Source organism: Kitasatospora indigofera (assembly GCF_014655955.1).
GTDB classification, from domain to species: domain Bacteria; phylum Actinomycetota; class Actinomycetes; order Streptomycetales; family Streptomycetaceae; genus Kitasatospora; species Kitasatospora indigofera.
Genome location: NZ_BNBO01000003.1, coordinates 1 through 57671, shown reverse-complemented (window position 1 = coordinate 57671; position 57671 = coordinate 1). Strand labels below are relative to the sequence as shown.

Sequence of the window (57671 nt, the reverse complement as noted above, 5' to 3'; positions counted from 1 at the left end):
CCCGGCCTGGACGTCCCGGCGGCCGTCGTGGTCGGCGCGGCGGACACCGTGACCCCGCTCGCCGAGGCCCGGCTGATGGCCGACGCGCTCCCGGACGCCGAACTGACCGTCATCCCCGACGCGGGCCACCTCAGCGCGATCGAGGCGCCCGAGGCCTTCAACGCGGCGGTCCGCGCCCTGCTCGCCCGGGTGGCCCGATGACCGGCGCCGGCCGGGGCGGGCAGCCGGCCGGCGGCGAGGGCGCGGGCGGCCGGGGCGGCAGCGGGCCGGGGAACGGCGGTCAGGGGAACGGCGGACCGGGGACGGGCGGCCGGGGGAGCAGCGGGCAGGGGAGGAGCGGCGGCATGCGGGACGGCGACAGCGGCGGTACGGACGGCAGACCGGACGGCAGAGCGGACGGCCGGGCGGGATCCCACGGGCCGGACCGGCCAGGAGCCCCCGGGGACGAGGCCGCCGCCTGGGACTTCTCCGCACTGGAGGTGTCCGGGCGGATGCCCGTCACCAACTGCGGCGACAAACTCACCGAGCTGACCCTCGAACCGCTCGGCGAGGACTACTGGCTGAAGCCCGGTGAGACCTTCATCGTCACCTCGTACGGCGACCACGGGCTCGGCCACCCGTTCGAGGTGCAGTACTGGCCCGACTCCATCTCGGTCTGGTGCACCTCGTGGTTCGGGACGGTCTCGGACGACGACGGCAACCAGCTCAGCTGCGGCCACCAGCGCCCGGACGGCGCCTACCCGATCTGAGCGGCCGGGCCGCGCGCCCGGCCCGGCCCGCCGGGAATCGCGCCGGGAGAACACCGCGGGCCCGCACCCCGGAGGGTGCGGGCCCGCGGACGGTCACGTCAGCCGGTGCGTCAGCGCGACTGCTGGGCGGGCACGCCCAGGGTGTCGTCGGCCGGCAGCGTGGCGGCGGCCACGGCCGCGCCGGTCAGCGTGGCGAGCATCTCGCGCACGTTGGTCAGCTGCGCGTTGATGCTGTCGCGGCGGTTGGTGAGCGCCGCCAGCTCGCGCTCGGACTCGCTGCGGATCCGGTCGGCCTTGGCGTTGGCGTCGGCCACGATGTCCTCGGACTGGCGCTGGGCCGTCTCCACCGTCTGGCGGGCGCGGCGCTCGGCGTCGGTGCGGAGCTTCTCGGCCTCCAGGCGCAGCTGCTCCGCCCGGTGCTCGATCTCGGCGAGGCGCTTCTCGGCCTTGGCCTGGCGGGCCGCCAGGTCACGCTCGGACTGCTCGCGGCGCTTGGCCAGGTTGGTCTCGAACTCCAGCGCGGCCTGGGCGGCCTTGGTGCGGGTGTCCTCGAAGAGGGCGTCCGCCTCCTCGCGCTTGGTCGCCGCGTCCTTGTTGGCCTCGTTGCGCAGCTGGGCGCTGTCGCTCTTGGCCTTGTCGACGATCCGCAGACCCTCGTCCTCGGCCTTGGCCTTGCGGTCCTTGGCGTAGTTCTCCGCCTCGGTGCGCACCTGCTGCGAGGCCGCCTCGGCCAGCTCGCGGTGCTGCTCGGCCGCGCGGTGCGCCTCGTTGCGCAGGTCGGCGGCCTCCTCCTCGGCGAGACGGAGGATCTTCTCGACCCGGGCGCCGAGACCGGCGTACGAGGGCTCGGACTCGGTGACCGCGGCCTGGGCGCTCTGGGTCTCCAGGTGGAGCTCCTCGATGCGCTTCTCCAGGGCCCCGATGCGGGTCAGGGCGCTGTCACGGTCGGCCACCAGCTTGGTGATCCGCTCGTCGACCTGGGCACGCTCGTACCCACGGCGCACCAGGTCGAAGCCGTGAGGGGAGTGACTGTCGCTCATGGGATTTTGGGCTTCCTGTCGTCAAACCGCTGAGGTGGTTGAGGGAATCCTGACACGTTACCGGAGTGTCATCGGCGAAATGCCGATGCTTCGCGGACAATGACCGCTCAATCGGGTGGCGCGCCACCGGAGCGATTGCCACCCGAACGGGGAGCGCCCACCCCGGCGCCGGCCTTGGGCGCCGCCTCGCGGCCTCCGGAGCCGCTGTTCTTGCTGTTCGATCCCCCGTTGGCCGATCCCCCGCCGGCAGATCCGCCGCCGGCCGCCTGCGCGACCGGTGACGGTGCCTCAAAGGCCTCCAGGGCGGACAGCACGTCCTGGACCCTGGAGATCTCGGTGTTGATGTCCTTGCGCCGCCGGACCAGCTCGTCCAGCTCGCGCCGGCCCTCGTCGGTGACCCGGTCGGCCTCGGCCCGGGCCTCGGACCGCAGCCGCTCGGCCTCCTCGGCGGCCAGCGCGATCTGCTCGTCCGCGGTCTCGTCCGCCGCCCGGAGCCGCTTCTCGGCCTCGGCGGAGGCCGCCTCGATCCGCTCCTCGGCCTCGTCCTGGGCTTCCTTCAGCCTGGTCTGGGCCTTCGCGATCAGGGCCTCGGCCCGGTCGGTGGAGTCGGCGAGCTTCTGCTCGGCGCCCTTCAGCAGGCCCTCCGCCTTGCGGACGGCGGAGATCCGGACCTTGCTCGCCTCCGCCGAGGCCTCGGACGCCAGCTCGGCCGCCCGCTCCTCGGCGGCGGCGACCAGGGCCGCCGCGCGCTCCTCGGCCTCGGCGACGGCCGCGACGGCCAGCTCCTCGGCCTCGGTCAGCTGCTCCTGGGCCGCCGTCACCAGCGCGTCCACCCGTTCGCCGGCCGACTTCATCGCCTGGGCGTTCTCCTTGCGGGCACGCTCGTGCAGCGCCTCCACCTCGGAGTCGGTCCGCTCGCGCAGCTCCTCGGCCCGCTCGCGGATCGCGGTGGCGTCCCGGCGGGCCTCGGAGAGCAGGGCGTCCGCGTCGGCGCGGGCCCGCTCGACCTCGGCCTGGCCGGCCGCCTCGCCGACCGCCACCAGGCGGTCGGACTCCTTGCGGGCCGCCGCCACCATGGCGTCGGCCTGCTCCTCGGCGGCGGCGGTGGTGGCCAGCGCGGTCGTCCGGGCGTCCTCGCCGAGCGACTCGGCGTCCGCGAAGGCCTTCTCCAGCACGGACTTCGCCTGCTCGCGGGTGGACCGGTCGAACTGCTCGGCCTGGTCCCGGGTCTCGGTGTCGAACACCTCGGCGCGGGCCCGGGTCGAGCTGTCGTAGTCGTCCGCCAGCGAGCGGGTGGCCAGCGCGTACTCCTCGGCCTCGGCCCGCAGGCCGGCCGCGAGCTCCTCGGCCTCGGCGACGGTGGCGTCGGCCCGCTGCTCGGCCTCCGCGACCGTCCGGCGGGCGAGCTCCTCGGACTCGGCGCGCTGCCGCTCGGCGAGCTCCTGGGCGCCGCGCAGCTCGGCCTGCGCCTCGGCCCGCAGCCGCTCGTCGTAGGCCTGCGCCTCGGCCCGCAGCCGGCCGAGCTCCGCCTCGGCGGCCTCGCGGTCGGCCATGAGCTCGCGGGCGGTCCGCTCGCGCAGCTCCGCGGTCTCGGTGGCGGCCGCGGTCCGCAGCCCGGTGGTCTCACGCTCCGCGCGCTCGCGCAGCGCGGCCGTCTCCCGTTCGGCGGTCCCGCGCAGCCCGGCGCTGTCGCGCTCCGCGCTCTCCCGCAGCTCGGCGCTCTCCAGCGCGGCCAGTTCCCTGGTCTCGGCGGCCTCCCGCTCGGCGGTCGCCCGTACCTCGGCGACCTGCTGCGAGGCGGCCTCGTGCATCCCGGCGACCGACTGGCGGACCTCGGCGGCCTCGTCCTCGGCGGCGGCGACCAGCTCGGCGGCGGTGCGCGCGGCCGCGGCGGTGAGCTCCCCGGCCTCGGTCCGGGCCCGCTCCAGCTCGCCGCCGGCCTCGGCCCGCAGCGCCTCGGCGGCGGCCTCCGCCTCGGCGGCCAGCCCGGCGGCCCGCTCCCGGGCCTCGGCGAGCGCCTGCTCGGCCTCGGCGCGGGCGGTGTCCGCGGCGGCGGTCGCCGCGGTGGTCAGCGCCTCGGCCTGCTCCTTCGCCCGGACGAGCGCCTGCTCGGCCTGCTCGCGCAGCTTGCCGGAGGCGTCCTCGGCCTTGGTGAGCTGGGCGACGGCGGCGGCGCGGGCGGCCTCCAGAGCCTGTGCGGCCTCGGCCCGCAGCCGGGCGGCCTCGTTCTCGGCGGCCTCCCGGACGGCGGTGGCCTCGGCCTCCGTGCGTTCGGCCAGCTCGGCGGCGACCGTCTCGGCCCGCTCGTGCGCGGCCTGGGCGGCGGCCAGCTGCTCGGCGGTCAGCTCGCGCTCCCGCAGCAGCCCGGCGGCGGCGTCCTCGTACGCCTGGCGGCTCTCCTCGCGCAGGGCCTCGGCGGCGGCCTCGGCCTCGGCCCGCGCCCGGGCCAGCTCGGCGCCGGTCTCCGTCCGCAGCCGCTCGGCCTCGGCCTCGGCCTCGGCGGCGAGGGCCTGCGCGGCGGTCTCGGCCTCGGCCCGCAGGGCCTCGGCGTCGGCCTGCGCGCCGCTGCGCACCCGCTCGTCGAACTCCGTCGCCTCACGACGCAGTTCGGCGGTCTCCCGCTCGGCGGCGGCGCGGTTCTCGGCGGCGGCGGCCTTGGCCGCGGCGATCGCGTCCCGGTGCTGCTGCTCGGCGGCGGTGGCCAGCTTCTCGGCCTCGGCGCGGGCCCGGGTGAGCGTCTGCTCGGCCCGGCCCTGCATCTCGGTGGCCCGCTCCTTGGCCTGGCCGCGCAGCCGCTCGACCTCGTCGGCCGCGCCGGCCCGCAGGTCGTCGGCGTCGGTCTTGGCGCGGGTGAGCAGCTCCTCGGCGTTCTTCGCCGACTCCTCGATCTGCACCACGGCCTGCCGGCGGGCCTCGCCGCGCACCCGCTCCGCCTCGGCGGCGGCCTGCGAGCGCAGCTCCTCCGCCTCGGCGCGCAGCGCGGCTGCCTCGTCCTGCATCTGCTGCATCCGCTCGCGGATACCGGCCGCGTCGTCCAGCGCGGCGTTCTGCGCCTGCTCGACGGCGGCCTGGGCCTGCTCGCGCAGCCGCTCGGCCTCGGCGGCGGCCGCGGCCAGGATCCGCTCGGCCTCGGCGGCGGCCTCGCCGCGCGCCGTCTCGGCGTCCCGGTCGGCCCGGCCGAGCACCTCCTCGGCGGTCTTGGCGGCCTTGGCGAGGTGCACGGTGGCGTCCTTGGCGCCCGCCGCCCGGCCCTGCTCCTGGGCCTCGTTGCGCAGCTGCTCGGCGGAGGCCTCGGCCTGGGCGCGCAGGTCGGCGGCGTCCCGCTCGGCGTCGGCGCGCAGGTCGGCGATGGCGGCCTCGGCCTCGGCGCGCAGCTGGCCCGCGACGCTCTCGGCGGTGGCCCGCAGCCGCTCGCTCTCCTCGGCGGCGGCGGCCTTGGCGGCGTCGGCCTCGGCCTTGGCGTTGGCCGCCTCGGCCTTGATCCGCTCGGTCTCCTTGGTGGCGTTGGCGACCATCCGGGCGATCTCGGCCCGGGCGGTCTGCGAGCGCTGCTCGCTGGCGGCCTCGCCGCCGGCCACCAGCCGCTCGACGGCGGCCTCGGCGTCGGCCTGCAGCTGCTCGGCGGCCTCCTCGGCCCGGGCGCGCAGTTCGGCGGCCTCCTGGCGGGCCCGCTCGGCCTCGGCCAGGGCCTCGGCGCGCAGTCGCTCTATCTCGGCCTGGGCGCGGGCGAGGGTCTCCTCGGCGCGGGCCTGGTCGGCGACGGCCTGCTCCTTGAGCCGGCCGATCTCGGCCTGGGCGGCGGCGAGCTGGTGCTCGGCCGCGGCCTGGGCGCCGGCCAGCTGCTGCTGGGCCTGGTTGGCGGCGGTGCCGCGCATCTCCTCGGCCTGGGCGCTGGCCTGCTGGGCCTGCTCGGAGGCGGCCCGCAGCAGGCGCTCGGCGTCGGTCTGGGCGCGGTGCAGGGCGGCCTCGGCGGCGGCCTGGGCCTCGCCGCGGGCGGCGTCCACGTCGGCGGCGGTCTGCGCGCGGGCCTGGTCGGCGAGGGCGGCGGCCTCGGCGCGGGCGGCGGCGACCAGCCGGTCGGCCTCGGCGCGGGACTCCTGGAGCAGGCGCTGGGCCTCCTGCTCGGTGCCGGCCCGGGTCTGCTCGGCCCAGGAGACGTTCTCGTTGACGTGGCGCTCGGCGCTGCGGCGCAGCTCGGCCAGTTCGGCGTCGAGCTGGCGGCGGCGGTCGGCGAGCTCGGCCTCCAGCCGGGCGGTGCGGTCGGCGGCCTCGGCCATCAGCCGCTGGGTGGCCGCCTGGGACTCGCGCAGCTGCCGTTCGGCGTCCGCGCGCAGTTGCTGGGCCTGCATCTCGGCGTTGCGCAGGAGCTGCTCGGCCTGGCCGGAGACGGAGTCGAAAGCGCGCGGCTGAGCGAGCTGCCGACGGGATTCGTGCAGCTTGGCCCGAAGCACCTCCACCTGGTAGGCGAGGTCCTCGGCATGCTCGACGGCCTTGTCCCGCTCCTTGCGAGTCCGATCCATGTCGGCCTCGAACTGGGAGAGGTGATCGTCAGCCTCGTAGCGGTCGTAGCCCCGCACTCCGCGGTCCCATCCATCTCCTGGTCGCGTCCTCGACCCGGCCGTCCGACGTCCCCGTACTGTCCGGGAGCCGGTGCGGCTGGTCCTTGCATCCGCGGCCGGTGGACGCCCCCTGACCTGCTGGGGCCGCCCGCCACGGTCGGGGTCCTGGCCGGTGGTACGCGGTGTTTCCGCGCTCCCCCGTCCGGGTGGACTCCTGGGCGAACTCTTGCCTTGTGGAGAATGGTGACAGATCCGGACTGCGACTGTTGAGCCGTGCCCGCGTTGTGGACTCCCCTGGCGGCGCGAAAGACCGGCGTTCGACCGGCCTGACCCGCCTTCGGCCGTGCCCGTCCGACCTCTTCCTCCCCGAGGTCTTCGCGCACCTGGGCATTGTAGTGGTCGCGCACCTCGGGGGAATGGCCACGTAGGGGTTTTCGGGGTCCTTCCGGACGTTACCGGCCGGTCACCTCCGGTTCGGGCCGGCCGGCGGGTCCGGGGCGACCCGGACGGATCGTGCCGGGACGGCCCCCGGGGACGGGCCCCGGGAGGCCGGCGGGAGGCCGGCGGGCACCTGCCGGGGGCCGCGGCGGAGCCCCGGGGAGCCCCGCCCGACGCGTTTTGTTCCCACGGCCCGCCAGGTGCCCCGGTCAGTGCTCCGTCCCGGTCGAGCCGGTCAGTGCTCCGTGCCGGCCGAGGTGACCAGCTCGGTGAGCACCCCGCCGCAGTCCTTCGGGTGCAGGAACGTGATCCGCGAGCCCATCGAGCCGATCCGCGGCTCGTCGTAGAGCACCCGCACGCCCTTGCCGCGGATCTCGGCCGCGTCGCCGTCCACGTCGGCGGTGCCGAAGGCGATGTGGTGCACGCCCTCGCCGTTCTTGGCCAGCCACTTGGCGACCGTGGAGTCCTCCCGGGTGGGCTCCAGCAGCTGCAGGTAGGAGGCGCCGCCGTCACCGGTGTCGTTGATCTTCAGCATCGCCTCGCGCACCCCCTGCTCCTCGTTGACCTCGCTGTGGAACACCTCGAAGCCGTACGTGGAGCGGTAGAACTCGACCGTCTTGTCGAGATCGAAGCAGGCGATGCCGATGTGGTCGATGCGGGTCAGCACTTCGGGCCTCCAGGGCTGGGGCGGACGGGGCCGCCGGACAGGATGCCCTCAGTGCAGCGCATCCGACCGGCGCACGCCAGGGCGGCCGGTGCGAGCCTGCTCACAATCCGCGCCGGCCCCCGCCGCCGGCCCCGGCGGGGCGTCCGGGGCGGGCCGGCCGCGGCGATTCACCCGGACCTCCCTGACACGGTGTTGACTGGACAGTGCCAGTGCGCCTGATCACACCGCCGCTCCGGTGACGGACGGGTTACGTGTCAGTACATTGAGCGCATCCTCACACCTGGCCACGACGTGCGAAGGGGCCCGTCCCATGACCAACACCACCTCTGTGATCGTCGCAGGCGCACGCACCCCGATGGGCCGGCTGCTCGGCTCGCTCAAGGGCTTCTCGGGCGCCGACCTCGGCGGTTTCGCGATCAAGGCCGCCGTCGAGCGGGCCGGCATCACCGGTGAGCAGGTCCAGTACGTGATCATGGGCCAGGTGCTGCAGGCCGGCGCCGGCCAGATCCCCGCCCGCCAGGCCGCCGTCAAGGCCGGCATCCCGATGAACGTCCCGGCGCTGACCATCAACAAGGTCTGTCTCTCCGGCCTGGACGCCATCGCGCTCGCCGACCAGCTGATCCGCGCCGGCGAGTTCGACATCGTGGTGGCCGGCGGCCAGGAATCCATGACCAACGCCCCGCACGTGCTGCCGAAGTCCCGTGAGGGCTACAAGTACGGCGCGATCGAGATGCTCGACGCGATGGCGTACGACGGTCTGACCGACGCCTTCGAGAACATCCCGATGGGCGAGTCGACCGAGAAGCACAACACCCGCCTCGGCATCCCGCGCGACGTCCAGGACGAGATCGCCGCCCGGTCCCACCAGCGCGCCGCGGCCGCCCAGAAGAACGGCGTCTTCGACGCCGAGATCGTCCCGGTGGAGATCCCGCAGCGCAAGGGCGAGCCGGTCCTGTTCAGCCAGGACGAGGGCATCCGCGCCGAGACCACCGTCGAGAGCCTGGCCAAGCTGCGCCCGGCCTTCGTCAAGGACGGCACCATCACCGCCGGCACCTCCTCGCAGATCTCCGACGGCGCCGCCGCCGTGGTCGTGATGAGCAAGGCCAAGGCCGAGGAGCTGGGCCTGAGCTGGATCGCCGAGATCGGCGCCCACGGCAACGTGGCCGGCCCGGACAACTCGCTCCAGTCGCAGCCGTCCAACGCGATCCTGCACGCGGTCGCCAAGGAGGGCATCGAGGTCGCCGACCTCGACCTGATCGAGATCAACGAGGCCTTCGCCGCCGTCGCGCACCAGTCGATGAAGGACCTCGGCGTCACCGAGGAGAAGGTCAACGTCAACGGTGGCGCCATCGCGCTCGGCCACCCGATCGGCATGTCCGGCGCCCGGGTGGTGCTGCACCTCGCGCTGGAGCTCCAGCGGCGCGGCGGCGGCACCGGCGCGGCCGCGCTCTGCGGCGGCGGCGGCCAGGGCGACGCGCTGATCGTGCGGGTCCCCAGGGCCTGACGGGCCGGGATCACCTGACGTAGCCTCTGGGCTGCGAACCGCCTCCCCGCCACGGGCGCCCACCGGCGCCGGGCGGGAGCGGTTCGCAGCCCACCCGTTTTCGGCCGCGAGATCCGCAGCCCGATCGAGGAGTGCCCTGATGGTCGATGTGCCGACACTGGTCGAGCAGGCCCGGGCGGGCCGCCCGCGCGCGGTGGCCCGGCTGATCTCGCTGGTCGAGAACGGCGCCCCGGAGCTGCGCGAGGTGATGGCCGCCCTGGCGCCGTACACCGGGCAGGCCTTCACGGTCGGACTGACCGGCTCGCCGGGCGTCGGCAAGTCCACCTCGACCTCGGCCCTGGTCTCGGCCTACCGCCGGCTCGGCAAGCGGGTCGGGGTGCTGGCCGTCGACCCGTCCTCGCCGTTCTCCGGCGGCGCGCTGCTCGGGGACCGGGTCCGGATGCAGGACCACGCCACCGACCCGGAGGTCTTCATCCGCTCGATGGCCACCCGCGGCCACCTCGGCGGGCTCTCCTGGACGGCCCCGCAGGCCCTGCGGGTGCTGGACGCGGCCGGCTGCGAGGTGATCCTGGTCGAGACCGTCGGCGTCGGCCAGTCCGAGGTGGAGATCGCCGCCCAGGCGGACACCACCGTCGTGCTGCTGGCCCCGGGCATGGGCGACGGCATCCAGGCGGCCAAGGCCGGGATCCTGGAGATCGGCGACCTCTTCGTGGTCAACAAGGCCGACCGGGACGGCGCGGACGCCACCGCCCGCGAGCTCAACCACATGCTCGGCCTGGGCGAGGCCCGCGAGCCGGGCGCCTGGCGGCCGCCGATCCTCAAGACGGTGGCGGCCCGCGGCGAGGGCGTGGACGAGGTGGTCGAGGCGCTGGAGAAGCACCGCGCCTGGCTGGGGGAGCACGGCGAACTGGCCGCCCGCCGGCGCCGCCGGGCCTCGGACGAGATCGAGGCGATCGCCCTGACCGCCCTGCGGGCCCGGATCGGGGACCTGCACGGGGACCGCCACCTGGACGCGCTGGCGGAGCGGGTGGCGGCCGGCGAGCTGGACCCGTACGGCGCCGCCGACCAGCTGGTCGCGGGGCTCACCGGGGCCTGAGCGGCCGCCGGAGGCCCGTGCGGCCGGGGATCGGGAGGGCTTCCCGGCCGGTCCGCCGTGTCCGGGACCTGGGCCTTTCCGAGGATGCGACGGACCGGGCCGGTCGGGCGGTACCGGCTCGCGCAAATGCCCGGTACCGGCTCACGCACAAGGGGCAGCACCGCTCCGCAGGTGTCGTGGACCTGCTGGTCGCCGCCACCGCCGTGCACGACGACATGACGGCCCTGCACGTCGACCGGGATGTCGCCGCGCTCGCCCGGATGGTCACCGACCTTCGCGAGCGCGACATCCGCGACCCGCCGGCCTGACGTCACCCGGCTTGCGTGACGTGCCCGCACCCGCGCCCGCCGCGGCGCCCGGGTGACGCGCCCCGCGCGCGCCGGGCCGGTCTCAGGCCCGTCCGCGCAGGTCGCGCAGGTGCTCGGCGACCGGGCCCAGGGCCGCGTACATGGCGTCGAGCTGCTCGGGCGTGAAGCGGTCGATGAAGTGCTGGCGGACGCTGCGGACGTGGTCGGGGGCGACCCGCTGCATGGTCTCCCAGCCCAGCTCGGTGAGGTGGGCGTAGAGGCCGCGGCGGTCGCCGGGACACTCCTGGCGCAGCACCAGGCCGGCCGTCTCCATCCGGGTGATCTGGTGCGATAGGCGGCTCTTGGACTGCAGGGTGGCGGTGGCGAGGTCGGTCATCCGCATCCGCCGCTCGGGGGCCTCGGAGAGCACGACCAGGATCTCGTAGTCGTTGATCGCCAGGCCGTGCGGCTGGAGCTCGCGGCCGAGCTGGTAGTCGAGCAGCTTGCTGACCTCGAGGTGGGCACGCCAGAGCCGCTGCTCCCGGGCGGTGAGCCAGGGTGTCGTCTCCTCCTCGGTGTCGGTCGACGGGGAGGAGGAGACGACGGCGGTGTGAGGGGTGTGCGTGTCCATACGGACAGCATAGCCCGATTGGTTAAATGTTGTACAAAATTAAAGACCGAACCGTCGTCCGAGGTCACCCAGGTTACCGAGCCCCGGGATGTTCACGTTCGGCAGCTGCTGGCCGCCGGCGTGACCGCCCGGCTGCTGCGGCACCCCGCCCATCGGGACACCCGCCTCCGCGTGCACCTGGCCCACCGAGCGGTCGGCCATCAGCGTCTCGGAGGACTGCAGCAGCACCTGGCCGGCCCCGATGAACTCGAACTGGTGCTCCTCGCCGGACGCCCCGCCCAGGCCGGTCAGCCGGCGCAGGCCGCCGATCAGCCCGTGCATGTAGGCCTCGTCGTAGTGGTGGCACGGCGCGGGGCAGTCCGCCCAGCCCACCAGGGCCTGCGGGTCGACCCGGATCGGCGGCTCGACGAAGTGCACCGGACCGTTGGAGGCCGCCACGAACTTGCCGGTTCCGATCAGGGTCAGGAACCCCGGGATGATCGACTGCTTCAGCTGCAGCGTCGGCTCGAAGGCCAGCAGGTTGCCGGAGCGGACGGTGAGGTTGCCGTTCTCCAGGTCGTACGAGTTGAGGTCGAAGGCCCGGTCGGCCAGCAGCATCTTGCCGCGGCCCTCGGCGACCACCCAGTCGGAGGCGTGCAGCGGCGAGTTGAAGTGCCGCCCGAGCATCCGGTCGACCGCGCCCGCGCCGACGCCCTTGAAGCTGATGTCGCCGTAGTAGGCGATCATCTTGCCCTTCTGCAGGAAGTACGACCCGTTCAGGTCGACCGAGAAGGCGTACGGGTTGACGTTGTCGTTGGCCGGCAGGCTGTGCGCGTCGTGCACCACCGGGCCGGAGCCGTCCTGCGCCTTGGGCAGCGGCGCCTGCGCCCCGCCGAACTGCTCCTGCGCGTAGTTCTGCTGGGGCTGCTGCGGGTGCTGGGGCGGGTAGCCCTGCTGCGGGTAGCCCTGGGGCGGCGGCGGGGGGTACCCCTGCGGGGGCGGCGGCGGGTAGCCCTGCTGGGGGTAGCCCTGCGGTGGCGGCGCGTTGTACCCGGGCTGGGTCGGCTGTCCGTAGGGCGACTGCCCGTACGGGTCGGGCTGGCCGTACGGCGGCTGCTGGGGAGGGTAGGACATCAGAGCTTCTCCTCGCTCGCCTGCACGTACACCATGCCGTGGCCGGACAGCTCCAGCTGGAACGCCTCGCCCGAGCCGCGTCCGACCATGTCGCGCCAGCCCAGCGCGGTGGACAGCTTGTTGCGGACGTCGCCGCGGTGCGCGACGTACGCCTGCGGGTCGACGTGGACGGGCTGGTTGGGGGTGATCGGCAGCTCGATGACGCCGCCGTGCGCCATCACGGCGACCGCGCCGCGGCCGTCCAGCTTGGTGGTGAACAGCCCCTGGCCGGTGACCTGGCCGCGGACCATGCCCATCACGCCGCCCTGCTGGCCCATGAACATGGTGGACTGCTGGAGCGAGCCCTCGAAGGCCAGCAGGCGGTCCGCCTCCACGTAGAGGGTGTCGCCGGTCAGGTCGATCACGTGGATGTTGTGGCCGCCGTGGCCGAACATCACGGTGCCGTGGCCCTCGACCGTCATCAGCGGGGTGTCCTCGTTGGCCACCCGGCGCCCGATCATCGACATGACGCCGCCCTGGCCGCCGGTGAGGTTCGGGGTGAAGGTGACCTCGCCCCGGTAGGCGAGCATCGCGCCGCGCTGGCTGAAGACCCGCTGGCCGGGCACCATCTGTGCCTCGACCATCTTGTTGTTGATCTTCGTGAACGGCATCAGACGTCACCCCCGACGGTCAGCTTCTCGGACGGCTGGACGTAGACCAGGCCGTCGCCGGCGAACTCCACCTGCACGGCCTCGCCGCCGCCCTCGCCCATCAGCGTGGTCCAGCCCGCGCCGGACTTCAGGCTCCGGTTGAGATTGCCGGTGTGCGCGACGTACGCACCCGGGTCGACCCGCAGCGGCATGCCCTGGGAGACCCGCAGGATGATCGCCGGACCCTTGGAGGTGACGGCAGCCCAGCCGTGCCCCTCGACCTTGGTGGTGAACAGGCCGTTGCCGGACGAGATTCCGTTGAGGCCGGTGAAGCTGGTGCCGGTGTGCAGGGTCGCCTCGGTGCACAGCAGGTTGTCCGACTCGACGTAGAGCGTCTCGCCGTTCAACCGCACCAGGTTGATCTCGGTGGCCGCGTCGGCGAAGTAGCAGGTGCCCTGCCCCTTCGCCTCCATGACCACCATCTGCTCACCGGTCAGCCTGCGGGTGACCATGCCACGCAGGCCGTCACCGCCACCGGACAGTTTTTTGAAGGCGATCTGGCCGGTGTAAGCGACCATCGAGCCGTTCTTGGCCTTGACGGCGTCGCCCGTCATGTCGACGGCGAGCACCTTGGATCCTTGGAGTCGAAACTGTGCCACCGGCTGAATGTAGCGGGCGGGGGCGCCCCGGTGGGAGTGGGCGGGGCGTTCTGGTACCCAGCTGCGACAAAGTCCGCGCCCCGGTGGCCCGGGCTCAGACGGCGGCGGTCGCCCCGTCGGGTACCGTCCCGGCCGCCTGCTCGACCTCCAGCAGCGAGGCCGAGTGCCGCTCCGCCTCGAACGCCACCACGCCGCCGCGCAGCCCGAACAGCCGCTTGGAGAGCAGGATCCAGAGCACCGCCAGGACGTTCAGCAGCAGCGTGCAGACCTTCAGCGCGGAGACGTGCTCGGTGAGCTCGTACACCTCCAGCGGGAGGAAGGCGGCGGTGGCCACCACGGTGAGGTACTCCGCCCAGCGCCGGCCCAGCCAGAGCCCGACCGCCTCGACGATCTCCACCAGGGCGTAGACGACCAGTGCCAGCGCCACCACCAGCAGGGTCTTGTGCTCGTAGTCGAAGGTCTTGCGGATGGTGTCGACCACCGGGGAGTGTTCGAGGTCCCAGTGGAAGTGGTCGGTGACCGGCCGGAAGACGGTCAGGTTCTCGTCGAACAGCCGGCGCACCGAGTCCTGGCTGTTCGAGAACTTCCACACCGCCCAGGCGGCGAGGACGATCAGCAGTCCGCGCAGGAACCGCTCGACGGCGAGGAAGCGCAGGATGAAGAGGTCGCGCAGCGCCTTGCCGCGGGGGACGAGCGGGGCCTCGTCGGCCGGCCCGGAGCCGTGCGGCTCGCCGAGCGCGAAGTCGCCGCAGCGCAGGCAGCGCCAGGCGTCGCCGACGGCGGTGGCGGTGTGCAGGCGCCGGCGCAGCTCGGGTTCGGTCGGCGCGTAGGTGATGTGCCCGCGCCGCGAGCACGTCCGTCGGTCCCAGTCCGGCTTGAACATCTGGTGGTCCCCCGTATCCGTCGCGGCCCGCCCTGTTCACGGGCCGTGCGGCAGCAGGATAGAGCCGGCCGGGGCCGGCCCGGTCCGGGCGTCCGGTTCTGTGGCGCGGCTGTGACGTCGGGCACGACGGGGGGTCCGGGCCCGGGGCGGGCGTAAGGCTCGGTGATAATGGACGACGGGCTTGTGAGTCGATTCACAAGAGCCGGTCCGCAGTGGCCGGCTCACCGGGATCGGCCCGCCGGCCCCTACCCTCGCGCCCCCGTCGCCCCCGTCGCAATGAGGTACCGAACGTGAAGACCAGCAGCGCCGTCCACCGCCTGCGCCTTGTCTCCGGCCCCGAAGGCCTCTCCTTCATCCTGCTGATGGTCTGCTCGCTGCTGAAGCGCACCACCAGCTTCAACGGCGTGCCGGTGATGGGGATGATCCACGGGATCCTCTTCATCCTGTACGTGGTCTTCCTGATCCTGGCCTGGCAGCAGCAGAAGTGGGACCTCAAGCGGGGCGCCCTGCTGTTCGTCCTCTCCGTCCTGCCGACCGGTGGCTTCTTCGCCGAGCGGATGCTCGCCAAGGAGGAGCGCGGCGAGTACCCGCCCGCCCCCGCCGCGGAGCGCGAGCCCGCCGCCGCCTGAGCCCCGCCGCCTGAGCCCCGCCGTCTGAGCCCCGCCGTCTGGGACCCGCGGACGACATGACGGTGCCGGGCGCCTTCCGCAGGCGCCCGGCACCGTCCGTCCGGGGGAGCGTCAGCTGACGTTGACGCCGCTCCAGGCCGCCGCCACCGCGTTGTACTCGGTGGAGGAGGCGCCGTACAGGTCGGTCGCCGCCTTCAGGGTCGCCGTGCGGGCGGCCTTGTAGTTGGTGGTGGAGGTCATGTAGACGGTCAGCGCCCGGTACCAGATCGCCGCGGCCTTGGTGCGGCCGATGCCGGTCAGGGTCGAGCCGTTGGACGTCGGGCTGTTGTAGCTGACGCCGTTGATGGTCTTCGCGCCGCTGCCCTCGGACAGCAGGTAGAAGAAGTGGTTGGCGACACCGGACGAGTAGTGGACGTCCTTGTTGCCGACCGTGGAGGACCAGTAGTCCGCGGACCCGCCGTCCTTGGAGGGCTTGTCCATGTAGCGCAGCGGGGTGCCGTTCCCGTTGATGTTGATCTTCTCGCCGATGAGGTAGTCCGGCACGTCCGAGGGCAGGTTGGCGTACCACTCGACCATGGTGCCGAAGATGTCCGAGGTGGCCTCGTTGAGGCCGCCGGACTCGCCCGAGTAGTTCAGGCCGGCGGTGGCGGCGGTGACGCCGTGGCTCATCTCGTGCCCGGCCACGTCCAGCGCGGTCAGCGGGTGGGTGTTGCTGGCGCCGTCGCCGTAGGTCATGCAGAAGCAGGAGTCGTCCCAGAAGGCGTTCACGTAGTTGTTGCCGTAGTGGACCCGGCTGTACGCGCCGACGCCGTTGTTCTTGATGCCGTTGCGGCCGAAGGTGTTCTTGTAGTAGTCCCAGGTCGCGGCCACGCCGTACTGGGCGTCCACGGCGGCCGACTGGCCGTTGGAGACGGTGCCGTCGCCCCAGGCGTTGTCGGCGTCGGTGTAGAGGGTCCCGGTGCCGGACGTCTTGTGCTTGAGGTCGGTGGTGTACTGGCCGCCGCGGGTGGCGTCCTTCAGCTGGTACGTCGAGCCGCTCAGCGTGGTGGTCAACGGGACGGAGCCGACGAAGACGCCCTTGCCGGTGCCGCTCGCGGTCTGGATGTCCTCGTGGGTGGCGAGCACCTCGCCGCTGGCCGCGTCGGTGACCAGGGTCTGCCGGCTCGGGGTGCCGTCGGCCCGCAGGCCCTCGACCACGGTCTGGTAGGCGAGCCGCGGGCTGCCGGACGCGGCCCAGACGACCAGCTTCGCGGAGCCGGCCCGGCCGACCTCCTTCAGCGGCTGCTCGTCCTTGTCGGCGGCGACGCCGACGGTGGCTGCCACGGCTCCGGCGGCCTGCGCGGTGGCCTTGTCCGCGGACAGGGCGGGGGTGAGGCTCGGCAGCGACAGCTGCCCCTCGACGGCCTTGTCGACCGAGGTCACCGAGCCGTCGGCGCGCTGGTGCACGATCAGGTCGCCGCCGAGCACCGGCAGCCCGCCGAGGGTGCGCTCGTAGCGCAGGTGGCGGGCTCCGTCGGCGTCCACCACGGCGTCCTTGGCGACGAGCTGCTCCTGGCCGCCGAGCGTCAGGGCCTTGGCCAGCTGCACGGACTGGCCGTTCGCGAGGGCGATCAGGGTGGCGCGCTGCTGGGCGGCCTGGGCCTGCGGGGCGGGCACGGGGCCGGCCTGGGCCGTGGCGCTCACCTGGATGACGCCGGTGAGCAGGGCGGTGGCGGAGAGTACGGCGCCGGCTGCGAGCTTTCGCTTCACGTACGGATTCCTTCCGGGACAACCGCTTGTGCGCGGTCGCGCGCCGCGCTCCGGGGCACCGGGGTTAGTGCCTTGGGGCGGAACGGGCGCTGACGTGCTGCTCCGTGCGGTCACGCGGCAGCGGCCGCTGGGGTGGGCGGCGACTGCCGTACGGGGCTGGCCAGAAGCATGACAATCCATGAAGTGAAATGACAGGTCTTGCTCATCGATTGGCCACAGCTCGCCAAATCCGGCGCCGGCGTCCGACCGGTGGACGGGCCTCGACGCGTCCCCGGCCGGAGGTTTCGTCCCTGCTGACGGCCGGGTCGGCGGCGAACCGGTGAACGCCCCCGCTTCGCCGGACGGTTGACGCCGGTTCACACCCTTGTAATGTCCTGGTATGTACCTGCGTGAGTGCTTGGCGAGATCCCGCCAGCGCCCCGGGCTTGTCCACCATCAGGGACGCCTGGTACCCGCCCCCGTGCCCGCCGGTACGGTAAGGACGTGGCCAAGCCCCTCGCACTCGACTTCGACCCGATCGCCCGCGCCGACGAACTCTGGACCCGCCGCTGGGGCGGCGTCCCCTCGATGGCGGCGATCACCTCGGTCATGCGCGCCCACCAGATCCTGCTCGCCAGGGTCGACGCCGTGCTCAAGCCGTACGGGCTGACCTTCGCCCGCTACGAGGCCCTGGTGCTGCTCACCTTCAGCCGGACCGGCGAACTCTCGCTCTCCAAGATCGGCGAGCGGCTGATGGTGCACCCCACCAGCGTCACCAACACCGTCGACCGGCTGGAGCGGGCCGGCCTGGTGGCCCGCCGGCCCAACCCGCTGGACGGCCGCGGCGTGCTCGCCTCGATCACCGACCGCGGCCGCCAGGTCGTCGAGGAGGCGACCAGGGAGCTGGTCGCGATGGAGTTCGGCATGGAGGACTACGACGCCGACCAGTGCCGGCAGGTGTTCGACCTGCTCAGGCCGCTGCGGGTGTCGGCGGGCGACTTCGTCCCGGCCGAGGAGCAGGCCGACCGCTGACCGGCCCCGCCCGCCCCGCGCTCCGGGGGCCCGGCCGGGGGCCCGGCCGGGGGTCCGGCCGCCGGCCGCGCCACGGCGGGGGCGGGCGCGGGGCGGTACCGGGCGGCGGCTACCCTCGGGGGAGCGGTGCGCAGATCCGGACGTACCAACCGATCTTGCCGAGCGAGGCGATGTAGGAATGAAGGCGACCCCCCTGCTGGGCTGGTACCGGGCCCTGGCCGTGGCGACCGGCTGTGCGCTGCTGGTCTTCTGCGGCTTCATGGTGGCGAAGTACGGCTTCGGCGCGGCCGAAGAGATCACCACCTACGTGGCGATGCTCCACGGCTACCTCTACATCGGGTACTTCGTGGTCACGTTCCTGCTCGGCCAGAAGCTCAAGTGGCCGCTGGGCCGCCTGGTCTTCACGCTGGCCGCGGGCTGCATCCCGTTCGCCTCCTTCGTGGCCGAGCGCCGCGTGGTGCGCGAGGCCGCCGAGCAGGCCCCGGCCGGGGCCGTGCAGCAGACCGCCGGCGTCTGACCGGACCGCCGGGCCGTACGCGTCGAGGGCGCCCCTCCCCCCAGCCCGGGGGAGGGGCGCTTTCGCGTGCCCGCCGCATGCCCGCGCGGGGCCGGTGCGGGCGCCGGCCGGGGTGCCGCCGGGCGCTGCCGGCGCTGCCTGGCGTGGTGCCATCGACAATTACTAGGACATCCTAGTAAATTGGCAGGACGTCCTACCAGCTTTGCCGCCCCGACGCAGTGGCGGCCGTACGGAGCGGAGTTCGGCTCAATGGACGCCGAAGAGATCGAGCGCGGCAGACAGCGCTGGCAGCAGCGCTACGACAACGCGCGCAAGCGCGACGCGGACTTCAGCACGCTCTCCGGCGACGAGGTCGCGCCGATGTACGGCCCGCCGCCCGGCCAGCCCGTCGAGGGCTTCGAGCGGATCGGCTGGCCCGGCGAGTACCCCTACACCCGGGGCCTGCACGCCACCGGCTACCGCGGCCGGACCTGGACCATCCGCCAGTTCGCCGGCTTCGGCAACGCCGAGCAGACCAACGAGCGCTACCGGATGATCCTGGAGGCGGGCGGCGGCGGCCTCTCGGTCGCCTTCGACATGCCGACCCTGATGGGCTACGACTCCGACGACGCCAAGTCGCTCGGCGAGGTGGGCCACTGCGGCGTCGCCATCGACTCGGCCGCCGACATGGAGGTGCTCTTCAAGGGCATCCCGCTCGGCGAGGTCACCACCTCGATGACGATCAGCGGCCCGGCCGTGCCGATCTTCTGCATGTACCTGGTCGCGGCCGAACGCCAGGGCGTCGACCCCGCGGTGCTCAACGGCACCCTGCAGACCGACATCTTCAAGGAGTACATCGCGCAGAAGGAGTGGCTCTTCGCCCCCGAGCCGCACCTGCGCCTGATCGGCGACCTGATGGCGTACTGCGCCGAGGGCATCCCCGCGTACAAGCCGCTGTCCGTCTCCGGGTACCACATCCGCGAGGCCGGGGCGACGGCCGCGCAGGAGCTCGCCTACACGCTGGCGGACGGCTTCGCCTACGTCGAGCTGGGCCTGTCGCGCGGGCTGGACGTGGACGTCTTCGCGCCCGGCCTGTCCTTCTTCTTCGACGCGCACCTGGACTTCTTCGAGGAGATCGCCAAGTTCCGCGCCGCCCGCCGGATCTGGGCCCGCTGGATGCGCGACCGCTTCGGCGCCAAGACCGACAAGGCGCAGTGGCTGCGCTTCCACACCCAGACGGCCGGCGTCTCGCTGACCGCGCAGCAGCCGTACAACAACGTGGTCCGCACCGCGGTCGAGGCGCTCTCCGCCGTCCTCGGCGGCACCAACTCGCTGCACACCAACGCCCTGGACGAGACCCTGGCGCTGCCCTCCGAGCAGGCCGCCGAGATCGCCCTGCGCACCCAGCAGGTGCTGATGGAGGAGACCGGCGTCGCCAACGTGGCCGACCCGCTGGGCGGCTCCTGGTACGTCGAGGCGCTGACCGACCGGATCGAGGCGCAGGCGGAGGAGATCTTCGCCCAGATCCTGCGCAAGTCCGAGCAGGCGCACGGGGGCCGGGCGAAGGGCGCCGACGAGCACGAGATCGGCCCGGTCACCACCGGCATCCTGCGCGGGATCGAGGACGGCTGGTTCACCGGCGAGATCGCCGAGGCCGCCTTCGCCTACCAGCAGGCGGTGGAGAAGGGCGACAAGCGCGTCGTCGGCGTCAACTGCCACCCCCGGAGCGTCACCCCCGAGCTGGAGATCCTCCGGGTCAGCCATGAGGTCGAGCGCGAGCAGGTGCGGGTGCTGGCCGCCCGCCGGGCCGCGCGCGACGAGGCGGCCGTCAAGGCGGGGCTGGACGCGATGCTCGCCGCGGCCCGCTCCGGCGAGTCGATGATCCCGCCGATGCTGGACGCCGTGCGGGCCGAGGCGACCCTGGGCGAGATCTGCAACCTGCTCCGCGAGGAGTGGGGCATCTACCGGGAGACCGCCAGGTTCTGACGCCCGGCGGCCGGGCGGCCGACACCTGACCGGACGCCGTCCGGCACCTCGCCCCGGACCGACCCGGGACGGCCCTGCGGCCGTCCCGGGTTCCGGCGTGCCCGGACGCGGGCGGTGCCGCGGCCGGGGCCCGGTGGCGAGCGGCCGGGCACCAGGGCCCGGCGGGCCGGGCCGCCGCGGCGGCGGTCAGGCCGGGCCACCGCCGACGAGGTGCGGGAAGGGGCCGAGCAGCAGGGTGGTGAAGCGGCGGATCCACTCCGGCGTCACCGGCTCGCCGCTGACCAGGATCCGGTGTTCGACGGTGCCCGCGACGGTGTCGAAGATGATGTCGATCTCCTCGGCCGCCGCCTCCTCGTCGAGGTCCGGGTCCAGTTCGCCGCGGGCCTGGGCGTAGGCCCGGCCCTGGCGCACCAGCTGCTTCTGCGGGTCGACGATGGCCTCCCGGATCCGGCGGCGCAGCTGCGGGTCACGGGTGCCCTCGGCGAACAGTGCCAGCAGGGCGGCCTGGGTCTCCGGCCGGGCCAGCAGCTCGGCGAACTCCCGCACCACGGCCTCGATGTCGGCCCGCAGGCTGCCCAGGTCGGCCAGCACCAGTTCGTCGAAGAGGGTGGCGACGGCGTCGACCACCAGCTCGTTCTTGGACGGCCAGCGGCGGTACAGGGTGGTCTTGGCGACCCCGGCGCGGGTGGCGACGTGCCCCATGGTGAGCCCGCCCCAGCCGAGTTCGGCGAGGGTCTCCCGGGTGGCGTCCAGGATCGCGCGGTCGGCGGCGGCGCTGCGCGGCCGGCCCTTGGCCCGGGCGGCGCCCTCCGGGCCCGGGCTCCCCGCGCCGGTGTCCTCCGCCGTGGTGCCGGCGGCGCCCGCGGGGCTCTCCCCGGCCGTGGCCGGCCGGTCCGTCGGCCGCGGGCCGGCGGTGTCCCGGGCCACGGGGAGCTGGGCGGCGGACACCGGGCCTCCTTGCGTTCTACCAGTAAGTAACTTGGGTGGGGGACGTAACGGTAGCGACTGATCGTGCCCGATGGCAGCCGGACGGGCCGCGAAAGTGGGGCAGCTCACGTCCCGCGTTGACGGGATGGGCTTGCGGCGGGGGGCCTCGGTGCAGTTACGCTACGACTCGTAGCGAAAGAGTGACGACCGAGCGCCATTGCTCCTCTGCCGGGGAGCCTCGTGGGACGAGACGGCGCGCGGTGCGGGTGGGGATCCGCACCGGAGGGTTCAGTTTCACCGGGGGCGAGTGTTCCCGCCCGGGGCGGTTCGGGCCACGCAGACCAGCGCGGCGCGACTTTCCCGGCGGATGGCGCCCGCCACCAGCACGGACGGGGGAGGATAGTGCCATGCAGCCACGGAATTCGCATCTGAACAGCTCCGCCCTGCGCGGCGCGGTCGACCTCGCCGCAGTGAAGGCAGCCGGCGAGGCTGCCCAGAAGGCCGAGCAGGCCAGGGCCGAGCGGGCCCGCCAGGCGGCGGCCGCCGAGGAGGCCGGGATCGCCCCGGCCGGCCCGGCCTACCCGCTCGTCATCGACGTCACCGAGGACACCTTCGAGGCCGAGGTCGTCCAGCTCTCGGGCGAGGTCCCGGTCGTCATCGACTTCCGGTCCGGCCGCAGCGCGCTCAGCGCGCAGCTCAGCCCGCTCCTGGAGAGCCTGGCCGAGGAGTACGCCGGCCGGATCGTGCTGGCCCGGATCGACGTGGACGCCAGCCCGGTGATCGCCCAGCAGTTCGGGCTGCAGGCCGTCCCCACCGTGATGGCCGTGGTGGCCGGGCAGCTGGTGCCCCTGTTCCAGGGCGCCGAGAGCGAGTCCAACATCCGCCAGGTGCTGGACCAGCTGATCATGGTGGCCGAGCAGCGGTTCGGCGTGGTCGGCGGCGCGGGCGCGGGCGCGCCGGCCGGTGGCGAGCAGCTCCCGCAGGTGCCCGAGGACCCGGCGCTGGCCGCCGCGCACGACGCGCTGGACCGCGGCGACCTGGGCGGCGCGATCCAGGCCTACCAGAACGTGCTGCTGGACCAGCCCGGCAACACCGAGGCCAAGCTCGGCCTGGCCCAGGCGCAGCTGCTGCGCCGGGTGGAGGCCTTCGACCCGCAGGCCGTCCGGGCGGCGGCGGCCGCCGACCCCAAGGATGTCGCGGCCCAGCTGGACGCGGCGGACCTGGACCTGGTGGGCGGGCACGTCGAGGACGCCTTCGGGCGCCTGGTGAGCACCGTCGGCCGGACCTTCGGGGACGACCGCGACAAGGCCCGGCTGCGGTTGCTGGAGCTCTTCGAGGTGATCGGCACCGATGACTCGCGGGTCACCGCGGCCCGCGGCGCGCTGGCCCGGGTGCTCTTCTGACCCCTGCCGGACGGCTCTTCGGGGCTCGTCCGGGCCCGGCCGGCCCGGCCGGTCGCCGAGCGGGCTGGCACGGCGGATGACCTGCGGTGTCGCTGGCGATTTGGCGACATTCCGGTCATCCCCGCCGAGGTTTACCAAATCTTGACAACACCCCTGGACGGTCACCGATGGTGACCGTCCAGGGGTGTTTCCTCGGTGTTTCTGGGGGATTTCCCCGGCGCGAATCCTTCATTTCGTCACACTGGGTGCACGGCGGGTCAAAACCATGATCAACGTCTCCTGTTGTTGGATTACCCGTCAGTAACGAACCTCTTGTGCTTCGCCCGGGATTCAAGCACGATCGGCGACGCCTGGTCCCCACACTTCACCTCCCGGCAGCCGGCCGGAGAAGCGGAGCACGGGATCCCCACCGGGCAAGCCGACGGCTCCGGCCGCCGGCGGGGAGGGCAGGGGGGTATCCGCGGTCCCACGGCGGTTCCTGTCCTTCGAACGGCCGCGCAGCCCGCGCGGTCGCTGGTTGTCGCTCGGGGGTGATCGCCGATGTCGTCGGCCGTACCCGCCATCCCACAGGTGGCCGGTGCAGGACCGGGAGTGCCGTCACGGACGGCCGCGCCCGACTCCGACGGCACTCATGGCGCTCTCCGCTACCGAGGACGTAGCTCTCTCCCATCCCAGGCCACCGCCGGTGCGGCAAGCACCGGGAGGTGCCGGAGATGTACGTCCTAGAAGGAGGACTCGCATGTCCCAGACTTATGGCAAGACCCGCTGGAAGCGCTTCGCCCTGGTGATGCTCCCGAGCCTGGCGGCCACCGGTGCCATCGGTGTCGGCCTGGCCAACAGCGCCCTGGCCGCCTCGTTCAGCATCTCCGGCCAGAGCTTCAAGGTCACCGCCGAGGAGCTGCACGGCGAGAAGTTCGCCCAGTTCGGCACGATCGACGTGCAGAAGAACAACACCACGGTGCCGGTCGCGGTCTCCGCGTTCGACACCGCGACCATCAAGAAGATGTGCCAGTCGGTCGTCACCGACCCGAACATCATCCCGCTGCCGTTCAAGCTCCCGGTGATCACCCTGCGCCTGGAGGCCGGTGACAACCCGGACCCGAAGAAGCAGGTCGTCGCGACCAACCTGCTGATCGACCTGGACGAGCTGTACGCGGACGCCGAGTTCACCAACATCAACATCGGCCAGGACGCGTCCACCCTCACGGGCACCGCCACCAAGGACTGGAAGTCCGCCCTGGGCGGCACCAAGCCCACCGGTGGCGTCGGCTTCGCCCAGGCCGCCGACAAGGCCGACCTGTACAACGTGAAGCAGCGTGCCTGGGCCACCTCGGCCGGCAACTTCAAGCTGAACGGCCTGAGCCTCAAGCTCTACACCGACAGCGGCCACGAGTGCTACTGAGCCGATGACCGCGGGCGCGCCTGAGGGCGCGGCCGGGTAGCAGGCCCGGCGGCCGGGAGCGGCGTACAGACGCCGCTCCCGGCCGCATCACCCATTTTTTTCCTACCTCGTTCACATCATCGAGGAGCTGCACCATGTCCAGCGCAACGGCCGACGCGTGGTCCCAAGGCGAGAACCTCTTCACCCGGTTGCGGCTGCGGTTCCGTAGCTGGCGCCGCACCCGGCCGTTCTGGGCCGGGCTACTGGCCATGATCGCCGGCGTTCCGATCATGTACCTCCCCTACGCCCACCTCTCCCTCGGCGGCATGACGGTGGCGATGTCCACCACGGCCGGCGCGGGCTCGCTGATCATCGGCATCCTGCTGATCGTGCTCGGCCTCACCGCCTGGTACCAGCCGGCCGTCCGGGTCTTCGCCGGTGTGGCCACCACCCTGCTCACCCTGGTCTCCATCCCGGTCTCCAACCTGGCCGGCTTCGGCCTGGCGCTGATCCCGGGCCTGGTCGGCGGCGGGCTGATGGTCTCCTGGGCGCCGCTCAAGGAGCGGGCCGCCACCGACCTGCCGGCCGCCGAGGGCACCGACGCCGACGGCGACGAGGCCGCCGGGTACGCCGCCGAGGAGGCCGCGACCGAGGTCGTGCCGGCCGTCGCCGAGCAGGCCGACGCCGGGCCCGCCCAGGGCCCCAAGCACGCCGCCCCGGCCGCCCGTGCCGACATCCCCGCCCAGGCCGGGGAACCGGAGGAGGCGCGGTGACCACGGAGGACCGCACCGAGCCCGAGACCCCGGGCGGACGTTCCGGTGCCCGGCACGCGGCCCCGCGGGTCTCGGCCCGCAGCCGGCTGCGCGGGCGGGCGCTCGCGATGGCCGCGGTGCCGACCGCGCTGCTGATGGGGGCCGTCTACACGCCCTCGATCGCCTCGGCCGACACCCCGGTCGGCAAGGCCTGCGCCAGCGCGCCGGACCTCGCCCCGTCCAGCCAGGCGCCGGAGCCCGCCCAGGACACCGTCCTGTCGGAGACGCCGGTGCCCAAGAACGAACTCACGCCGCTGCCCGGCCCGTCCCTGCCGGGGTCCGAGGCGCCCGGCACGGCCACCGGCGGGAGCCCCGCCCCGACCACCGCCCCGGCGCCCTCCACGTCCGCCGCGCAGAGCCCCGCCGCGCAGGCCCCGGCCGCCAGGAGCGGCACCGCCACCGGCGGCCAGGTGGTCGGTGCGGCGTACGTGGTGCCCGCCGCGGGCACCGCCGGCGCCCCGGCCGTGGCGCAGGCCGGCCTGATCGGCGACATCATCGGCGGCATCGGCGATCTGCTGACCCCCGGCGACAAGGCGAGCCCCTCGCCGTCCGCCTCGCCCTCGCCCTCCGCGGCCGCACCGCTCGGCGCCAGGGCGGCGGCGGCCCCCGCGCAGCCCGCCGCCGGCACGGCCCCGGCCACTGCGGCGCCGTCCCCGGACGCCACCGCCAAGGCCACCCCGAAGGCGACCACCGGTCCCAAGGCCACCACCGGCGCCAAGCCGGCGGCGAGCTCCCCGGCGGCCGCCCCGAGCGGCTCGCCGAAGCCGACGGCCTCGCCGACCGCGAACCCGAACTGCGCGGTGGACACCAGCTCGGTGGCCGCCCGCGCGGCGGCCGGCGGCGACGTCGTCCCGGAGCAGAACTGGACGCTGCGCAGCAGCCGGCTGGGCCTGCACGGCGCGGTGTTCAACGGCGTGTACGACGTCCGGACGGTGGCGGGCACCAAGCGGGTGCTGAAGTTCACCGTCTCCAGCGTCGACATCGAGAACCTCGACATGTCGACCTTGCAGGGCAACGGCAAGACCTTCCACGTCAAGGGCGGTCCCGGGACCACCTCGACGATGCGCAACGGTCCGGTCACCATGTACGTGGAGCGGCTCTCCGGCCACCTGTCGAAGCTGCTCGGCCTGCCGATCCCGATCGACCTGGGCGAGATCACCCTCACCCCGGACACCCTGCCGCGCTGGCTCTGGGACCTGATCGGCGCCGTCCCGATCCCGCTCGACATCGAGCTCACCAAGGTCGAGGCGGTCCAGGCCGGCCAGTTCCGCGGCACGCTCAAGATCCCCGGCATGCACCTCTACAAGGACGACGAGCCCTACACCAACTGACGGGCCGTCCAGCCTCGTTCGTCACCCTCCCCAGGCCCGGCCGGCCCACCCGGCCGGGCCTGGGGCGTGCTGCCCCCGCCCGGCCCTGCCCGGGGCCGGGAACGGCCCGCCCGGTCCGGCCCCGGGAACGCCGCAGGGCGGCCCCTCCGGCATCGGAGGGGCCGCCCTGCGGGCGTCGGGCGCCGGCTCAGACGTCGGCGCGCGTGCCCAGGTGGTGCACCTGGACCATGTTGGTGTTGCCGGGGACGCCGGGGGGCGAACCGGCGGTGACGATCACGGTGTCGCCCTCGGTGAGGTCGCCCATGCGCAGCAGCTCGCGGTCGACCTGGAGCACCATCTCGTCGGTCGAGCCGACCTGCTCGGTCACGTGCGACTCGACGCCCCAGCTCAGGGTGAGCTGGTTGCGGGTGGCGGCGTCCGGGGTGAACGCGACCACCGGGATCGGCGAGCGGTAGCGCGACAGCCGGCGGGCCGTGTCACCGGACTTGGTGAAGGCGACCAGCGACTTGGCGTTGAGGAAGTCGCCCAGCTCGCACGCGGCGCGGGCGATCGAGCCGCCCTGGGTGCGCGGCTTGCGGCCCGGGTTCAGCGGCTGCAGGCCCTGCTCCAGCAGCTGCTCCTCGGCGGTCTCGGCGATCCGGCTCATGGTGCGCACGGTCTCGACCGGGAACTTGCCGACGCTCGACTCGGCGGACAGCATGACCGCGTCGGCACCGTCCAGGATGGCGTTGGCGACGTCGGAGGCCTCGGCGCGGGTCGGGCGCGAGGCGTGGATCATCGACTCCATCATCTGGGTGGCGACGATGACCGGCTTCGCGTTGCGGCGGGCCAGGGTGATCAGCTGCTTCTGGACCAGCGGCACCCGCTCCAGCGGGTACTCGACGGCGAGGTCGCCACGGGCGACCATGATGGCGTCGAAGGCGAGGACGATCTCCTCCATCGCCTCGACGGCCTGCGGCTTCTCGATCTTGGCGATGACCGGCACGCGGATGCCGACCTCGTCCATCACCTTGTGCACGTCGTCGATGTCCGCGGCGTTTCGGACGAAGGACAGCGCGACCATGTCGACGCCCAGCTCCAGCGCGAAGCGCAGGTCGTCCTTGTCCTTCTCGGACAGGGCGGGGACGTTGACGGCGGCACCGGGGAGGTTGATGCCCTTGTTGTTCGAGAGCACGCCGCCCTCGACGACGACGGTCTTCACGCGGGGGCCGTCGACGCTGACGACCTCCAGCGCGATGACGCCGTCGTTGATCAGAACCGGGTCGCCGGGCTTCACGTCGCCGGGCAGGCCCTTGTAGGTGGTACCGCAGATGTGCTGGTCACCGGGGACGTCCTCGGTGGTGATGGTGAACTCGTCGCCGTTGTCGACGGTCACCGGTCCGTTGGCGAAGGTCGCCAGGCGGATCTTCGGACCCTGCAGGTCGGCGAGGATGCCGATCGGGCGTCCGGTGTCCTCGGACACCTGGCGGACCTTGCGGTACCGCTCCTCGTGCTCCGGGTGGGAGCCGTGGCTCATGTTGAGTCGGGCGACGTTCATGCCCGCCTCGACGATGGCCTTCAGCTGTTCGTAGGAGTCCGTCGCCGGACCCAGGGTGCAGACAATTTTCGCTCGGCGCATATGGGTCAGTCTATCCGTTCGTGTTATGGGGGCATTCGGCGCGAATCACCAGGGATCGCCGACGAAGCATTCCGAAGGGTGGGACGACGCGTGGACCAGCGGTCTTCTCAGGCCCCCGTGCGGACCAGCGCGAAGGCCTGGCGGGCGATCTCCAGCTCCTCGTCGGTGGGCACCACGGCGACGGTCACCCGCGGAGCCCCCCCGGTGCGGAGGAATTCCGGGGAGATCACCCGGGCCCGGTCGGAGCGGATCGAGTTCAGCGCCGGGTCCACCGCGATGCCCAGCGCCTCCAGGCCGGCCGTCGCCGCGGCCCGCACCGGCGCCGCGTTCTCGCCGACGCCCGCCGTGAACGCGATCGCGTCCACCCGGCCGAGCACCGCGTAGTAGGCGCCGATGTACTTGCGCAGCCGGTGGACGTACACCTCGAACGCCAGCCGGGCGTCCGCGTCGCCCTCCTCGGAGCGGCGCAGGATCTCCCGCATGTCGTTGTCCCCGCACAGGCCGAGCAGGCCGCTGCGGCGGTTCAGCAGGTCGTCGATCTCGTCGACCGACAGCCCGCCGACCCGGTGCAGGTGGAACACCACGCCGGCGTCGACGTCGCCGGACCGGGTGCCCATCACCAGCCCCTCCAGCGGGGTGAGCCCCATCGAGGTCTCCACGCAGCGCCCGCCCGCCACCGCCGAGGCGGAGCCGCCGTTGCCCAGGTGCAGCACGATCACGTTGACCTCGGCCGGGTCCTTGCCCAGCAGCCGGGCGGTGGCCCGCGAGACGTACTGGTGGGAGGTGCCGTGGAAGCCGTAGCGGCGCACCCGGTGCTCGTCCGCGACCTGCCGGTCGATCGCGTACCGGGCCGCGTGCTCGGGCATGCCGGTGTGGAAGGCGGTGTCGAAGACGGCCACCTGCGGCAGGTCCGGCCGCAGCGCCCGGGCCACCTCGATGCCGGTGATGTTGGCCGGGTTGTGCAGCGGCGCGACCGGGATCAGCCGGCGGATCTCGGCCAGCACCTCGTCGGTGACCAGGGTCGGCTCGGTGAACCGGAGCCCGCCGTGCACCACCCGGTGGCCGATCGCGGCGAGTTCCGGGGAGTCCAGGTCGAGGCCGTCGGCGGCCAGCTCCCCGGCGACGGCCTTCAGCGCCGCGCCGTGGTCGGGGAAGGCCTGCAGCGACTCGCGCCGCTGCCCGCCGGGCGGGGTGTGCACCAGCCGGCCGGCCGGCTCGCCGATCCGCTCCACCAGGCCGGAGGCCTGCCGGGAGCCGTCCAGCATGTCGATCAGCTGGTACTTCACCGAGGACGATCCCGCGTTCAGCACGAGGACCCGGGTGCCTTCGCTCAACTCTGCTGCGCTCCTTCGGGGTTGTCCGTGCCGGGGTCGGTGCCGGCGCCGTCGGCGGGACGGCCGGTCTGCGACTGGATCGCGGTGATGGCCACGGTGTTGACGATGTCCTCGACCAGCGCGCCGCGCGAGAGGTCGTTGACCGGCTTGCGCAGGCCCTGCAGCACCGGGCCGACCGCCACCGCGCCGGCCGACCGCTGGACGGCCTTGTAGGTGTTGTTGCCGGTGTTCAGGTCGGGGAAGACCAGCACCGTCGCCCGCCCGGCCACCGCCGAGCCCGGCAGCTTGGTGGCCGCGACGTGGGCGTCCACCGCCGCGTCGTACTGGATCGGCCCCTCGACCAGGAGGTCCGGGCGCAGCTGCCGGACCAGCTCGGTGGCCTTGCGGACCTTGTCCACGTCCGCGCCCGAGCCGGAGGTGCCGGTGGAGTAGGAGAGCATCGCGACCCGCGGCTCGACGCCGAACTGGGCGGCCGTCTCGGCGGACTGGACGGCGATGTCGGCGAGCTGCTGGGCGTCCGGGTCGGGGTTGACCGCGCAGTCGCCGTAGACCAGCACCTTGTCGGCGAGGCACATGAAGAAGACCGAGGAGACGATGGCGGCGCCCGGCGAGGTCTTGATCACCTCGAAGGCGGGCCGGATGGTCGCGGCGGTGGAGTGCACGGCGCCGGAGACCATGCCGTCGGCGATGCCCTCCTGGACCATCAGGGTGCCGAAGTACGAGACGTCGGTGACCACGTCCAGCGCGAGCTCCACCGTCATGCCCTTGTGGGCGCGGAGCCGGGTGTACAGCTCGGCGAACTGCTGGCGCAGCGGGCTGGTGGCCGGGTCGACGATCCGCAGCCGGGCGCGGTCCCCCGCGGACTCGGCCGGCAGGTCCAGGCCGAGCGAGGAGGCCTTGCGGCGGACCTCCTCCGGGTCGCCGAGCAGGGTGAGGTCGCAGATGTTGCGGCGCAGCAGCACCTCGGCGGCGCGCAGCACCCGCTCCTCGGTGCCCTCCGGCAGGACGACGTGCCGGCGGACGGCGCGGGCCCGCTCCAGCAACTCGTGCTCGAACATCATCGGGGTGACCCGCTCGGACCGGCTCAGCTCGATCCGCTTGGTCAACTCCGCGGTGTCCACGTGCAGTTCGAAGAGGCCCAGGGCGATCTCGGCCTTCCGCGGGCCGGCCGCGTCGAGCCGGCCCTCCAGGTGGGTCAGCGCGGCGGCGGTGATCCAGCTGCCCTCCGGGACGACCGCGACCGGGGTGCCGGGGGCGAGCCGGGCGGCCAGCGCCATCACGTTGGGGCCGGGGTGCTGGCCGAGCGTCAGCAGGACGCCGGCGATCGGCGGGGCGCCGGCCGCGTGCGCGGCCAGCGAGCCGATCACCAGGTCGGCGCGGTCCCCGGGGGTGACCACCAGGGCGCCCTCGGTCAGCGCGGTGAGGAAGGTCGGCAGCATGGCGCCGCCGAAGACGAAGCCGCGGACGTCCCGGGCCAGGCCCGCGGCGTCCCCGAGCAGCAGCTCCGCGCCGGTCGCCTCGACCAGCTGCGCGACCGTCGGGGCGGCGAGGGCCGGCTCCTCGGGGATCACGTACGCCGGGATCGGCAGTTTCTCGGCCAGAGCCCGCAGGACCTCCGGCGCGGCGTCGGGGGCGACCCGGTTGGCGATCATCGCCAGGGTGGCGCAGCCCAGGTCCCGGTAGGCCCGGTAGGCGTTGCGCACCTCGGCGACCACCGCCTGCGCGTCCTCGGCGTGGCCGCCCACCACCGGCAGGACGGCGGCGCCGAACTCGTTGGCCAGGCGGGCGTTGAAGGCCAGTTCGTCGGGGATGTTGGTGCCGGCGAAGTCGGTGCCGAGGATCAGGACGGCCTGGCAGTCGCGCTCCAGCGCGCGGAACCGCTCCACCAGGGCGCCGACCAGCTCGTCCTGGCCCTGCGCCGCCTGCAGGGCGGCCGCCGCCTCGTAGGTGAGGCCGTACATCTCGGTGGTGGGCAGGTCCAGCCGGTAGCGGTCGCGGAGCAGTTCGACCACGTGGTCGCCGCCGGGCGCGTGCGCGTGCACCAGCGGGCGGAAGACGCCGACGCGGTCCACCTGGCGGGTGAGCAGTTCCATGACCCCCAGTTCGACGGCCTGCCGGCCGTCACCCCGGTCGATCCCGGTCACGTACACGCTGCGCGCCACGTGGATGCCTCCGCTTCCTGCTGCCTCAGATGGTCATATTGACCCTACCTTCGCATTTAGGACGGGCGTTTGCACTCGGGTGAATTCCCGGGGCCCGGGCCGGGCCTGGCGGCTCAGTGGTAGAGGTCGGCGCCGACCAGTTCGACCTGGACGACGGTCTCGCCGGGCGAGATCCAGACCTGCACCCTCCGGTCGTCCAGCAGCCAGCCGTGCGGGTGCTGGAGGCATCCGCCGGGGCCCGGGGTCCAGCCTTCGTCGGCGAGCCCGGCCCGCAGCCGCTCGGCGGCCTCGGCGGGTGACTGGCCGGCGGGTGCGGCGAGGGCCAGCGTCCGGCTGCAGCCGCCGAGCGCGCAGCCGGGGGAGGTGCCGCTGTCCGAGGCGATCCGCAGGCCGGGCGGCAGCGGCAGTTCGGCGAGGCCCGGGTAGTACGGATCGCCGAGGAACATCGTCCAGGCCGTCACGCCGACGGCGGCCGCCAGTGTGTGGGCGGCCAGTGCCGCCGCCACCGCTGCGGCCCGGCGGCCGGGCGCGGATCCCGGCCGCGGTCCGCGCAGCCGGCGCTCGGCCAGGGCGCCCGCCGTGATCACCGCGGCGGCCGCGACCGGGTAGCCGGCGTGCGCCTCGACCGCGGCCCGGCTGAAGAGCAGGCCGTGGTCCAGGGCCAGCAGGGCGGCCGCGAGGCCGGCCAGCACGACCCCGGTGGCCGCCCCGACGAGGCGGGTGCGGGCCAGCCGCGCCCAGCAGAGCACGGGCGTCAGGGCGAACAGCCAGAGCAGCAGCACGAACACGACAGCGCCCCCCGCACTGTTGACGATCAGTCTCGCAACCTTAGGGCCGGGCCGGTCCGCCCACAACGGCCGGGGCTGACCGCTGCCGTCCGCCGGCGGGCCCGGCGGCGGTGGCCCGGGGCCGGACGCACGGCAGCACCGGGACGTCCGGCGTCCCGGTGCTGCGTCCCGGTCCCGCGGCGGCGGGCCCGGGCGGGTGTGCTGCCTGTGGTGCGCGGCGGTGCGGGTGCGGTCAGGCCGGGCGCAGCCAGACCGTCGCCAGCGGCGGGAGGACGAGCTCGGCGCTGCGGTCCTGCCCGTTCCAGGAGACCTTCTCGGCCTTCACCGGGCTGGAGTTGGCGATCCCGCTGCCGCCGTACGCCTCGGCATCGGTGTTCAGGGCCTCCTCCCACAGCTGCTCGGAGCCGGCCAGGGTGGGCAGGCCGACCCGGTAGCCGTGCCGCACCACGGGGGAGAAGTTGCAGACGGCCACCAGCGGGGTGCCGTCGGCGGCGTACCGGACGAAGGAGAGCAGGTTGTCCTCGGCGGCGCCGCCGTCCAGCCAGCGGAAGCCGTCGGGGGTGGTGTCCTGCTCCCACAGGGCGGGCGCCTCCAGGTAGGCCCCGTTGAGGTCGCGGACCAGCTCGCGCACCCCCCGGTGGTCGGCGGCACCCGGCCAGTCGTCGGCCAGCACCCACCACTGCGGCCCGTGCTCGTGGTCCCACTCGGCGCCCTGGGCGAACTCCTGTCCCATGAACAGCAGTTGCTTGCCGGGGTGGGCCCACATGAAGCCCAGGTAGGCGCGGTGGTTGGCACGCTGCTGCCACCAGTCGCCGGGCATCTTGGACACCAGCGACTGCTTGCCGTGCACCACCTCGTCGTGCGAGATCGGCAGGACGTAGTTCTCCGAGTACGCGTACACCATCGAGAAGGTGATCTCGTTGTGGTGGTACTTGCGGTGCACCGGCTCCTTGGAGATGTAGACCAGCGAGTCGTGCATCCAGCCCATGTTCCACTTCAGGCCGAAGCCGAGGCCCCCGCTGTCGGTGGGGCGGGTGACGCCGTCCCAGGCGGTGGACTCCTCGGCGATGGTGATCACGCCGGGGCAGCGCCGGTAGACGGTGGCGTTCATCTCCTGGAGGAAGGCCGCGGCGTCCAGGTTCTCCCGGCCGCCGAACTGGTTCGGGGTCCAGGCGCCGCCCTCGCGGGAGTAGTCGAGGTAGAGCATCGAGGCGACGGCGTCCACCCGCAGGCCGTCGATGTGGAACTCCTCGCACCAGTACACCGCGTTGGCGACCAGGAAGTTGCGGACCTCGGTGCGGCCGTAGTCGAACTCCAGGGTGCCCCAGTCGGGGTGCTCGGCCCGCAGCGGGTCGGCGGGCTCGTAGAGCGGCTCGCCGTCGAAGCGGGCGAGCGCGAAGTCGTCCTTGGGGAAGTGCGCCGGCACCCAGTCGACGATCACGCCGATGCCGTGCCGGTGCAGGGTGTCGACCAGGTGGCGGAAGTCGTCCGGGCCGCCCAGCCGGGCGGTCGGCGCGTAGAAGCCGGAGACCTGGTAGCCCCAGGAACCGCCGAAGGGGTGCTCCATCACCGGCATGAACTCCACGTGGGTGAAGTTCAGCTCCTCCAGGTAGCCGGGGAGCACCTCGGCGATCTCGCGGTAGCTGGTGAGGTCGGGCCGCCAGGAGGCGAGGTGCAGCTCGTAGACCGACATCGGCGCGCGGTGGTGGACCACCCGGGCGCGGCGGGCCATCCAGTCGGCGTCCTGCCAGGTGTACGAGGAGGAGGTGACGACGGAGGCGGTGCCGGGCGGGCACTGGGTGGCCCGGGCCAGCGGGTCGGCCTTGTCGAGGGTGCGGCCGTCCCGGGTGCGGATCTCGTACTTGTACTGGGTGCCCTCGGCCAGGCCGGGCACGAAGAGCTCCCAGATGCCGGAGGAGCCCAGCGAGCGCATCGGGTGGCCGGTGCCGTCCCAGTGGTTGAAGTCGCCGATCAGCCGGACGCCGGCCGCGTTCGGGGCCCAGACGGCGAAGGCGGTGCCGTCGACACCGTCCACGGTGCGCAGGTGCGAGCCGAGGGCCCGCCAGAGCTGCTCGTGGCGGCCCTCGGAGATCAGGTGCAGGTCGAGCTCGCCGAGGGTCGGGCGGGCCCGGTAGCCGTCGTACTGCGGCAGCGGGCCGCCACCGGGGTAGGTGACCAGCAGCCGGTGCTCGGCGAGGGTGGCGCGCTGCAGGCCGCTGCCCGGCAGCAGTCCGGTGAACAGGCCGTTCTGCTGGTGGGTGAGTTCGGCCGGGCCCTGGCCGGTCTCCACCACCACCCGCTCGGCGAACGGGCGCAGCACCCGGATCGCGGTGCCGCCGTTGGTCGGGTGGGCGCCGAGCAGGGCGTGCGGGTCGTGGTGCGCGCCGGAGACCAGCCGGTCGACCTCGGAGGGCGGCAGCGGGGCCTCCGGCAGCCGCAGGGCGCCCGCCTGGGCGGCGTCCGCGGCGATGCCGGGCGCGGCCGTGGCCACCGCTTCCGGGCTGACGGGTTCGGCGGCGGCGGGCGCGGTGCTCCCGGGTGCGGCGGCACCCGTCCGGCCGGCGCCGGCCGGACCGCGGCCGGCGGGTGCGGCGTCCGGGCGTCCGGCGCTCGGGGCCGGGGCGGTCTGCTCCGGCTCGGCCCGCTGGGGCACCACGGGCTCTCGCCTCGGTGAGTCCTTGCCCGCGAGGAAGGTCGCGGGTACGGCGGGGGTGGTGGTGCGGCCTGGCAGGTCGAGCGGAGTCACGACGGGGTCCTCCTGCGGGGTCGGTACGGCGGGGGGCGGATCCTGCGGACGGATGGGGCGGACGAGCGGCGCCGACGGACAGGGCCGGTCGGAGGATTCGGGCGGTCGGGCGGTCGGGCGGTCGGGCGGTCGGTCGGGCGGGGACGGATCGGAGGGGCGGTGGGAGGCCCGGCCGGGGACGGACGGCCGGGCTGCCGGGTCAGACGGTCAGGGCCAGCCGGTTGATGGCGGCGAGCGGGATGGGCAGCCAGCTGGGCCGGTGCCTGGCCTCGTACACCACCTCGTACACCGCCTTGTCGATCTCCAGCGCGCGCATCAGCTCCGGCGAGGCCGCCGGGTCGGTGCCCCCGCCGGCCGTGTACCCCGCGCAGTACGCGGTGCGGTTGCGGGCGGCCCAGGCCGCCGCCAGGTGCGCCAGCTCCGGGTCGACCGGGCCGCCGGCCAGCAGGTGCGCGGCGGCGTAGTCGAAGGACCGCAGCATCGCGGCGACGTCCCGCAGGGCGGTCTGCGGCTCCCGGCGCTCGGCCACCGTCTTCGCGGGCTCGCCCTCGAAGTCCAGCAGCACCCAGCCCTGCGGGGTGCGCATCGCCTGGCCCAGGTGCAGGTCGCCGTGGATCCGCTGGACGGGCATGCCGTCCGGGTGGGCGTCCGCGAGCTGCTGGAAGGCGCTGCGCAGTGCGGAGCGGTAGCGCAGCAGGCCGGGGACGGCGGCGACGGCGCTGTCGAGCCGGTCGGCCATCGCGGTGGCGAGCTGTCTGGTCTGGGTGCGGTCCAGGCGGGCCACCGGCATCGAGCGGGCGAGCACCCGGTGCACCTCGGCGGTGGCCCGGCCGAGCCGGTGCGCCTCGATGGCGAAGTTGCCGGGGGACGGGTCGCCCTTGAGCCGGCCGACCTGGTCCAGGGCCAGCTCCCAGCCGTCCTCGGCGTCCGGCAGGTAGCGCTGGAGCAGGCCGAGGGTGGCCGGCTCGGCGCGCTCCAGCCGGCTCTCGAACCAGGCGGCGACCCGCGGGATGCGGGTGGAGCCGGCCCGCGAGAGGGCGAGCGAGAGTTCGAGGTCCGGGTTGGTGCCGGGGCTGATCCGGCGGAACAGCTTGAGGATCAGCGAGGTCCCGTAGATCACCGAGCTGTTGCTCTGCTCGGCGGTGCTGGCCCGGCCCGGCAGGTTGGCGGGCAGGCCGGGGCCCGGGGTGCGGCGGAAGGACAGCGAGCCGAACCGGTCGCCGGTCGCCAGGTGCTCCAGCAGTCGGCCGGTCAGCTCCGGGTCGTGCACCGCGTCGTAGAGCACGGCGCCGTCGTACGGCCCCTGGGTGAGCCGGCCGAGCACGGCGCCCGGGCCGATCCCGGCGGGTTCCTCCGTGCGGGTGCCGAGCAGCAGTTGGTAGATGTCCCCCTGCGGGGTGCCGCCGGTGGCCCCGTGCTCGACCCGCAGCAGCAGGTGCAGCAGTGAGGGGTCGCCGACCTGCAGCGGGGTGCCGACCACCGGCGTGAGGCCGGTGATGGCGCGCCCCTTGCCGGCGTACCAGCGTTGGGTGGGGAGCCAATCGGTGATCAGCGGCAGCGCTGCCTGGATCAGCTCGCTGACTCCCAAGGCGGTTCTGCGTACCCCGGGGCTCCGCGGTCCGGCCGGCACGGCCGTGCCGGTAGGGGTGTCGCGGTGCACATGGGCTTGAGACCGGGAGGTTTCGGACATGACTCCCTTTCCCCGGAAGCGGGCCGACTGCCCGACGGGTCTGGCCGGGCCCGTCAGTCTTCCGGATTTCGGCTGCGCGGCGGCGACGGCACGCGAGCGGGGCTCGGGTGTCACGCCATAGTGTGGTGGGCCGTTGGGCTGTTCTCCGTACGCGGTGGTGCAGGCACCTCCGGGGGCGCGGGCGCGAACTCCCGCGCGCCCCGAAGTGCTTGGGCCCTGGGGCCCAGAGGGACCGTTACTGCAGACCCGTGGGGCGGGCCCCGTCGGGGCGGGGCGGCTTGCGGAGCTGGAACCAGTAGAAGCCGTGCCCCGCGAGGGTGAGCAGGTACGGCCACTCGCCGATCGAGGGGAAGCGCACCCCGCCGATCAGCTCGACCGGGAACCGGCCTCCGTACCGCCGCAGGTCCAGTTCGGTCGGCTGCGCGAACCGCGAGAAGTTGTTCACGCACATGACCAGGTCACCCTCGTACTCGCGCACGAAGGCCAGGACCGCGGGGTTGCTGGACGGGAGCTCGGTGTAGGTGCCGAGGCCGAACGCCGGGTTGAGCTTGCGGATCTCGATCATGCGACGCGTCCAGTGCAGCAGCGAACTCGAACTGCTCTGCTGCGCTTCGACGTTGGTCACCTGATAGCCGTACACCGGGTCCATGATGGGCGGCAGACTGAGCCTGCCCGGGTCGGCGGAGGAGAAACCCGCGTTGCGGTCGGGCGTCCATTGCATCGGGGTGCGCACGCCGTCCCGGTCGCCCAGCCAGATGTTGTCGCCCATGCCGATCTCGTCCCCGTAGTACAGCACCGGGGAGCCGGGCAGCGAGAGCAGCAGGGCCGTGAACAGCTCGATCTGGTTGCGGTCGTTCTCCAGCAGCGGCGCCAGGCGCCGGCGGATGCCCACGTTGGCGCGCATCCGCGGGTCCTTGGCGTACTCCGCGTACATGTAGTCGCGCTCCTCGTCGGTGACCATCTCCAGGGTCAGCTCGTCGTGGTTGCGCAGGAAGATGCCCCACTGGCAGCCGCCGGGGATGGTCGGCGTCTTGGCGAGGATCTCCGAGACCGGGTAGCGGGACTCCCGGCGCACCGCCATGAAGATCCGCGGCATCACCGGGAAGTGGAACGCCATGTGGCACTCGTCGCCGCCGGAGCCGAAGTCGCCGAAGTAGTCGACCACGTCCTCCGGCCACTGGTTGGCCTCGGCCAGCAGCACCGTGTCCGGGTAGTCCGCGTCGATCTCCTTGCGGACCCGGGCGAGGAACTCGTGGGTCTCCGGGAGGTTCTCGCAGTTGGTGCCCTCCCGGGCGAACAGGTACGGCACCGCGTCCAGCCGGAACCCGTCGATCCCGAGGTCCAGCCAGAACCGGAGCCCGGCGATCATCTCCTCCTGGACCCGGGGGTTGTCGTAGTTGAGGTCCGGCTGGTGGGAGAAGAACCGGTGCCAGAAGTACTGCTTGCGCACCGGGTCGTACGTCCAGTTGGAGGTCTCGGTGTCGACGAAGATGATCCGGGCGTCCGGGTACTGCTTGTCGTCGTCGGCCCACATGTAGAAGTCGCCGTACGGGCCGTCCGGGTCCTCCCGGGAGGCCTGGAACCACGGGTGCTGGTCGCTGGTGTGGTTCATCACGAAGTCGATGATCACGCGCATGCCGCGGGCGTGCGCGGCGTCCACGAACTCCATGAAGTCGGCCAGGTCGCCGAACTCCGGGAGCACCGACTTGTAGTCGGCCACGTCGTAGCCGCCGTCGCGCAGCGGGGAGGCGAAGAACGGCGGCAGCCAGAGGCAGTCCACGCCGAGCCACTGCAGGTAGTCGAGTTTGGACGTGAGCCCCTGGAGGTCGCCGACGCCGTCTCCGTTGCTGTCCTGGAAGGACCGCACCAGGACCTCGTAGAAAACCGCACGTTTGAACCACTCCGGGTCCAGGTCCTTCTTCGAGGTCTCGGCGAAGGTGTCGGGGACGGGCTCGTTCACTGTCACGCTGGGTTCCTCCGAACCGTGAGGAGGTGGGCCGGCTCCGCGGAGGGGTCGAGCCGGACGTAGTTGTGCCGGCCCCAGCTGAAGGCGGCGCCGGTGAGCTCGTCGTGCACGGTGTACGGGCCGTCGCCGTCGAGGGTGACGGTGGCCTCCTGGACGTGGTGCGGGTCCAGGTTGACCACGACGATCACGCGGTCGGTGAGGCCGTCCTCGGTGCTCGCGCTCTTGGAGAAGGCCAGCACCTGCTCGTTGTCCGTGGGGTGGAACCGCAGGTCGCGCAGCTGCTGGAGGGCCGGGTGCCGCCGGCGGAGCCGGTTCAGCACGGTCAGCAGCGGGGCGAGGGAGTCGGCGCGGTTCCAGTCCCGCGGGCGCAGCTCGTACTTCTCCGAGTGCAGGTACTCCTCGGAGTCCGGTTCGGCCGGCTCGTTCTCGAACAGCTCGAAGCCGGCGTACACGCCGTAGCTGGGGGACAGCGTGGCGGCCAGGACCGCCCGGACGGCGAAGCCGGCCCGGCCGCCGGTCTGCAGGTGCTCGGGCAGGATGTCCGGGGTGTTCGCGAAGAAGTTGGGCCGCATGTAGGCGGCCGGCTCCCCGGACAGCTCGGTGAGGTACTCGGTCAGTTCCTGCTTGGTGGTGCGCCAGGTGAAGTAGGTGTACGACTGGTGGAACCCGATCTTCCCCAGGGTGTGCATCATGGCCGGCCGGGTGAACGCCTCGGCGAGGAAGACCACGTCGGGGTCGGTGCGGGCGATCTCGCCCAGCACCTTCTCCCAGAACACCACCGGTTTGGTGTGCGGGTTGTCGACCCGGAAGATCCGCACCCCGTGGCCCATCCAGAACCGCAGCAGGCGCAGGGTCTCCTTGACGATGCCGTCGAAGTCCTGGTCGAAGTTGACGGGGTAGATGTCCTGGTACTTCTTCGGGGGGTTCTCGGCGTACGCGATGGTGCCGTCGACGCGGTGGCTGAACCATTCCGGGTGCTTGTTCACCCAGGGGTGGTCGGGGGAGCACTGGAGGGCGAAGTCCAGGGCCACCTCCAGGTGCAGGGCGGTGGCCTCGGCGACGAAGTGGTCGAAGTCCTCGATGGTGCCGAGGTCCGGGTGGATCGCGTCGTGGCCGCCCTCCGGCGAGCCGATCGCCCAGGGGGAGCCGACGTCGTGCCGGCCCGCCGTCAGGGTGTTGTCCGGGCCCTTGCGGAAGGCCCGGCCGATCGGGTGCACGGGGGGCAGGTACACCACGTCGAAGCCCATCGCGGCCACCGCCGGCAGGCGCTCGGCGGCGGTGCGCAGGGTGCCGGAGCGCGGCGGCTCGACACCGGACGGGTCCACCACCGCGCCCTCGGAGCGGGGGAAGAACTCGTACCAGGAGCCGAACAGGGCCCGCTCGCGGTCGACCTGCAGCGGCATCGGGCGGGTCGAGCTGACCAGCTCCCGCAGCGGGTGACGGGCCAGCAGCTCGGTCACCTCGGGGACCAGCGCGGCGGCCAGCCGGGACAGCGGCGGCAGGCCGGGGTCGCGGAGCGCGTCCACGGCCGCCAGGACGTGCGCGCGGCCGTCCTTCTTCGGGACGCCCGCGGCGGCGCGCTCCAGCAGCTGCGCGCCCTCCTCCAGGACCAGCGCGGTGTCGATGCCGGCCGGCAGCTTCACCGCGGCGGCCTTGCGCCAGGTGGCCACCGGGTCGCTCCAGGCCTCGACCAGGAAGGACCAGCGGCCCGTGGCGGTCGGCGTCACGACGGCGCCCCAGCGGTCGGTGCCGGGGGCCAGCTCCCGCATCGGTGTCCAGGGTCCGCTGCGGCCGCGCGGGTCGCGCAGCACCACGTTGGCGTTGACCGCGTCGTGGCCCTCGCGGAACACGGTCGCGGTGACCTCGAAGGCCTCGCCGACCACCGCCTTGGCGGGCCGGCGGCCGGCGTCGACGAGGGGGCTGACGTCCAGGACGGGGATGCGGCCGATCACGGTGTCGCTCTCTGTCGTCTTACGGGCGGAGGTCTTCCGGGTGGTGGTCTTCCGGGGCGTGCTCGCGCTCGGCGCGGCGCTCCGGGCGGCCGCCCCGGTGGTGGTCCGCGCCGCCGCCCGGGCCGGGCCGGCCGGGCCGTCCGCCGAACGGGTGGCGCGTTTGCGCGGGGTCGCGGGCCGGGCCTCGTCGGCCGCGGGTTCTCGGCCGGTGGCCGCCCGCTGGGGCCGGGGCGCCGCGGCGGCCCGGGGTTTGGGCATCGCCGCGTCCGACTGGCCGTCGGATTCCACCCGTTCGGCGGATTCCGCGAGCGCCGCGTCGAGTGTGTCGGCCACCGGTGTGGACTGGTCCCGCGTGTCGCCGTGCATGCCAAACTCCTGCCCGAGATCGGCGGCAGCTCCCGCCGGCCGGTCCGGGGCCAGGGGAGTACCGGGAGAACTGCTGGGTGGGGGGAGGTCGTGCCGCGCCCGGAGCCTGCCCATGTCGCCGCACCCGGCAACCTGCCCGACTCCGTCGTGCCTGTGGCCGCGAGTCCGAGAGCCCGCGCGCGTCCCGGCGCGCGCCTCTCCGGGCGCGCCCCAGTGCGACCCAACCCACCCGTGAACGAGCGGAGGCAACACGAGGACACGCAACGGAAACGCGGCTAGGGCCGAATGGGCTAAGGAAGGTGAGGGTTTGTCGAAGCGGAAGGATTCGGGCGTGCGGCAGTCGGGGGGCGCCACCCGTCGCCGCACACCCCGCAGCATCAACGACCTTTGTTCATAGTGACACCGCCGACAAGACCTACGCAGCGGTAGTGAGACACTTTCGGACTACCCGAGGGGCATATCGGCCAGCGGAAATCAGGCTGTTCCACAGTGTTCACGCATTGGTGGTGCGGGACTTGGAAAAGTGCGCCCCGCGCGCCCCCCGCGCAGCCCAATGCGCTGAATGCGATCTCATCAATAGGCCGAACGGATCACCAATACGTCAGGTGACACACCATCAGGGCCAATGACGGGTCTACGCTTCACGCCGTGAAGGCAATCCGCAGATTCACCGTCCGCACCGTCCTGCCCGAACAACTCCAGCCGTTGCACGAGCTCGCGCTCAACCTGCGCTGGTCATGGCACTCGGAGACCAGAGACCTCTTCCGTTCCGTCGACCCCGAGGTCTGGGCCGCCACCGGGGAGGACCCGGTGCGCCTGCTCGGCGAGGTGCCGGCCGCCCGGCTCGCCGCCCTCGCCGCGGACCGGCGCTTCCTCCGCAGGCTCGGCGACCAGGCCGACGACCTGCGCGAATACCTGTCAGGACCGCGCTGGTACCAGACCGCCGAGGACGGTTCCGCGCTGCCCGCCGCGGTCGCCTACTTCTCCCCGGAGTACGGCATCGCCGCCGCGCTCCCGCAGTACTCCGGCGGCCTCGGCATCCTGGCCGGCGACCACCTCAAGTCCGCCAGCGACCTCGGCGTGCCGCTGATCGGCGTCGGCCTCTTCTACCGGCACGGCTACTTCCGCCAGTCGCTCAGCCGCGACGGCTGGCAGCAGGAGCGCTACCCCCTGCTCGACCCCGACGAACTCGCCGTCAGTCTGCTCCGCGAGGCGGACGGCAGCCCGGTGCGGATCGACCTCGCCCTGCCCGCCGGCCGCACCCTGGCCGCGCACATCTGGAAGGCCCAGGTCGGGCGGGTCCCGCTGCTGCTGCTCGACTCCGACATCGAGGCCAACTCGCCCGCCGAGCGCGATGTGACGGACCGCCTGTACGGCGGCGGCAGCGAGCACCGGCTGCTCCAGGAGATGCTGCTGGGCATCGGCGGCGTCCGCGCCGTCCGCACCTGGTGCCGCCTCACCGGCCACGCCGCGCCCGAGGTCTTCCACACCAACGAGGGCCACGCCGGCTTCCTCGGGGTGGAGCGGATCCGGGAGCTGGTCACCGCAGTCGAGAAGGGCGCCGAGGGCGCGGAGGGCCTGGACTTCGCCGCCGCGCTGGAGGCCGTCCGGGCCGGGACGCTGTTCACCACCCACACGCCCGTCCCGGCCGGCATCGACCGCTTCGACCGCGACCTGGTGGCCCGCCACTTCACGGGTGACGCGGCGCTGGCCGGCGTCCCGGTCGAGCAGGTGCTGGCGCTCGGCGCCGAGAGCTGGCGCGGCGGCGACCCCAAGCTGTTCAACATGGCGGCCATGGGCCTGCGGCTGGCGCAGCGCGCCAACGGCGTCTCCACCCTGCACGGTGAGGTCAGCCGGTCGATGTTCAACGGCCTCTGGCCGGGCTTCGACGCGGCCGAGGTGCCGATCGCCTCGGTCACCAACGGCGTGCACGCGCCGACCTGGATCGACCCGGCGGTGGTGCGGCTCGGCGCGGCCGAGATCGGCACCGAGCGCGCCGAGGACGCCATGACCACCGGCGAGACCAAGCGCTGGACGGGCCTGGAGCGGATCGGCAACAGCGAGATCTGGGAGCTGCGGCGCGCCCTGCGGGCCCAGCTGGTGGACGAGGCCAGGTCCCGGGTGCGCACCTCCTGGCGCCAGCGCGGCGCCGGCGACGCCGAGCTGGGCTGGGTCGGCTCGGTGCTCGACCCGGACGTGCTCACCATCGGCTTCGCCCGCCGGGTGCCCTCGTACAAGCGGCTCACCCTGATGCTGCGCGACCAGGAGCGGCTGCGCGCCCTGCTGCTGCACCCGACCCGGCCGGTGCAGATCGTAGTGGCCGGCAAGGCGCACCCGGCCGACGACGGCGGCAAGCGGCTGATCCAGCAGATGGTCGCCTTCGCCGACGACCCGGCGGTCCGCCACCGGATCGTCTTCCTGCCCGACTACGACATGGCGATGGCCCAGCGGCTCTACCCCGGCTGCGACGTCTGGCTGAACAACCCGCTGCGGCCGCTGGAGGCCTGCGGGACGTCCGGGATGAAGGCCGCCCTGAACGGCTGCCTGAACCTGTCCGTCCTGGACGGCTGGTGGGACGAGTGGTACGACGGCCAGAACGGCTGGGCGATCCCCACCGCCGACGGCGTCGGCAGCGTGCTGGACCCGGAGAGCGCGGAGGCCGAGCGCCGCGACGACATCGAGTCCGCCGCCCTGTACGACCTGATCGAGCACCAGGTGGCGGCGCGCTTCTACGACCGGGGCGCGGACGGCCTGCCGCACCGCTGGATCGCGATGGTCCGGCACACCCTGGTCACCCTCGGGCCCAAGGTGCTGGCGGGCCGGATGGTCCGGGAGTACGTGGAGCGGCTCTACACGCCGGCCGCGCTGGCCCAGCGCGAGCTGGCCGCCCCCGTGGCGGGCGGCGCCGGTTACGCCGGGGCCCGGGCCCTCGCCGAGTGGAAGGCCAAGGTCCGCCAGGCCTGGCCGGCCGTCCGGGTGGAGCACGTCGAGGCCGAGTGCCCGGACGAGGCGCAGGAGCTGGGCAGCGCGCTGTCGCTCCGGGTGCAGGTCTCGCTCGGCCCGCTGGAGCCGGCCGACGTGGAGGTCCAGGTGGTCTCCGGCCGGGTGGACGAGCGGGACGGCATCTCGGACGCCGCCCTGCTGGCGCTCAAGCCGGCCGGCGGCCCCGACCTCGACGGCCGGACGCGCTACGAGGGCCAGCTGGAGCTCAGCCGGACCGGTCCCTTCGGCTACACCGTCCGGGTGCTGCCGGCCCACCCGCTGCTGGCCTCCCCGGCCGAGCTGGGCCTGGTGGCGCTGCCGGCGGAGTCGGCCGGGATGGACACCGGCCTGCTGCGCTGACCGCACCGCGGAACGGAACGACCGGAGGGCGCCGGGCCCGCACAGGGGCCCGGCGCCCTCCGGCATGTCCGGGGCCGGCCGGGGCGGCCGGCCCGGGGGGAGCCCCCGCCCGGCCGGGCCCGCGGCGGGCCCGGATCAGACCAGGCTGGCCCGCCAGGCCTGGTGCAGGTCGGCGAACCGGCCCGTACCGCCGATCAGCTCGGCGGGGGTGCCGTCCTCGACGATCCGGCCCTGCTCCATCACCAGCACCCGGTCGGCGATCTCCACGGTGGAGAGCCGGTGGGCGATGATCACGGCCGTCCGGCCGGCCAGCACCGTCCGCATGGCGCGTTGCACGGCCTGCTCGCCCGGGACGTCCAGCGAGGAGGTCGCCTCGTCCAGGATCAGCACCGCCGGGTCGGCCAGCAGCGCCCGGGCGAAGGCGACCAGCTGCCGCTGGCCGGCCGAGATCCGCCCGCCGCGCTTGCGGACGTCGGTGTCGAAGCCCTCCGGCAGGGCGGCCACGAAGTCGTACGCGCCGATCGCCCGGGCCGCCTGCTCGACCTCCTCGCGGGTGGCGCCGGGCCGGCCGATGGCGATGTTCTCGGCGACCGTCCCGGAGAACAGGAAGGACTCCTGGGTCACCATCACCACCCCGCGCCGCAGGTCGGCGGTGGACAGGTCGCGCAGGTCCACGCCGTCCAGGGTGATCCGGCCCTCGGTCGGGTCGTAGAACCGGGCGAGCAGCTTGGCCAGCGTCGACTTGCCCGCGCCGGTGGCGCCGACCACGGCGGTGGTCCGCCCGGCCGGCAGCACCAGGTCGAAGGCCGGCAGCACCTCCTTGCCGGTCCGGTAGGCGAACCGGGTGCCCCGGAAGGCGACCTCCCGCCCGGTGCCGGTGCCGGCCGGCAAGGTCACCGGCGCGGCCGGCTCGGCGACGGTCGGCTCGTGGGCGAGCAGGCCGGCGATCTTCTCCAGGGCGGCGGCCGCCGACTGGTAGCTGTTCAGGAACATCGCCAGCTGGTCGATCGGGTCGTACAGCCGGCGCAGGTAGAGCACGAAGCCGGTGAGCACGCCGAGCTCCAGGCTGCCGTCGGTGACCAGGAAGGCGCCCAGCACCACGACGCCGGTGACCCAGACGTTGGCGGTGGTCCTGGAGAGCCCGACGAAGCGGGCCAGCTCGCGGAACCCCTCCGCCTGGGCGGTCGCCGACCGGCGGTTGAGCACACCGAAGGCCGCCTCGTTGGCGGCCTCCCGGCGGAAGGCCTGGACCGGGCGGATGCCGTTCATGGTCTCGGTGAACTTCACGATCAGGGTGGCCGTCGCGGTGCGCGAACGCCGGTAGACCCGCAGCGAGCGCCGCCGGAAGGACCGGGTGATCAGGTACAGCGGCAGGAAGGAGACCAGCGAGACCAGGCCGAGGCGCCAGTCCATCACCAGCAGCAGCACCGAGATGTAGAACACCGACAGGAAGACCGTCAGCAGCTCCTGCAGGCCCTCCGAGAGCAGCTCGCGCAGGGCGTCCACGTCACTGGTGGCCCGGGAGGTGATCCGGCCCGAGGTGTAGCGCTCGTGGAAGTCCAGGCTGAGCCGCTGGGCGTGCCGGAAGATCCGGCCGCGCAGCTCCAGCAGGATGTCCTGGTTGATCCGGGCGCTCATCCGGATGAAGGCGCGCTGCAGCACGGTGCTCAGCGCGGCGCAGCCCAGGTACGCGCCGATCACGGCGATCAGCGGGCCGCTGTCGTGGTCGCGCAGCGCCGGGACGGCCCGGTCCATGGTGATGGCCACCAGCAGCGGGCCGGCCTGCAGGGCGGCCTGCTGGACCAGGATGACCAGCATGGCCAGGGTGATCCTGCCCCGGTGCGGGCCGAGCAGTGCGGCCAGCAGCGTGCGGGCCGCGCCGGGCGGGACGGGGATGTCCTCGTCGTCGGAGGGCGGCGGGAGCAGCTCGGCCTCGGGCGGGTCCGGCTGCTCCCCGGGCTCCCGGGACCCCTTCGCCGGCCGGACGGTGGTGGTGCTCATCGGGCGGGGCTTCCTTCCAGCACGGGGGCGGCCTCGCCCGACATGAGTTCGCGGTAGACGGCGCAGGACCGCAGCAGCTCCTGGTGGGTGCCGACGGCGGCGATCCGGCCGTCGGCCAGCACGGCCACCCGGTCGGCCAGCAGGACGGTGCTCGGGCGGTGTGCCACCACCAGCGCGGTGGTGGAGCCGAGCACCTCGCGCAGGGCCTGCTCGACCAGCGCCTCGGTGTGCACGTCCAGGGCGGACAGCGGGTCGTCCAGGACCAGGAAGGCCGGGTCGCCGACCACGGCCCGGGCCAGGGCGAGCCGCTGCCGCTGACCGCCCGACAGGCTCAGGCCCTGCTCGCCGACCTGGGTCTCGGTGCCGGCCGGGAGCCGCTCGACGAAGTCGGCCTGGGCCGTGTCGAGCGCCCGGCGCAGCTGCTCGGGGGAGGCGTCGGGGGCGCCCATCAGGACGTTCTCCCCGACCGAGGCGGAGAACAGGGTGGGCTCCTCGAAGGCCACCGAGACCAGCTCGCGCAGCCGGGCCCGGGGGATCTCGCGGATGTCCCGGCCGTCCAGGGTGATGGTGCCGCCGGTCGCCTCGTAGAGACGGGGCAGCAGCGCCGTCAGCGTGGTCTTGCCGCTGCCGGTCGCGCCGACCAGGGCCATCGTCTCGCCGCGGCGGACGTGCAGGTCGATCCCGCACAGCAGGTCGGGGGTGTCGTCGGGGGCGTCGGGGTAACGGAACCGGACGCCGGTGAGCCGGATGCCCTCGTCCGTGCCTGCGGTGGCGGTGGCGGTGGCGGTGGCAGCGGTGGCGTCGGCCTTGGCGGCCGGGGCCGGGGCGCCGCCGTCCTCCGGCTCGTCCAGCACCTCGAAGTATCGGTCGGTGGCGGTCGCCGCCTCGTTCGCGTAGGCGAGCAGCCAGCCGAGCGACTCGACCGGCCAGCGCAGGGCGAGCGCGGTGGAGAGGAAGGCCACCAGGGTGCCGGTGGTCAGCTCGTCCTGGGCGACCAGGTAGGCGCCGACGGCCAGCGCGCAGCCGAGCGCCAGCTCCGGCAGGCCGACGATGACGGCCCACAGGTTGGCCAGCAGGCCGGCCTTGTGCAGCTCGGTCTCGCGCAGCTCGTGGGTCTGGCTGCGGAACCGCTCGGCCATCGTCCGGTGCCGGCCGAAGGCCTTGAGGATCCGGATGCCGAGGACGGACTCCTCGATCACGGTGGCGAGGTCGCCGGTCTGGTCCTGGGCGCGGCGGGCGGCCAGCGAGTAGCCGGACTCGAAGTGCCGGGTCAGCACGATCAGCGGCACCGCGGGCAGCAGGGTGATCAGGGCCAGCCGCCAGTCCAGGACGAACATCACGGCCGTGCCGGCGGCGAACATCAGCGAGTTGACGACCAGGAAGACCAACGGGAAGGCCAGGAACAGCCGCATGGTGAACATGTCGGAGGTGGCCCGGGAGAGCAGCTGGCCGGATGCCCAGCGGTCGTGGAAGGAGACCGGGAGCCGCTGGAGCTTGGCGTAGAGGTCGCCGCGCATGGCGGTCTCCAGCCCGGCCAGCGGGCCGGCCAGGACCACCCGCCTGGTGTAGAAGAGGCCGGCCTCGACCAGGCCGAGCAGCAGCAGCGCGCCGGCGAGCGGCCAGAGCGCGGACAGGTCGTGATGGGCGATCGGGCCGTCCACGATCCGGCCGAGCACCAGCGGCACGACCAGCACGCTGAGCATGGCGACGAGCGCCGCGGAGATCGAGGCGGCCAGCCGCCAGCGGATCACCCGGGCGTAGGGCCACAGGCGCAGCAGGGACCGGACCGTCGACCGGTGCTCGGGCGCGGTCGCGGGGCTGCTGCGGGGAGGTTGCCCGGACCGCGGGGTGGGTGGGTCCGGGTCCTCCTGCTCCGGTCGGGGTGGCGACTGCGGCAGCGTGGACTCTTGGTTCTCGGCCATCGTGGTGAGGGTAAGTCGGTGCACGGTCATTTCTCACCAGGTTTTTTGCCCCTGTCGGCGAGAACCGGCCACCCGGCGGGGGTCCGGCGGCGGCGGGAACCGGCCACCCCGGCGGCCCGCCCCCGCCCGGCCCCCGTCCCGCCCTGCCCTCGTGCCGCCGGCGACCACCCGTGCTGACCGGTCACCGCGGCCGGTCAGTGCGGCCGGCCGTCGCGGCCGGTCAGCGCGGGTGGTCGCCGTTGGCGGAGGCCGGGAGCAGTCGCAGCAGGTGCAGCGAGCGGGCCGGCAGCGGCAGCGCGGCCGCCGCGGGGTGGTGGGCGGCGGGCGGCGCGGACTGGTCCGGCAGCGAGGTGTCGAGGACGCTCTCGTAGCCGGTGGTCCGGGCGCCGCCGGGCAGGGTGAACGGCAGCTCGCGGTCGCCGGCGTTGAGCAGCAGCAGGAAGCTGTCGTCGCGCAGCGGCCGGCCGCGCTGGTCGCGCTCCGACATCGCGGCCCCGGAGAGCAGCATGCCGAGGCCGGTGGTGGGGGCGAACCAGTCCGCCTCGGTCATCTCCCGGCCCTTGGGCCCGAACCAGGCCAGGTCGGGCCGGCCGTCCGGTGCGGCGGCCCGGCCGGAGAAGAAGGCCCGCTGGCGCAGCACGGGGTGGTCGCGGCGGAGCCGGACCAGCCGGGCGGTGAGGTCGCGCAGGGAGCGCCAGCCGGGGTCGTCCAGCAGCGACCAGTCCAGCCAGCTGACCTCGTTGTCCTGGCAGTAGGCGTTGTTGTTGCCGCCCTGGGTGCGGCCCAGCTCGTCGCCGGCGGTGAGCATCGGGACGCCGGTGGAGAGCAGCAGGGTGGCGAGCAGGTTGCGCAGCTGGCGCCGGCGCAGCTCCCGGACGGCCGGATCGTCGCTCTCGCCCTCGGCGCCGCAGTTCCAGGACCGGTTGTCGTTGGTGCCGTCCCGGTTGTCCTCGCCGTTGGCCTCGTTGTGCTTCTGGTGGTAGCTGACCAGGTCGCGCAGGGTGAAGCCGTCGTGGGCGGTGACGAAGTTGACGGAGGCGTAGGGGCGCCGGCCGCCGCGCTGGTAGAGGTCGGAGGAGCCGGAGAGCCGGTAGCCGAGCTCGCGGACGTCCGGGCGGGCGCCGCGCCAGAAGTCGCGGACGGTGTCGCGGTACTTGTCGTTCCACTCGGCCCAGAGCGGCGGGAACCCGCCGACCTGGTAGCCGCCGGCGCCGACGTCCCAGGGCTCGGCGATCAGCTTGACCCGGCTCAGCACCGGGTCCTGGGAGACGGCGGCGAGGAAGGGGTGGTGCATCTCGACGCCGTCGCTGCCCCGGGCGAGGGCGGCGGCGAGGTCGAAGCGGAACCCGTCCACGCCCATCTCGGTGACCCAGTAGCGCAGCGAGTCGGTGATCAGCCGGACGGTCTGCGGCTGACGGGTGTCCAGGGTGTTGCCGCAGCCGGTGTAGTCCGCGTAGCCGCGCCGGCGGTTCGGCGGGAGGCGGTAGTACCCGGCGTTGTCGATGCCGCGCAGCGAGAGGGTGGGCCCCAGCTCGCCGGCCTCGGCGGTGTGGTTGTAGACCACGTCGAGGATGACCTCGATGCCGGCCGCGTGCAGGGCCCGGACCATCCGCTTGAACTCGCCGACCTGCTGCCCGCGGCTGCCGGAGGACGAGTAGCCGGCGTGCGGCGCGAAGTAGCCGATGCTGTTGTAGCCCCAGTAGTTGGTGAGCCCGCGGGCCTGGAGGTGGTCCTCGCTGGCGTACTGGTGGACGGGCAGCAGTTCGACGGCGGTGACGCCGAGGCCGGTCAGGTGCTCGATCGCGGCGGGGTGGCCGAGCCCGGCGTAGGTGCCGCGCAGCTCGGGCGGCACGCCGGGGTGGCGCATGGTGAAGCCGCGGACGTGCACCTCGTAGAGCACCGTCTCGGCCCAGGGGGTCTTCGGGCGCTGGTCGTCGTACCAGTCGTCGTCGTCGTGCACCACCACGGCCTTGGGCACGTACGCGGCGGAGTCGCGGTTGTCCCGGACGGTGTCGGCGACCTCGCGCTCGGGCCAGTCGCGGACCGAGCCGCAGGTGGCGTCGTGGGCGGTGTAGTCGCCGTCGACGGCCCGGGCGTACGGGTCGAGCAGCAGCTTCGCCGGGTTCCAGCGGGCGCCGGTCCACGGGTCCCAGCGGCCGTGCACCCGGAAGCCGTAACGGGTGCCGGGCAGCACGTCGGGCAGGTAGCCGTGCCAGGTCTGGAAGTTCTGCTCGGTCAGCCGGTGCCGGCTCTCCTGCCCGTCCTCGTCGAACAGGCAGACGTCGACGGCCTCGGCGCCGGCCGCCCAGAGCGCGAAGTTCGTGCCCCGGGCGCCGTCGGGCCCGGTGCGGAAGCGGGCGCCGAGCGGCTGCCAGCTGCCCGGCCAGGGGGTCGCGGGGCCGGCGCCCGCGGGTGGTGCGGCGCGCGGCCCGGCCCGGCCCCGGTCGGCCGCGTCCTCCGGTCGCGCGCCTGGTCCCAGCTCCTGCCCTGCCGTCATGGCCGCACCCTCCCAGTACGGGGTGTCCCGTACCCCGTCCCACACTTGTTCCCTGATCGGATGCCGCTGTCACGTGGCGGATCATCTTGTGACGGACCGTGAACGATTCTGCCCCCGGACGCGCCCGGACGGCGTAGGCCGTCCGCGGGGCCCGGTTCGTGTCCTGCCGGGGTCGCGGTCGTTATGCCCGGTATCGAGCGGTTGGACCCTTACGCTGGCGAACGGGCGGTTGGTGAGGGTCCGTCGTCGGACCGCCTGCCGGACGGCGGCGAGCAGGCGGACGACGGACACAGCGGGAGGCCGGATGCGCCCCGGACTGCGGGTTTGGGCACGGCGGGCGGCCGCCTTCGGGCTCTGCCTGCTCACCGGCTGCGCCGGGAGCGGGGCACCGGGCGGCGGCGGGGGCGACCCGGCCCCGCCGCCGCCGTCCTCCCGGCCGGTGATCCTGGTGACCCCCGGCGACGGCAGCCGGGAGGTCGCCCCGGAGGGGCCGGTGAAGGTGACCGTCGCCCCCGGCGGGCGGCTGGAGTCCGTCCGGTTCCGGGACAACAAGGGCGCCGAGCTGCCCGGCACGCTCGCCGAGGACGGCGCCTCCTGGAGGCCGGACGGCCTGCTGCCGCTGGGCGGCACCTTCTCGCTGGACGCCTCCGCGGTGGACCACGACGGCGCCCGCGCCACCCGGCACACCAAGTTCAGCACGATCGCCAAGGCCCGCACCTTCGTGGCCTTCTTCACCCCGGAGGACGGCAGCACGGTCGGCGTGGGGATGCCCGTCTCGCTGCGCTTCAGCCGTCCGATCGCGGACCGCGCGGCGGTGGAGCGGGCGGTCCGGGTCACCGCCGAGCCGGCCGTGCCGGTGGCCGCGCACTGGTTCGGCGACCAGCGGCTGGACTTCCGCCCGGAGCGGTACTGGGCGCCGGGGACGAAGGTCGGCGTGGCGCTGCGCTTCAAGGGCGTGCAGGGCGCGCCCGGCGAGCTGGGGACGCAGACCAAGGACGTCCGCTTCACCGTCGGCCGCTCCCAGGTCAGCGTGGTCGACCTGGACGCGCACACGCTCACCGTCCGCCAGGGCGGCAAGGTGGTGCGGCAGCTGAAGATCTCCGGCGGCGCGCCCGAGCACAGCACCTACCTCGGCGCGATGGTGGTCTCGGAGAAGTTCAAGGTCACCCGGATGAACTCGCAGACGGTGGGCCTCGGCGACGAGTACGACATCAAGGACGTCCCGCACGCGATGCGGCTGACCACCTCCGGCACCTTCGTCCACGGCAACTACTGGGCCGACCCGGAGGTCTTCGGCAACGACAACACCAGTCACGGCTGCATCGGCCTGGCCGACGCCAAGGGCGGCGGGACGGGCGAGACCCCGGCGGGCTGGCTGTTCGAGCACACCCTCACCGGGGACGTGATCGAGGTCCGCGGCTCGGCGGGCGAGGCGGTGCCGCCGCACAACGGGCTGAACGGCTGGAACATGCCCTGGGACCAGTGGCTGACGGGCAGCGCGCTCCGCCCGGGCGGCCCGGCCACGCCGGTGCCCGCCGCGTCGCCGTCGCCCGCGTCGCCCTCGCCCGCACCCGCCTCGCCCGCATCGCCCCCGGCCTCGCCCGCGGCTGCCGGGAGGAGGCCGTCGCCCGGCGTGCCCGGTACGCCCGGTACCTCCGGTACGACCGGTACGGCACCGGCGTCCGGAGTGTCCAGCGGCTCGCCTGCGCTTCACTGAGCAGGCACCCGGCAGGCACCCGGCTCCCGCCGAAGATTCACTCATCGTCCCCGGCTATCCTGCTCCTCGCCCCCGGGGCCCGGTATGGAGAAGATCTGCTCCCGGTGCAACCCTTCCGGGCACCAGCGCGTGTATTCAGGGTGGATACCGGGAGGGGAGAGACCGAGTGAAGCCGGTTCAGGCGGGCAACGCCGCTATACGTAGGACCAACCACCGAGGGCGCCGTGGCGCCGTGGCGGTGATGATGGGCGGTGTGCTGCTGCTGGGGGCCGCCTGTTCGTCGAACGGCGGCGGCGGCACCGCCGCCGGCGGGGGGAGCAACGACACGGCCGCGACCGGCGGTGCCACGGGCGGGGCGGCCACGCCCTCGCAGGAGACCCCCAAGGCCTCCACCGCGGTGCTGAACGTCGAGCCCAAGGACGGCGCCGTCGACGTCAACCCGACCAACGGCGTCAAGGTGGGCGTCACCGGCGGCAAGCTGACCACGGTCGAGGTGACCGACAAGGACGGCAAGGCGGTGGCCGGCGCGATCACCGCGGACGGCCTCGGCTGGGCGCCCTCGGGCGCGCTGACCGTGGGCATGGCGTACAAGGTGAACGTCCAGGCGACCGACCCGGCCGGGCTGGTGTCCGCGTCGACCACCACGTTCACCACGCTGACGCCGGCGAAGACCGTCTCCACCAACGACAACATCGCCGACAACGCCACGTACGGCGTCGGCATGATCGTCTCGGTGAAGTTCAACAAGGCGATCAAGAACCAGGACGCGGTGCTGAACGGCATCACCTTCGTGGCCAGCGACGGCACCACCGTCAAGGGCCACTGGTTCGGCAGCCAGCGGCTGGACTTCCGGCCGGAGAAGTACTGGAACCCCGGCACCAAGGTGACGATCAAGTACCGCCTCAAGAACGTCGAGGTGGCGCCCGGCATCTACGGTGACGTGGACAAGGACGAGCCGTTCGTGATCGGCCGCTCGCAGGTCTCCACCGCGGACTCCGCCACGCACCAGATGACCGTGGTGCGCGACGGCAAGTCGACCGTCCTGCCGGTCACGCTGGGCGACGCCAAGAACCCGTCCTGGAACGGCACCATGGTGATCTCCAGCAAGGAGAAGGTCACCCGGATGAACTCCCAGACCGTCGGCCTGGGCGCGGAGTACGACATCCAGGACGTCCCGCACGCCATGCGGCTGACCGACTCCGGCACCTTCGTGCACGGCAACTACTGGGCCAACCCGTTCGGCAAGAGCAACGCCAGCCACGGCTGCGTCTCCATGCAGGACGTCCAGGGCGGCAGCGACACCTCGGTGGCGGGCAAGTTCTTCAACGACTCGATGATCGGCGACCCGGTCACGATCAAGAACTCCACCAGCGCCACCGTGAAGCCGGACAACGGCCTCAGCGGCTGGACGATGGACTTCAAGAACTGGTAACCCCTGTTCGCGAGCGTGACCCCGGTACCGCGACCGGGCCGGCCCCCCGCCGAGGGGGACCGGCCCGGTCGTTCGCGTTCCGGGCCGGTCAGGGGCGGCGGCCGGCGCCGCCGGGCGGTCCGGCAACCGGTCCGCGGAAACGGTTCCCCACCGCTGCGGCAACGGTTCTCCACCCCCGCGGTAACGGTCGGGAGACGGGCGCAACTTTTCCCGGACACGCGGCGTGTAGTCAGCTGGGGATCAAGGGAGGGAGTCGGCCGTGGAGTCGATACGCAGGCCCGTCGGGCCGATACGCAGGGCAGCGGCCGCCGTGGTGCTGGGCGGGGTGCTGGTGCTGGCCACCGCGTGCGGCGGGGGCGGCGGGGGCGGCTCGCAGCCCCCCGCGGGGGCGGCACTGGGCGGGGCCGGCGGAGCGGGCGGTGGCGCCTCGGCGCCGGCCGGCGCGCGGTCGGAGCAGCCACAGCCGAAGGTCTCGGCGGCGGTGCTGGACATCACCCCGAAGAACGGCGCCGAGGGCGTGGCCCCGGGCGCGCTGCGGGTCTCGGTGGCGGGCGGCAAGCTCACCGCCGTCAAGGTCACCGACAAGGACGGCCGGGAGATACCGGGGGCCGCCACCGCCGACGGCGCCGCCTGGACGCCGGCCGCGCCGCTGGCCGTCGGCACGGCGTACCGGGTCAGCGCGCAGGCCTCCGACGCGGCCGGGGTGCCGGCCACGGCGGAGAGCGGATTCACCACCCTGACGCCGCAGAGCGAGGCCTCGCCCACCGACAACATCTCCGACGGCGAGACCTACGGGGTCGGCATGATCCTGTCGGTGGCCTTCGACAAGGACGTGAAGAACAAGGCCGAGGTGGCGAAGGGCATCACCTTCGAGACCGACAACGGCACCGTGGTCAAGGGCCACTGGTTCGGCGACCGCCGGCTGGACCTGCGCCCCGAGGCGTACTGGAAGCCCGGCACCAAGGTCACCGTGCACTACCGGCTGAAGAGCGTGGAGATCGCGCCCGGCGTGTACGGCGGGGTGGACCGCGACGAGCCGTTCACCATCGGCCGCTCGCAGGTCTCCACGGTGGACGCGAACACCCACCTGATGACCGTGGTGCGGGACGGCCAGACCTCCGTCATGCCGATCACCTCGGGCTCGCCCGAGCACCCGACCTGGAACGGGACGATGGTGATCTCCGCGAAGGAGGGCGTGGTGAACATGCGCTCCAGCACCCTCCCGGGGATGACCGGCGAGCCGTACGACCTGATGGTGCCGCACTCGATGCGGCTCACCGACACCGGCACCTACGTGCACGGCAACTACTGGGGCCACTCCTTCGGCGAGGACAACACCAGCCACGGCTGCGTCGGCCTCCAGGACGTGAAGGGCGGCGGCGCCGGCACCGTGGCGGGGAAGTTCTACGATTCCTCGCTGGTCGGCGACGTGGTCACGGTGCAGAACTCCAAGCGCGGCCAGGTGGAGCCGGACAACGGCCTCAGCGGCTGGAACCTGCCCTGGGGTTCCTGGTAGCGGACGGCGCGCACGACTGCCGGGTACCCCTCGCGGGGTGCCCGGCAGTGCCGTTTCGGACGCTTGCTGTCGGCATATGCCCCTCGAATAGTGATTGTTTGCTCATTGTCCGTACGCGGCCGCATGCGTTCCGCAATGATGGGCGCATGGCGGGATGGGGCGAAGCGGAACAGTCATCACATCCTGGGTCCGGTCTGCTGGGTGACGCCTCGTCGGAGCACCGGCCCCTGGCGCTGGCGGCCCTGGAGCGGCTCAGCCCGACCGAGCTGGAGCAGGTCTACTTCGGCCGGATGTGCGAGCAGGACGGGTCCGACGAGGTGGTGCTGCCCTCCCGGCCCCAGTCGGCCTCGGTGGCCAGGCGGTTGGTCCTGTCCGTCCTGCAGTCCTGGGGCCTGCACCAACTGCTGGAGGCCGGCGAGCTGTTGGCCGGCGAGCTGATCGCGAACGCCGTCCGCCACGCCGCCGGCCGGACCGTCGGCCTCCAGGTGCAGCGCCGGGCCGGCTGGCTGCGGGTGGAGGTCCGGGACTCCTCGCGGGCCCTGCCCTGCCGGATCGTCGCCGAGCCGGGCGGCGAGGCCGGCTACGGCCTGCAACTGGTGGACGACCTGGCGGACCGCTGGGGCGCCGACCTGCTGCCGCGCGGCAAGGCCGTCTGGTTCGAGCTGAAGATCCGCGAGCGCGGCTGACGCCGTCGGCGCAAGCGTTCGTCCCGCCCCGGAAAACACGCAGGGCCCCCGTCGCCGTGGTGCGGCGTGGAGGCCCGTGCAGGTCATCGCGCCGGTCAAGGGGGTGCGTACCGCGCAATGGGGACGGCCGCGCCAGGTCGGGGACGGCCGTGGTTCGCGCCCGGGGCGTCGTCACGCCCCGGACTGCTTCGACTATCGCATGCGTCTCAGGATGTGAGCAAACCGGACAGCTTGGATTGGAAGGTTTGTAACCTAGTTCACCTTTGCTGCGCGCATGAACTCGCATGCAGGCCTTTGATTGTTCACCTTCGGCGGGGTGGCTCGGCCGCTGGTTGGCGGCTGCTCTTCCCCGGCCCTGCGGCGTGATCCGTGGCGGCGGCCCGGTGGGCCGGTCACAGCATGGGGTGCGTCGTCGGGCGGGGGCGGGCCCGGTCCTCCCCGTCCGGGCGGATCAGGACGGAGTGCAGGCGGCCGTCCATCCGCAGGGTGAGGGTGAGCGACCCGTCCCGGACGAGGAACTCGCGGACCCGGGCGGCGGCCTCGCGCCGGGTGAGGAAGTACTCGAAGGCGTCGGACTGGTCGGCCCCGAGCGGGAGTTCGCGCAGCGAGCGCCAGAGCGCGGCGAGGGCGTCCGGGAGGTGCTCGAACCGGGCGGGGGCAGCCACGTCCTCGATCTCGACGTAGACCGCTCCGTCGGTGCTGGGGCCGGGGCAGGAGGTCATGCGGCGCTCCTGCGGGCGGTCGGGGTGCTGGAGGGGGCTGGGGCGACCGTGCACCAGACGGCCTTGCCGATGCCGCTCGTACGGGCCTGGCAGCCCCACTGGTCCGACAGGTGGCGCACCAGCCACAGTCCGCGTCCGGATTCCTCGTCCGGTGCGGGCAGGGCGACGGCCGCACCGGTGTCGAGGTGATGGTCGCCGGGGTCGTGGACCTCGATCCGCAGTCGTCCCTCGGCGAGCGCGAAGTGGACCATGATCAGGCGGTCGGCCGGTACATGGGCGTGCTCGATCGCGTTCGTGACCAGCTCGCTGAGCAGCAACTCGGCCACCTCGACGTAGTGTTCGCCGCCCTCGTGCCCGGAGAGGAACGCCCGCAGCAGCCGGCGGGCCGCTCCGGCGGATCTGCGGCGGCGCGGCAGCCAGCAGGTCTGTTCGGTGACGGCGGACGGGGTGGGCCGGAGGGTTTCGGGCATGGCGGAGCCCCTTTCGGGTGTACTCGGCGAATGGCCGGAGGGATTGAGCCACGGAGGGCAGTTCAGGCATAGGGATGCCCGGCAGCGGCGATTGATGGTCACGCTGTGTCGACGAGATCGCCACCTTGAGTAGCATGGCGCTTGTTGCTCGGCGGGCGCAAGTGAGTCATTCAAAGTGCACGTGCACTTTGAAATGGATGACGAAGCCTCTGCCGCGCGACAGACTGTGCTGCGACGGATCAGTGCGATGAGGGGAGGCGGGTCATGCCTGCAGCACCCACGGTGCGCCGCCGGATGCTCGGTTCAGAGCTCCGGAGGATCAGGGAAGGGCTCAATCTGAAAGCCGATGAGGTCGCGTCCCGGTTGGGTTGGCACCCGTCGAAGGTCAGTCGTCTGGAGACCGGTCGATACGGCGTGCGTGGGACCGAAGTCGGGAAGCTCCTGGACGTCTACGAGGTCGCTGACCCGGAGACTCGCGAAGCCCTTTCGACACTCGCTCGGGAGGACAAGCGACGGGTGTGGTGGCAGCCGTACTCCGACGTGATCTCCCAGCGTTACGCCTCCTTCATCAGCTTCGAGGCGGAGGCGGTGTCGGTCCGGAACTTCGAGGCTTCACTGATCCCGGGGCTTCTCCAGACGGCGGACTACGCACGAGCTCTGATCCGGCAACTCCGGCCCGAGGCTTCGCCTGACGTTGTGAGCGCACTGGTAGTAGGGCTTGGTCAGGTGTACTCGCTGGTGGCGTGTCTTTGTCCCGATTGGCG

Annotated in this window: 42 protein-coding genes (1 of these 42 running past the window's edge); 19 read left to right on the top strand and 23 right to left on the bottom strand. The window is 73.3% G+C overall.

What is annotated here, in order from left to right; all coding sequences use genetic code 11:
• Positions 1 to 201, top strand: partial view of an alpha/beta fold hydrolase gene (locus tag IE329_RS04035; RefSeq protein ID WP_190209398.1) — the 3' portion only. Its footprint begins 594 nt before the window's first position; the window shows 201 of its 795 coding nt (coding positions 595-795); its start codon lies off the left edge, out of view; the stop codon is at positions 199 to 201.
• 143 nt (positions 202 to 344) lie between these two features.
• Positions 345 to 749 (top strand): hypothetical protein, encoded by a 405-nt coding sequence (locus IE329_RS04030; protein WP_190209397.1) that lies wholly within the window; start codon positions 345 to 347, stop codon positions 747 to 749.
• A gap of 110 nt (positions 750 to 859) precedes the next feature.
• On the opposite strand, the gene IE329_RS04025 is transcribed toward IE329_RS04030, so the two are convergent.
• The 3 genes from IE329_RS04025 to mce form a co-directional block, all read right to left on the bottom strand.
• Entirely contained in the window at positions 860 to 1789 is a 930-nt protein-coding gene (locus IE329_RS04025; RefSeq protein WP_190209396.1) for a coiled-coil domain-containing protein, read from the bottom strand.
• Positions 1790 to 1896: 107 nt separating this feature from the next.
• Entirely contained in the window at positions 1897 to 6366 is a 4470-nt protein-coding gene (locus tag IE329_RS41400) for a hypothetical protein (RefSeq protein ID WP_190209395.1), read from the bottom strand.
• 655 nt (positions 6367 to 7021) lie between these two features.
• Positions 7022 to 7453, bottom strand: a complete 432-nt coding sequence (gene mce, locus IE329_RS04015) for a methylmalonyl-CoA epimerase (RefSeq protein WP_073926099.1) — start codon at positions 7451 to 7453, stop codon at positions 7022 to 7024.
• 310 nt (positions 7454 to 7763) lie between these two features.
• Here mce and IE329_RS04010 point away from each other — a divergent pair, with 310 nt between their 5' ends.
• The 3 genes from IE329_RS04010 to IE329_RS41395 all read left to right on the top strand — a co-directional run bounded on the left by IE329_RS04010 (position 7764) and on the right by IE329_RS41395 (position 10361).
• Complete coding sequence (locus IE329_RS04010) at positions 7764 to 8957, top strand: acetyl-CoA C-acetyltransferase (RefSeq protein WP_190209394.1); 1194 nt, start codon at positions 7764 to 7766, stop codon at positions 8955 to 8957.
• Positions 8958 to 9096: 139 nt separating this feature from the next.
• Positions 9097 to 10053, top strand: a complete 957-nt coding sequence (gene meaB, locus IE329_RS04005; protein WP_190209393.1) for a methylmalonyl Co-A mutase-associated GTPase MeaB — start codon at positions 9097 to 9099, stop codon at positions 10051 to 10053.
• Positions 10054 to 10229: 176 nt separating this feature from the next.
• A complete protein-coding gene (locus IE329_RS41395) occupies positions 10230 to 10361 on the top strand; it encodes a PIN domain-containing protein (RefSeq protein ID WP_268257248.1) in 132 nt (43 codons plus the stop codon).
• 82 nt (positions 10362 to 10443) lie between these two features.
• Here the strand turns inward: IE329_RS41395 and IE329_RS04000 are convergent, their stop codons facing one another.
• The 5 genes from IE329_RS04000 to IE329_RS03980 form a co-directional block, all read right to left on the bottom strand.
• Positions 10444 to 10971 carry a MarR family winged helix-turn-helix transcriptional regulator gene (locus IE329_RS04000; protein WP_190209392.1) on the bottom strand — a complete coding sequence of 176 codons (528 nt, stop codon included), beginning with the start codon at positions 10969 to 10971 and terminating at the stop codon, positions 10444 to 10446.
• A gap of 39 nt (positions 10972 to 11010) precedes the next feature.
• On the bottom strand, positions 11011 to 11826 hold the full coding sequence (locus tag IE329_RS03995) for an AIM24 family protein (protein WP_191289604.1): 816 nt from the start codon (positions 11824 to 11826) through the stop codon (positions 11011 to 11013).
• 257 nt (positions 11827 to 12083) lie between these two features.
• Positions 12084 to 12734 (bottom strand): AIM24 family protein, encoded by a 651-nt coding sequence (locus tag IE329_RS03990; RefSeq protein ID WP_073926095.1) that lies wholly within the window; start codon positions 12732 to 12734, stop codon positions 12084 to 12086.
• A complete protein-coding gene (locus IE329_RS03985) occupies positions 12734 to 13372 on the bottom strand; it encodes an AIM24 family protein (protein ID WP_073926094.1) in 639 nt (212 codons plus the stop codon). The genes IE329_RS03990 and IE329_RS03985 overlap by 1 nt, the downstream gene beginning before the upstream one ends.
• 94 nt (positions 13373 to 13466) lie before the next feature.
• Positions 13467 to 14255 (bottom strand): DUF2127 domain-containing protein, encoded by a 789-nt coding sequence (locus IE329_RS03980; protein ID WP_190209390.1) that lies wholly within the window; start codon positions 14253 to 14255, stop codon positions 13467 to 13469.
• 290 nt (positions 14256 to 14545) lie between these two features.
• On the opposite strand from IE329_RS03980, the gene IE329_RS03975 reads away from it, so the two are divergent.
• Entirely contained in the window at positions 14546 to 14884 is a 339-nt protein-coding gene (locus tag IE329_RS03975; RefSeq protein ID WP_190209389.1) for a DUF3817 domain-containing protein, read from the top strand.
• 111 nt (positions 14885 to 14995) lie between these two features.
• Here IE329_RS03975 and IE329_RS03970 read toward each other — a convergent pair whose 3' ends face one another.
• Positions 14996 to 16633: a M4 family metallopeptidase gene (locus IE329_RS03970; protein ID WP_229927155.1), complete on the bottom strand. Its 1638-nt coding sequence runs from the start codon at positions 16631 to 16633 to the stop codon at positions 14996 to 14998.
• Positions 16634 to 17116: 483 nt separating this feature from the next.
• Here IE329_RS03970 and IE329_RS03965 point away from each other — a divergent pair, with 483 nt between their 5' ends.
• From IE329_RS03965 to IE329_RS03955, 3 genes are all read left to right on the top strand, one after another.
• Positions 17117 to 17644, top strand: a complete 528-nt coding sequence (locus IE329_RS03965) for a MarR family winged helix-turn-helix transcriptional regulator (RefSeq protein WP_073926090.1) — start codon at positions 17117 to 17119, stop codon at positions 17642 to 17644.
• Positions 17645 to 17822: 178 nt separating this feature from the next.
• On the top strand, positions 17823 to 18161 hold the full coding sequence (locus tag IE329_RS03960) for a DUF3817 domain-containing protein (protein ID WP_190209387.1): 339 nt from the start codon (positions 17823 to 17825) through the stop codon (positions 18159 to 18161).
• A gap of 249 nt (positions 18162 to 18410) precedes the next feature.
• On the top strand, positions 18411 to 20126 hold the full coding sequence (locus IE329_RS03955; protein WP_190209386.1) for an acyl-CoA mutase large subunit family protein: 1716 nt from the start codon (positions 18411 to 18413) through the stop codon (positions 20124 to 20126).
• A gap of 186 nt (positions 20127 to 20312) precedes the next feature.
• On the opposite strand, the gene IE329_RS03950 is transcribed toward IE329_RS03955, so the two are convergent.
• Positions 20313 to 20882, bottom strand: coding sequence for a TetR/AcrR family transcriptional regulator (locus IE329_RS03950; protein WP_229927177.1), 570 nt, complete (start codon positions 20880 to 20882; stop codon positions 20313 to 20315).
• A 578-nt stretch (positions 20883 to 21460) separates the two neighbouring features.
• Here IE329_RS03950 and IE329_RS03945 point away from each other — a divergent pair.
• The 4 genes from IE329_RS03945 (at position 21461) to IE329_RS03930 (ending at position 25980) form a co-directional block, all read left to right on the top strand.
• Positions 21461 to 22456 carry a tetratricopeptide repeat protein gene (locus tag IE329_RS03945; RefSeq protein WP_190209385.1) on the top strand — a complete coding sequence of 332 codons (996 nt, stop codon included), beginning with the start codon at positions 21461 to 21463 and terminating at the stop codon, positions 22454 to 22456.
• A 739-nt stretch (positions 22457 to 23195) separates the two neighbouring features.
• Entirely contained in the window at positions 23196 to 23858 is a 663-nt protein-coding gene (locus IE329_RS03940; RefSeq protein ID WP_190209384.1) for a DUF6230 family protein, read from the top strand.
• A 134-nt stretch (positions 23859 to 23992) separates the two neighbouring features.
• The gene (locus IE329_RS03935; RefSeq protein WP_229927154.1) at positions 23993 to 24610 is read left to right on the top strand and encodes a DUF6114 domain-containing protein; all 618 of its coding nucleotides are present in this window, start codon (positions 23993 to 23995) and stop codon (positions 24608 to 24610) included.
• Entirely contained in the window at positions 24607 to 25980 is a 1374-nt protein-coding gene (locus IE329_RS03930) for a hypothetical protein (protein WP_190209383.1), read from the top strand. The genes IE329_RS03935 and IE329_RS03930 overlap by 4 nt, the downstream gene beginning before the upstream one ends.
• A 187-nt stretch (positions 25981 to 26167) precedes the next feature.
• Here IE329_RS03930 and pyk read toward each other — a convergent pair whose 3' ends face one another.
• The 8 genes from pyk to IE329_RS03890 form a co-directional block, all read right to left on the bottom strand.
• Positions 26168 to 27598 (bottom strand): pyruvate kinase, encoded by a 1431-nt coding sequence (pyk, locus tag IE329_RS03925; protein ID WP_073926083.1) that lies wholly within the window; start codon positions 27596 to 27598, stop codon positions 26168 to 26170.
• A 107-nt stretch (positions 27599 to 27705) separates the two neighbouring features.
• Positions 27706 to 28932 carry an acetate kinase gene (locus IE329_RS03920; RefSeq protein WP_190209382.1) on the bottom strand — a complete coding sequence of 409 codons (1227 nt, stop codon included), beginning with the start codon at positions 28930 to 28932 and terminating at the stop codon, positions 27706 to 27708.
• Positions 28929 to 31094 carry a phosphate acetyltransferase gene (pta, locus tag IE329_RS03915; RefSeq protein WP_190209381.1) on the bottom strand — a complete coding sequence of 722 codons (2166 nt, stop codon included), beginning with the start codon at positions 31092 to 31094 and terminating at the stop codon, positions 28929 to 28931. The genes IE329_RS03920 and pta overlap by 4 nt, the downstream gene beginning before the upstream one ends.
• 113 nt (positions 31095 to 31207) lie before the next feature.
• Positions 31208 to 31882, bottom strand: coding sequence for a hypothetical protein (locus tag IE329_RS03910; RefSeq protein WP_190209380.1), 675 nt, complete (start codon positions 31880 to 31882; stop codon positions 31208 to 31210).
• A 232-nt stretch (positions 31883 to 32114) separates the two neighbouring features.
• On the bottom strand, positions 32115 to 34628 hold the full coding sequence (gene glgB, locus IE329_RS03905; RefSeq protein ID WP_190209379.1) for a 1,4-alpha-glucan branching protein GlgB: 2514 nt from the start codon (positions 34626 to 34628) through the stop codon (positions 32115 to 32117).
• Positions 34629 to 34827: 199 nt separating this feature from the next.
• Complete coding sequence (locus IE329_RS03900; protein WP_190209378.1) at positions 34828 to 36318, bottom strand: maltokinase N-terminal cap-like domain-containing protein; 1491 nt, start codon at positions 36316 to 36318, stop codon at positions 34828 to 34830.
• A gap of 235 nt (positions 36319 to 36553) precedes the next feature.
• Positions 36554 to 38284: a maltose alpha-D-glucosyltransferase gene (gene treS / locus IE329_RS03895; protein WP_190209377.1), complete on the bottom strand. Its 1731-nt coding sequence runs from the start codon at positions 38282 to 38284 to the stop codon at positions 36554 to 36556.
• Positions 38281 to 40236, bottom strand: coding sequence for an alpha-1,4-glucan--maltose-1-phosphate maltosyltransferase (locus IE329_RS03890; RefSeq protein WP_190209578.1), 1956 nt, complete (start codon positions 40234 to 40236; stop codon positions 38281 to 38283). Before IE329_RS03890 ends, treS begins: the two co-directional genes overlap by 4 nt.
• Positions 40237 to 41250: 1014 nt before the next feature.
• On the opposite strand from IE329_RS03890, the gene glgP reads away from it, so the two are divergent.
• The gene (gene glgP, locus IE329_RS03885) at positions 41251 to 43944 is read left to right on the top strand and encodes an alpha-glucan family phosphorylase (protein ID WP_190209376.1); all 2694 of its coding nucleotides are present in this window, start codon (positions 41251 to 41253) and stop codon (positions 43942 to 43944) included.
• A gap of 135 nt (positions 43945 to 44079) precedes the next feature.
• Here the strand turns inward: glgP and IE329_RS03880 are convergent, their stop codons facing one another.
• From IE329_RS03880 to glgX, 3 genes are all read right to left on the bottom strand, one after another.
• Positions 44080 to 45945 (bottom strand): ABC transporter ATP-binding protein, encoded by a 1866-nt coding sequence (locus tag IE329_RS03880; protein ID WP_190209375.1) that lies wholly within the window; start codon positions 45943 to 45945, stop codon positions 44080 to 44082.
• Positions 45942 to 47867: an ABC transporter ATP-binding protein gene (locus IE329_RS03875; protein ID WP_190209374.1), complete on the bottom strand. Its 1926-nt coding sequence runs from the start codon at positions 47865 to 47867 to the stop codon at positions 45942 to 45944. Before IE329_RS03875 ends, IE329_RS03880 begins: the two co-directional genes overlap by 4 nt.
• A gap of 220 nt (positions 47868 to 48087) precedes the next feature.
• Complete coding sequence (glgX, locus tag IE329_RS03870; protein ID WP_190209373.1) at positions 48088 to 50364, bottom strand: glycogen debranching protein GlgX; 2277 nt, start codon at positions 50362 to 50364, stop codon at positions 48088 to 48090.
• Positions 50365 to 50668: 304 nt separating this feature from the next.
• Between glgX and IE329_RS03865 the strand changes: the two genes are divergently transcribed.
• The 4 genes from IE329_RS03865 to IE329_RS03850 all read left to right on the top strand — a co-directional run bounded on the left by IE329_RS03865 (position 50669) and on the right by IE329_RS03850 (position 55715).
• Complete coding sequence (locus tag IE329_RS03865) at positions 50669 to 52081, top strand: L,D-transpeptidase (protein ID WP_190209372.1); 1413 nt, start codon at positions 50669 to 50671, stop codon at positions 52079 to 52081.
• Between the two features lie 166 nt (positions 52082 to 52247).
• Positions 52248 to 53513, top strand: a complete 1266-nt coding sequence (locus tag IE329_RS03860; RefSeq protein ID WP_229927152.1) for a L,D-transpeptidase — start codon at positions 52248 to 52250, stop codon at positions 53511 to 53513.
• A 259-nt stretch (positions 53514 to 53772) separates the two neighbouring features.
• Positions 53773 to 55029 (top strand): L,D-transpeptidase, encoded by a 1257-nt coding sequence (locus IE329_RS03855; protein ID WP_229927151.1) that lies wholly within the window; start codon positions 53773 to 53775, stop codon positions 55027 to 55029.
• A gap of 146 nt (positions 55030 to 55175) precedes the next feature.
• Entirely contained in the window at positions 55176 to 55715 is a 540-nt protein-coding gene (locus IE329_RS03850) for an ATP-binding protein (RefSeq protein ID WP_229927150.1), read from the top strand.
• Positions 55716 to 56107: 392 nt separating this feature from the next.
• Here IE329_RS03850 and IE329_RS03845 read toward each other — a convergent pair whose 3' ends face one another.
• Both IE329_RS03845 and IE329_RS03840 read right to left on the bottom strand, forming a co-directional pair.
• Entirely contained in the window at positions 56108 to 56437 is a 330-nt protein-coding gene (locus IE329_RS03845) for an SH2 domain-containing protein (RefSeq protein ID WP_190209371.1), read from the bottom strand.
• The gene (locus tag IE329_RS03840) at positions 56434 to 56907 is read right to left on the bottom strand and encodes an ATP-binding protein (protein WP_190209370.1); all 474 of its coding nucleotides are present in this window, start codon (positions 56905 to 56907) and stop codon (positions 56434 to 56436) included. The genes IE329_RS03845 and IE329_RS03840 overlap by 4 nt, the downstream gene beginning before the upstream one ends.
• A 264-nt stretch (positions 56908 to 57171) precedes the next feature.
• On the opposite strand from IE329_RS03840, the gene IE329_RS03835 reads away from it, so the two are divergent.
• Positions 57172 to 57671 (top strand): Scr1 family TA system antitoxin-like transcriptional regulator (locus IE329_RS03835; RefSeq protein ID WP_190209369.1); only part of this gene is annotated, 500 nt, incomplete at its 3' end.

Excerpts from the sequence above, each read along its gene's own strand:
- IE329_RS04000 (WP_190209392.1), bottom strand. The coding sequence starts at position 10,971 with ATGGACACGCACACCCCTCACACCGCCGTCGTCTCCTCCTCCCCGTCG.
- IE329_RS03960 (WP_190209387.1), top strand. The coding sequence starts at position 17,823 with ATGAAGGCGACCCCCCTGCTGGGCTGGTACCGGGCCCTGGCCGTGGCG.
- IE329_RS03880 (WP_190209375.1), bottom strand. The coding sequence starts at position 45,945 with ATGAGCACCACCACCGTCCGGCCGGCGAAGGGGTCCCGGGAGCCCGGG.
- IE329_RS04010 (WP_190209394.1), top strand. The coding sequence starts at position 7,764 with ATGACCAACACCACCTCTGTGATCGTCGCAGGCGCACGCACCCCGATG.
- IE329_RS03935 (WP_229927154.1), top strand. The coding sequence starts at position 23,993 with ATGTCCAGCGCAACGGCCGACGCGTGGTCCCAAGGCGAGAACCTCTTC.
- IE329_RS03945 (WP_190209385.1), top strand. The coding sequence starts at position 21,461 with ATGCAGCCACGGAATTCGCATCTGAACAGCTCCGCCCTGCGCGGCGCG.
- IE329_RS03980 (WP_190209390.1), bottom strand. The coding sequence starts at position 14,255 with ATGTTCAAGCCGGACTGGGACCGACGGACGTGCTCGCGGCGCGGGCAC.
- IE329_RS03940 (WP_190209384.1), top strand. The coding sequence starts at position 23,196 with ATGTCCCAGACTTATGGCAAGACCCGCTGGAAGCGCTTCGCCCTGGTG.
- glgX (WP_190209373.1), bottom strand. The coding sequence starts at position 50,364 with ATGACGGCAGGGCAGGAGCTGGGACCAGGCGCGCGACCGGAGGACGCG.
- IE329_RS03850 (WP_229927150.1), top strand. The coding sequence starts at position 55,176 with ATGGCGGGATGGGGCGAAGCGGAACAGTCATCACATCCTGGGTCCGGT.
- IE329_RS03900 (WP_190209378.1), bottom strand. The coding sequence starts at position 36,318 with ATGTCCGAAACCTCCCGGTCTCAAGCCCATGTGCACCGCGACACCCCT.
- IE329_RS03865 (WP_190209372.1), top strand. The coding sequence starts at position 50,669 with ATGCGCCCCGGACTGCGGGTTTGGGCACGGCGGGCGGCCGCCTTCGGG.
- IE329_RS03845 (WP_190209371.1), bottom strand. The coding sequence starts at position 56,437 with ATGACCTCCTGCCCCGGCCCCAGCACCGACGGAGCGGTCTACGTCGAG.
- IE329_RS03990 (WP_073926095.1), bottom strand. The coding sequence starts at position 12,734 with ATGCCGTTCACGAAGATCAACAACAAGATGGTCGAGGCACAGATGGTG.
- IE329_RS04030 (WP_190209397.1), top strand. The coding sequence starts at position 345 with ATGCGGGACGGCGACAGCGGCGGTACGGACGGCAGACCGGACGGCAGA.
- IE329_RS04025 (WP_190209396.1), bottom strand. The coding sequence starts at position 1,789 with ATGAGCGACAGTCACTCCCCTCACGGCTTCGACCTGGTGCGCCGTGGG.
- IE329_RS03840 (WP_190209370.1), bottom strand. The coding sequence starts at position 56,907 with ATGCCCGAAACCCTCCGGCCCACCCCGTCCGCCGTCACCGAACAGACC.
- IE329_RS03875 (WP_190209374.1), bottom strand. The coding sequence starts at position 47,867 with ATGGCCGAGAACCAAGAGTCCACGCTGCCGCAGTCGCCACCCCGACCG.
- pyk (WP_073926083.1), bottom strand. The coding sequence starts at position 27,598 with ATGCGCCGAGCGAAAATTGTCTGCACCCTGGGTCCGGCGACGGACTCC.
- IE329_RS03955 (WP_190209386.1), top strand. The coding sequence starts at position 18,411 with ATGGACGCCGAAGAGATCGAGCGCGGCAGACAGCGCTGGCAGCAGCGC.
- meaB (WP_190209393.1), top strand. The coding sequence starts at position 9,097 with ATGGTCGATGTGCCGACACTGGTCGAGCAGGCCCGGGCGGGCCGCCCG.